This is a genomic window from Haemophilus haemolyticus (assembly GCF_003490595.1).
Classification (GTDB): Bacteria; Pseudomonadota; Gammaproteobacteria; order Enterobacterales; family Pasteurellaceae; genus Haemophilus; species Haemophilus haemolyticus_L.
In genome coordinates this window covers 1-57,671 of the sequence record NZ_QQGY01000011.1, presented here as the reverse complement: position 1 = coordinate 57,671, position 57,671 = coordinate 1, and the positions used below count along the sequence as shown (strand labels likewise).

General features: G+C 38.2%; 58 protein-coding genes, 5 tRNA genes, 1 other RNA gene and 1 riboswitch (1 of these 65 running past the window's edge). Of the genes, 23 read left to right on the top strand and 41 right to left on the bottom strand.

The window, feature by feature from the left end; genetic code table 11:
• From DV415_RS09105 to dinB, 9 genes are all read right to left on the bottom strand, one after another.
• Window positions 1–791 carry the 5' portion of a SirB1 family protein gene (locus DV415_RS09105; RefSeq protein WP_118791001.1) on the bottom strand. 13 nt of this gene lie to the left of the window's left edge, so 791 of the gene's 804 nt are visible here — the first part of the coding sequence; it begins with the start codon at window positions 789–791; its stop codon lies beyond the left edge, outside the window.
• Window positions 791–1,669 carry a peptide chain release factor N(5)-glutamine methyltransferase gene (prmC, locus tag DV415_RS09100; RefSeq protein WP_118791000.1) on the bottom strand — a complete coding sequence of 293 codons (879 nt, stop codon included), beginning with the start codon at window positions 1,667–1,669 and terminating at the stop codon, window positions 791–793. The genes DV415_RS09105 and prmC overlap by 1 nt, the downstream gene beginning before the upstream one ends.
• Window positions 1,669–2,109, bottom strand: coding sequence for an RDD family protein (locus DV415_RS09095; protein WP_192879122.1), 441 nt, complete (start codon window positions 2,107–2,109; stop codon window positions 1,669–1,671). Before DV415_RS09095 ends, prmC begins: the two co-directional genes overlap by 1 nt.
• 52 nt (window positions 2,110–2,161) lie before the next feature.
• Window positions 2,162–3,244, bottom strand: a complete 1,083-nt coding sequence (gene prfA, locus DV415_RS09090) for a peptide chain release factor 1 (protein WP_032803489.1) — start codon at window positions 3,242–3,244, stop codon at window positions 2,162–2,164.
• A gap of 155 nt (window positions 3,245–3,399) precedes the next feature.
• Window positions 3,400–3,948 carry a tetratricopeptide repeat protein gene (locus DV415_RS09085; RefSeq protein WP_118790998.1) on the bottom strand — a complete coding sequence of 183 codons (549 nt, stop codon included), beginning with the start codon at window positions 3,946–3,948 and terminating at the stop codon, window positions 3,400–3,402.
• A 12-nt stretch (window positions 3,949–3,960) separates the two neighbouring features.
• A complete protein-coding gene (locus DV415_RS09080) occupies window positions 3,961–5,172 on the bottom strand; it encodes an MBL fold metallo-hydrolase (RefSeq protein WP_118790997.1) in 1,212 nt (403 codons plus the stop codon).
• On the bottom strand, window positions 5,172–5,723 hold the full coding sequence (locus DV415_RS09075; RefSeq protein WP_118790996.1) for a tetratricopeptide repeat protein: 552 nt from the start codon (window positions 5,721–5,723) through the stop codon (window positions 5,172–5,174). The genes DV415_RS09080 and DV415_RS09075 overlap by 1 nt, the downstream gene beginning before the upstream one ends.
• A 205-nt stretch (window positions 5,724–5,928) precedes the next feature.
• On the bottom strand, window positions 5,929–6,465 hold the full coding sequence (locus DV415_RS09070) for an elongation factor P hydroxylase (RefSeq protein ID WP_118790995.1): 537 nt from the start codon (window positions 6,463–6,465) through the stop codon (window positions 5,929–5,931).
• 32 nt (window positions 6,466–6,497) lie between these two features.
• Window positions 6,498–7,565, bottom strand: a complete 1,068-nt coding sequence (gene dinB / locus DV415_RS09065) for a DNA polymerase IV (protein WP_118790994.1) — start codon at window positions 7,563–7,565, stop codon at window positions 6,498–6,500.
• A 174-nt stretch (window positions 7,566–7,739) separates the two neighbouring features.
• On the opposite strand from dinB, the gene ssrA reads away from it, so the two are divergent.
• Window positions 7,740–8,104, top strand: a transfer-messenger RNA (tmRNA) gene (gene ssrA / locus DV415_RS09060).
• A 49-nt stretch (window positions 8,105–8,153) separates the two neighbouring features.
• Here ssrA and hypE read toward each other — a convergent pair.
• The 8 genes from hypE to DV415_RS09020 all read right to left on the bottom strand — a co-directional run bounded on the left by hypE (window position 8,154) and on the right by DV415_RS09020 (window position 14,294).
• Window positions 8,154–9,167 carry a hydrogenase expression/formation protein HypE gene (gene hypE, locus DV415_RS09055; protein ID WP_118790993.1) on the bottom strand — a complete coding sequence of 338 codons (1,014 nt, stop codon included), beginning with the start codon at window positions 9,165–9,167 and terminating at the stop codon, window positions 8,154–8,156.
• Between the two features lies 1 nt (window position 9,168).
• Window positions 9,169–10,281: a hydrogenase formation protein HypD gene (hypD, locus tag DV415_RS09050; RefSeq protein ID WP_118790992.1), complete on the bottom strand. Its 1,113-nt coding sequence runs from the start codon at window positions 10,279–10,281 to the stop codon at window positions 9,169–9,171.
• A 3-nt stretch (window positions 10,282–10,284) separates the two neighbouring features.
• Window positions 10,285–11,094, bottom strand: coding sequence for a hydrogenase nickel incorporation protein HypB (gene hypB / locus DV415_RS09045; protein ID WP_005645020.1), 810 nt, complete (start codon window positions 11,092–11,094; stop codon window positions 10,285–10,287).
• A 147-nt stretch (window positions 11,095–11,241) separates the two neighbouring features.
• Window positions 11,242–11,859 carry an energy-coupling factor ABC transporter ATP-binding protein gene (locus tag DV415_RS09040; RefSeq protein ID WP_118790991.1) on the bottom strand — a complete coding sequence of 206 codons (618 nt, stop codon included), beginning with the start codon at window positions 11,857–11,859 and terminating at the stop codon, window positions 11,242–11,244.
• Window position 11,860: 1 nt separating this feature from the next.
• A complete protein-coding gene (locus DV415_RS09035; RefSeq protein ID WP_118790990.1) occupies window positions 11,861–12,493 on the bottom strand; it encodes an energy-coupling factor transporter transmembrane component T family protein in 633 nt (210 codons plus the stop codon).
• Window positions 12,493–13,113, bottom strand: a complete 621-nt coding sequence (gene cbiM, locus DV415_RS09030) for a cobalt transporter CbiM (RefSeq protein ID WP_118790989.1) — start codon at window positions 13,111–13,113, stop codon at window positions 12,493–12,495. Before cbiM ends, DV415_RS09035 begins: the two co-directional genes overlap by 1 nt.
• A complete protein-coding gene (locus DV415_RS09025) occupies window positions 13,113–13,598 on the bottom strand; it encodes a carboxypeptidase regulatory-like domain-containing protein (protein WP_118788459.1) in 486 nt (161 codons plus the stop codon). Before DV415_RS09025 ends, cbiM begins: the two co-directional genes overlap by 1 nt.
• A gap of 12 nt (window positions 13,599–13,610) precedes the next feature.
• On the bottom strand, window positions 13,611–14,294 hold the full coding sequence (locus DV415_RS09020; RefSeq protein WP_118788460.1) for a DUF4198 domain-containing protein: 684 nt from the start codon (window positions 14,292–14,294) through the stop codon (window positions 13,611–13,613).
• 95 nt (window positions 14,295–14,389) lie between these two features.
• Here DV415_RS09020 and DV415_RS09015 point away from each other — a divergent pair, with 95 nt between their 5' ends.
• Window positions 14,390–14,797 carry a Cd(II)/Pb(II)-responsive transcriptional regulator gene (locus tag DV415_RS09015; protein WP_005633867.1) on the top strand — a complete coding sequence of 136 codons (408 nt, stop codon included), beginning with the start codon at window positions 14,390–14,392 and terminating at the stop codon, window positions 14,795–14,797.
• A gap of 14 nt (window positions 14,798–14,811) precedes the next feature.
• Here the strand turns inward: DV415_RS09015 and DV415_RS09010 are convergent, their stop codons facing one another.
• Both DV415_RS09010 and DV415_RS09005 read right to left on the bottom strand, forming a co-directional pair.
• Window positions 14,812–15,354, bottom strand: coding sequence for a tetratricopeptide repeat protein (locus tag DV415_RS09010; RefSeq protein ID WP_192879121.1), 543 nt, complete (start codon window positions 15,352–15,354; stop codon window positions 14,812–14,814).
• Window positions 15,355–16,071, bottom strand: coding sequence for a YwiC-like family protein (locus DV415_RS09005; RefSeq protein WP_118790988.1), 717 nt, complete (start codon window positions 16,069–16,071; stop codon window positions 15,355–15,357). It abuts the gene before it with no gap.
• A 111-nt stretch (window positions 16,072–16,182) separates the two neighbouring features.
• Between DV415_RS09005 and DV415_RS09000 the strand changes: the two genes are divergently transcribed.
• Window positions 16,183–16,533 (top strand): RidA family protein, encoded by a 351-nt coding sequence (locus tag DV415_RS09000; RefSeq protein WP_118788462.1) that lies wholly within the window; start codon window positions 16,183–16,185, stop codon window positions 16,531–16,533.
• Window positions 16,534–16,562: 29 nt separating this feature from the next.
• Window positions 16,563–16,967, top strand: a complete 405-nt coding sequence (locus tag DV415_RS08995) for a Z-ring associated ZapG family protein (RefSeq protein ID WP_044233218.1) — start codon at window positions 16,563–16,565, stop codon at window positions 16,965–16,967.
• Between the two features lie 134 nt (window positions 16,968–17,101).
• On the opposite strand, the gene DV415_RS08990 is transcribed toward DV415_RS08995, so the two are convergent.
• A tRNA-Val gene (locus DV415_RS08990) sits at window positions 17,102–17,178 on the bottom strand.
• Between the two features lie 229 nt (window positions 17,179–17,407).
• Here DV415_RS08990 and pyk point away from each other — a divergent pair.
• The 4 genes from pyk (at window position 17,408) to pgi (ending at window position 23,230) form a co-directional block, all read left to right on the top strand.
• Window positions 17,408–18,844 (top strand): pyruvate kinase, encoded by a 1,437-nt coding sequence (pyk, locus tag DV415_RS08985; RefSeq protein WP_118790987.1) that lies wholly within the window; start codon window positions 17,408–17,410, stop codon window positions 18,842–18,844.
• 132 nt (window positions 18,845–18,976) lie between these two features.
• A complete protein-coding gene (locus DV415_RS08980) occupies window positions 18,977–20,392 on the top strand; it encodes a replicative DNA helicase (protein ID WP_275045269.1) in 1,416 nt (471 codons plus the stop codon).
• Window positions 20,393–20,401: 9 nt separating this feature from the next.
• Window positions 20,402–21,484: an alanine racemase gene (gene alr, locus DV415_RS08975; protein ID WP_118775840.1), complete on the top strand. Its 1,083-nt coding sequence runs from the start codon at window positions 20,402–20,404 to the stop codon at window positions 21,482–21,484.
• Between the two features lie 96 nt (window positions 21,485–21,580).
• The gene (gene pgi / locus DV415_RS08970; protein ID WP_118790985.1) at window positions 21,581–23,230 is read left to right on the top strand and encodes a glucose-6-phosphate isomerase; all 1,650 of its coding nucleotides are present in this window, start codon (window positions 21,581–21,583) and stop codon (window positions 23,228–23,230) included.
• Between the two features lie 222 nt (window positions 23,231–23,452).
• Here the strand turns inward: pgi and DV415_RS08965 are convergent, their stop codons facing one another.
• From DV415_RS08965 to DV415_RS08955, 3 genes are read right to left on the bottom strand one after another with little or no spacing between them, the layout of a single operon-like run.
• Entirely contained in the window at window positions 23,453–23,917 is a 465-nt protein-coding gene (locus DV415_RS08965) for an outer membrane lipoprotein (RefSeq protein WP_118794473.1), read from the bottom strand.
• Window positions 23,918–23,946: 29 nt separating this feature from the next.
• On the bottom strand, window positions 23,947–24,243 hold the full coding sequence (locus DV415_RS08960; RefSeq protein ID WP_118775838.1) for a hypothetical protein: 297 nt from the start codon (window positions 24,241–24,243) through the stop codon (window positions 23,947–23,949).
• A 4-nt stretch (window positions 24,244–24,247) separates the two neighbouring features.
• Window positions 24,248–24,817, bottom strand: coding sequence for a VOC family protein (locus tag DV415_RS08955; protein WP_118775837.1), 570 nt, complete (start codon window positions 24,815–24,817; stop codon window positions 24,248–24,250).
• Window positions 24,818–24,896: 79 nt separating this feature from the next.
• Between DV415_RS08955 and argS the strand changes: the two genes are divergently transcribed.
• Window positions 24,897–26,630: an arginine--tRNA ligase gene (argS, locus tag DV415_RS08950; RefSeq protein ID WP_118790984.1), complete on the top strand. Its 1,734-nt coding sequence runs from the start codon at window positions 24,897–24,899 to the stop codon at window positions 26,628–26,630.
• Between the two features lie 293 nt (window positions 26,631–26,923).
• Here the strand turns inward: argS and ilvN are convergent, their stop codons facing one another.
• The 3 genes from ilvN to DV415_RS08935 form a co-directional block, all read right to left on the bottom strand.
• Window positions 26,924–27,415, bottom strand: a complete 492-nt coding sequence (gene ilvN / locus DV415_RS08945) for an acetolactate synthase small subunit (RefSeq protein ID WP_005626246.1) — start codon at window positions 27,413–27,415, stop codon at window positions 26,924–26,926.
• A complete protein-coding gene (locus DV415_RS08940) occupies window positions 27,415–29,136 on the bottom strand; it encodes an acetolactate synthase 3 large subunit (RefSeq protein WP_118790983.1) in 1,722 nt (573 codons plus the stop codon). The genes ilvN and DV415_RS08940 overlap by 1 nt, the downstream gene beginning before the upstream one ends.
• 266 nt (window positions 29,137–29,402) lie before the next feature.
• Window positions 29,403–30,923 (bottom strand): Na+/H+ antiporter NhaC family protein, encoded by a 1,521-nt coding sequence (locus tag DV415_RS08935; protein WP_153063412.1) that lies wholly within the window; start codon window positions 30,921–30,923, stop codon window positions 29,403–29,405.
• Window positions 30,924–30,980: 57 nt separating this feature from the next.
• A riboswitch (Lysine riboswitch) is annotated at window positions 30,981–31,156 on the bottom strand.
• Between the two features lie 218 nt (window positions 31,157–31,374).
• Here DV415_RS08935 and DV415_RS08925 point away from each other — a divergent pair.
• From DV415_RS08925 to aroA, 3 genes are all read left to right on the top strand, one after another.
• Complete coding sequence (locus DV415_RS08925) at window positions 31,375–31,779, top strand: H-NS histone family protein (protein ID WP_005632458.1); 405 nt, start codon at window positions 31,375–31,377, stop codon at window positions 31,777–31,779.
• A 70-nt stretch (window positions 31,780–31,849) separates the two neighbouring features.
• Window positions 31,850–32,686 carry a formyltetrahydrofolate deformylase gene (gene purU / locus DV415_RS08920; RefSeq protein ID WP_118790981.1) on the top strand — a complete coding sequence of 279 codons (837 nt, stop codon included), beginning with the start codon at window positions 31,850–31,852 and terminating at the stop codon, window positions 32,684–32,686.
• Entirely contained in the window at window positions 32,686–33,984 is a 1,299-nt protein-coding gene (aroA, locus tag DV415_RS08915) for a 3-phosphoshikimate 1-carboxyvinyltransferase (protein WP_118790980.1), read from the top strand. Before purU ends, aroA begins: the two co-directional genes overlap by 1 nt.
• 84 nt (window positions 33,985–34,068) lie before the next feature.
• Here aroA and DV415_RS08910 read toward each other — a convergent pair whose 3' ends face one another.
• The 6 genes from DV415_RS08910 to DV415_RS08885 form a co-directional block, all read right to left on the bottom strand.
• Window positions 34,069–35,409 (bottom strand): replication-associated recombination protein A, encoded by a 1,341-nt coding sequence (locus DV415_RS08910; protein WP_118790979.1) that lies wholly within the window; start codon window positions 35,407–35,409, stop codon window positions 34,069–34,071.
• 60 nt (window positions 35,410–35,469) lie between these two features.
• Window positions 35,470–36,087 carry an outer membrane lipoprotein periplasmic chaperone LolA gene (gene lolA / locus DV415_RS08905; protein WP_118775830.1) on the bottom strand — a complete coding sequence of 206 codons (618 nt, stop codon included), beginning with the start codon at window positions 36,085–36,087 and terminating at the stop codon, window positions 35,470–35,472.
• Window positions 36,088–36,104: 17 nt separating this feature from the next.
• The gene (locus tag DV415_RS08900) at window positions 36,105–38,876 is read right to left on the bottom strand and encodes a DNA translocase FtsK (RefSeq protein ID WP_118790978.1); all 2,772 of its coding nucleotides are present in this window, start codon (window positions 38,874–38,876) and stop codon (window positions 36,105–36,107) included.
• A gap of 1 nt (window position 38,877) precedes the next feature.
• Entirely contained in the window at window positions 38,878–39,357 is a 480-nt protein-coding gene (gene lrp, locus DV415_RS08895; protein ID WP_005644818.1) for a leucine-responsive transcriptional regulator Lrp, read from the bottom strand.
• A gap of 122 nt (window positions 39,358–39,479) precedes the next feature.
• Window positions 39,480–40,856 carry a DNA repair protein RadA gene (radA, locus tag DV415_RS08890; protein WP_118790977.1) on the bottom strand — a complete coding sequence of 459 codons (1,377 nt, stop codon included), beginning with the start codon at window positions 40,854–40,856 and terminating at the stop codon, window positions 39,480–39,482.
• A 290-nt stretch (window positions 40,857–41,146) separates the two neighbouring features.
• Window positions 41,147–42,193 (bottom strand): CYTH domain-containing protein, encoded by a 1,047-nt coding sequence (locus DV415_RS08885; RefSeq protein ID WP_118791681.1) that lies wholly within the window; start codon window positions 42,191–42,193, stop codon window positions 41,147–41,149.
• A 163-nt stretch (window positions 42,194–42,356) separates the two neighbouring features.
• Here DV415_RS08885 and DV415_RS08880 point away from each other — a divergent pair, with 163 nt between their 5' ends.
• The 8 genes from DV415_RS08880 (at window position 42,357) to DV415_RS08845 (ending at window position 49,203) form a co-directional block, all read left to right on the top strand.
• The gene (locus tag DV415_RS08880; RefSeq protein ID WP_118791682.1) at window positions 42,357–42,569 is read left to right on the top strand and encodes an excalibur calcium-binding domain-containing protein; all 213 of its coding nucleotides are present in this window, start codon (window positions 42,357–42,359) and stop codon (window positions 42,567–42,569) included.
• A 137-nt stretch (window positions 42,570–42,706) separates the two neighbouring features.
• Window positions 42,707–43,387, top strand: a complete 681-nt coding sequence (locus DV415_RS08875; RefSeq protein ID WP_105904582.1) for a TIGR00153 family protein — start codon at window positions 42,707–42,709, stop codon at window positions 43,385–43,387.
• A 24-nt stretch (window positions 43,388–43,411) separates the two neighbouring features.
• On the top strand, window positions 43,412–44,674 hold the full coding sequence (locus DV415_RS08870; protein ID WP_118791683.1) for an inorganic phosphate transporter: 1,263 nt from the start codon (window positions 43,412–43,414) through the stop codon (window positions 44,672–44,674).
• A 67-nt stretch (window positions 44,675–44,741) separates the two neighbouring features.
• The gene (locus DV415_RS08865) at window positions 44,742–45,353 is read left to right on the top strand and encodes a TIGR04211 family SH3 domain-containing protein (protein WP_118791684.1); all 612 of its coding nucleotides are present in this window, start codon (window positions 44,742–44,744) and stop codon (window positions 45,351–45,353) included.
• Between the two features lie 6 nt (window positions 45,354–45,359).
• Window positions 45,360–46,616: a multifunctional CCA addition/repair protein gene (locus DV415_RS08860; protein WP_118794472.1), complete on the top strand. Its 1,257-nt coding sequence runs from the start codon at window positions 45,360–45,362 to the stop codon at window positions 46,614–46,616.
• 64 nt (window positions 46,617–46,680) lie between these two features.
• Complete coding sequence (gene lolB, locus DV415_RS08855) at window positions 46,681–47,301, top strand: lipoprotein insertase outer membrane protein LolB (RefSeq protein WP_192879119.1); 621 nt, start codon at window positions 46,681–46,683, stop codon at window positions 47,299–47,301.
• Between the two features lie 11 nt (window positions 47,302–47,312).
• The gene (ispE, locus tag DV415_RS08850) at window positions 47,313–48,254 is read left to right on the top strand and encodes a 4-(cytidine 5'-diphospho)-2-C-methyl-D-erythritol kinase (protein WP_118791016.1); all 942 of its coding nucleotides are present in this window, start codon (window positions 47,313–47,315) and stop codon (window positions 48,252–48,254) included.
• A gap of 1 nt (window position 48,255) precedes the next feature.
• A complete protein-coding gene (locus DV415_RS08845) occupies window positions 48,256–49,203 on the top strand; it encodes a ribose-phosphate pyrophosphokinase (RefSeq protein ID WP_118790970.1) in 948 nt (315 codons plus the stop codon).
• 82 nt (window positions 49,204–49,285) lie between these two features.
• Here the strand turns inward: DV415_RS08845 and tyrS are convergent, their stop codons facing one another.
• The 3 genes from tyrS to hmrM all read right to left on the bottom strand — a co-directional run bounded on the left by tyrS (window position 49,286) and on the right by hmrM (window position 52,790).
• On the bottom strand, window positions 49,286–50,473 hold the full coding sequence (tyrS, locus tag DV415_RS08840) for a tyrosine--tRNA ligase (RefSeq protein WP_118790969.1): 1,188 nt from the start codon (window positions 50,471–50,473) through the stop codon (window positions 49,286–49,288).
• 197 nt (window positions 50,474–50,670) lie between these two features.
• Window positions 50,671–51,387, bottom strand: a complete 717-nt coding sequence (gene sfsA / locus DV415_RS08835) for a DNA/RNA nuclease SfsA (RefSeq protein ID WP_118790968.1) — start codon at window positions 51,385–51,387, stop codon at window positions 50,671–50,673.
• A gap of 8 nt (window positions 51,388–51,395) precedes the next feature.
• A complete protein-coding gene (gene hmrM / locus DV415_RS08830) occupies window positions 51,396–52,790 on the bottom strand; it encodes a sodium-coupled multidrug efflux MATE transporter HmrM (protein ID WP_118790967.1) in 1,395 nt (464 codons plus the stop codon).
• 42 nt (window positions 52,791–52,832) lie between these two features.
• Here hmrM and ribE point away from each other — a divergent pair, with 42 nt between their 5' ends.
• Window positions 52,833–53,447 carry a riboflavin synthase gene (gene ribE / locus DV415_RS08825; protein WP_118790966.1) on the top strand — a complete coding sequence of 205 codons (615 nt, stop codon included), beginning with the start codon at window positions 52,833–52,835 and terminating at the stop codon, window positions 53,445–53,447.
• Between the two features lie 70 nt (window positions 53,448–53,517).
• On the opposite strand, the gene DV415_RS08820 is transcribed toward ribE, so the two are convergent.
• Window positions 53,518–54,114 (bottom strand): DedA family protein, encoded by a 597-nt coding sequence (locus DV415_RS08820; protein ID WP_118790965.1) that lies wholly within the window; start codon window positions 54,112–54,114, stop codon window positions 53,518–53,520.
• Window positions 54,115–54,337: 223 nt separating this feature from the next.
• On the opposite strand from DV415_RS08820, the gene rplY reads away from it, so the two are divergent.
• Entirely contained in the window at window positions 54,338–54,625 is a 288-nt protein-coding gene (gene rplY, locus DV415_RS08815) for a 50S ribosomal protein L25 (protein ID WP_005633680.1), read from the top strand.
• Window positions 54,626–54,718: 93 nt separating this feature from the next.
• Here rplY and DV415_RS08810 read toward each other — a convergent pair whose 3' ends face one another.
• The 5 genes from DV415_RS08810 to DV415_RS08790 all read right to left on the bottom strand — a co-directional run bounded on the left by DV415_RS08810 (window position 54,719) and on the right by DV415_RS08790 (window position 55,834).
• Window positions 54,719–55,291, bottom strand: a complete 573-nt coding sequence (locus tag DV415_RS08810) for a DUF2726 domain-containing protein (RefSeq protein WP_118790964.1) — start codon at window positions 55,289–55,291, stop codon at window positions 54,719–54,721.
• 152 nt (window positions 55,292–55,443) lie between these two features.
• Window positions 55,444–55,518, bottom strand: a tRNA-Gln gene (locus DV415_RS08805).
• A 46-nt stretch (window positions 55,519–55,564) separates the two neighbouring features.
• Window positions 55,565–55,639: transfer RNA gene (locus tag DV415_RS08800), tRNA-Gln, on the bottom strand.
• A gap of 28 nt (window positions 55,640–55,667) precedes the next feature.
• Window positions 55,668–55,752, bottom strand: a tRNA-Leu gene (locus DV415_RS08795).
• A 5-nt stretch (window positions 55,753–55,757) separates the two neighbouring features.
• Window positions 55,758–55,834: transfer RNA gene (locus tag DV415_RS08790), tRNA-Met, on the bottom strand.
• Window positions 55,835–56,137: 303 nt separating this feature from the next.
• Here DV415_RS08790 and lysC point away from each other — a divergent pair.
• The gene (gene lysC / locus DV415_RS08785; RefSeq protein ID WP_118790963.1) at window positions 56,138–57,490 is read left to right on the top strand and encodes a lysine-sensitive aspartokinase 3; all 1,353 of its coding nucleotides are present in this window, start codon (window positions 56,138–56,140) and stop codon (window positions 57,488–57,490) included.
• Window positions 57,491–57,671 lie beyond the last annotated feature (181 nt).

The following is a 57,671-nucleotide window of genomic DNA, read 5'->3' as shown; positions in this document are numbered from 1 at the left end:
AAAGAGTCTTTATCAATCTCGCCCTTAAGTTCTAAAAGTTGAGTTCGGATTAAAGTCGCAGTTGGGTCTTCTGGACAACGTTCCACAAAAAATTCTAAATCTTTTAATGCTGAAGGGTAAGCGCCCATCTGAGCTAAAACTAAACCGCGATCGCGGATGTGATAAGGATTTTCAGCATCAGTAATCATTAAACTCTTAATATAGTGGTATGCCATATCGTTATGCTCTTCACGAATAAGCGCATTTTTCACCAGTTGCTCAAAACGAGAATAAAGCAAAGAAAGATCGGCTCTTTCAAGTTCTTCGGGTTGAATTTTCGCCCCAAACCCAAATGCACCTTCATAAAGTTGCTGCAATTTTTCTTGTGAAATATAAGTACCATCCCAAGGATCAATAAAAGCCACTTCATCTCTTACTTCAGCACGTAAAATGAGCTGTGTTGGGAAATTGACAGGATAAATTGGTAAATCTAATACGTCAGCTAAATAAAGCACTATCGCCCCAAGAGTCACTGGCATACCTTGACGATGTTGAAACACATAAGGCAAATATAAATTGCGAGCATAAAAATAATCTTCTGGATCGCAATGAAAGCCCCAATCACCATAAAATAGCTGTAGTAACTGATGAATCTGCTCTTCTTTCGGACAATCTAGCGAAATTGCTTTACGCGCTTTACGCACAAGCCCACCAATTGTTCCCCGAAGTTGTGCTTCTGAGCTGCCATCATCTGAGATAACAAGATAAAAATGCACAAATTGATCGTATAACGCACGTCGATAATATTTCATTACTTCTTCCAAAAACCTAAAGTGACGCGCTCATTGTCGCCATAATCACGCACGGTTTCAACCATTTCCCAATGATTTTCTTGGAAAATTGACCGCACTTTTTCGCCTTGTTGCCATCCGTGTTCAAGCAATAATGCCCCATTAGAATTCAAATAACTCGGCGCTAATTCAATAATATGACGTAAATCAGCATAACCAGCATCATTGGCAACTAATGCAGAAAGCGGTTCAAAACGCACATCGCCTTGACGTAAATGTTCATCTTGCGCATCAATATAAGGCGGATTGCTGACAATAAGATCAAACTTCCCTGTTATATTTTCAAACCAACGGCTCTGTAAAAATTTCACATTTAGCTGATTTCTTTCCGCATTAGATTGGGCTAACGCCACAACATCGGGCATAAAATCAACCCCAATTATCTCTAATAAAATTTGTCGTTTTTGACAAATAGAGGAAAGCTCCGATGCTAATGCTAACGCGATAGCGCCTGTGCCTGTGCCAAGATCAAGAATACGAAAGTGCGGTGGATTTTCTTCCAGTTTTTCTAACGCAATTTGTAATGCTTTCTCTACGAGAATTTCAGTATCTGGTCTTGGAATCAATGTGCCTTTTGAGACATTTAATGGCAATGACCAAAATTCTTTTTCGCCAAGAATATAAGCGATAGGTTCGCCTTTTAAACGACGATCTAAAAGTGCGGTCAATTTTAACCGCACTTTTTCATCAATCTCGGTATCATCAAAAGCAAGGATTCGCGTACGCGATTTACCAGTAGCATGTTGAAGAAGCACAAGCGCATCAATTTTACTATTTTCAGTGGGATTTTTTTGTGCTAAATCCGCAATCGCTTGTGCCAGCCATTCTTTATAATTCATTATTTTTCGTCTTTTAACACAATCGTGCCAGCCAATAAATCAGTTAAAGAACGACGATCATCGCGCACAAGTGCAACAATACCGCTAATAATCAATAAGAAACTTGTCCATGCCAATAAAATATCAATAATCTCACGGCCGATGTATTTACCAAATTCAACAGGCTGATTAGTATGATAATTAAATACGCGCAAGCCTAACCAACGTTTTGCCATTGTTTGGCCATAAGTTTTCATGAAATATAACTGAAAACCAATATATACCATCGTCCCTAATACACCAGCAAAATCCCCCAATGCAAAACCAAGACCAACCATCACCCAAAACACAAGCCCATTAATTATACTTGCAAGCCAACGTTTAAAACGGCTCGCTTGAGCAGGTTGAGAAGGCTTGAAAGCAGAAGAAAATTCAGCATCTTTTTGATTTTCAATCATCATTTTATTTCCCTTTAAAGTTAAAAAGGACATCTGAAATCAGATGCCCCTATCATTAATTCTGTTCAGACAATGCCGCCAACTGATCCGCTTGATATTCGGTAATAATCGGCTGAATCAGTTCATCAATTTTACCATTCATCACTTCATCCAAACGGTAAATAGTGAGATTGATACGGTGATCTGTGACTCGACCTTGCGGATAATTATATGTACGAATTTTATCAGAACGATCGCCCGAACCTAATAAGTTACGGCGCATATCTGTTTGTTCTGCGGCTTGGCGTTCTTGCTCTGCTTGAACAATACGTGACGCTAATACTGACATTGCTTTCGCTTTATTTTTGTGCTGTGAACGCTCATCCTGACATTCCACCACAATACCTGTTGGAATGTGTGTAATACGCACCGCAGAATCCGTTGTATTTACGTGCTGACCACCTGCGCCTGATGAGCGATAAGTATCAATACGCAAATCTGCAGGATTAATTTCTGGCATTTCAGATTCTGGCAATTCTGGCATTACCGCGACAGTACAAGCAGAAGTGTGGATACGCCCTTGCGATTCAGTTTTTGGTACGCGTTGCACACGATGACCGCCAGATTCAAACTTCAACTGACCATACACACCTTCGCCAGTGACTTTAACAATCACCTCTTTATAACCGCCTTGCTCACTTTCGTTAGCACTTAGCATTTCTACACGCCAGCGTTTACTTTCAGCATAGCGACTGTACATACGGAATAAATCACCCGCAAAAATACCCGCTTCATCACCGCCTGTTCCCGCACGGATTTCTAAATAGCAGTTATATTCATCATTAGGATCTTTCGGCAGTAAAAGAATTTGAAGTTGTTGTTCCACTTCTTCAATTTCCGCTTTGGATTCTTCGATTTCCATTTGCGCCATTTCTTTCATTTCAGGATCGTCGAGCAATATTTCAGCTTCTTCAATATTTTGATTTAATTGCGTCCAACGATTAAAACATTTCACCACTTCTTCAAGTTGAGAATATTCTTTAGAATATGCACGGAATTTATCCTGATCACTAATTACAGAAACATCGCCCAATAAGGCTTCTAGCTCTTCATAACGTTCTTTTAAACTTTCAAGTTTTGCAATAATAGAATCTTTCATATTTTTATAAAGTTAAAGCCAAAAATAAAATCGGCCTATTCTAGCCGATTTTAAGGAAAATTGACAGCGAAGGAGATTAAGAATCTCAGACGCTTTGTGTTGGTGACTTACTTACTATTTATGAGTCTCTTCTTTTTAATTGCCAATTTTCATTATTACCATTCCCCTCTATTTAGCTTATCGTAATATATACATCCTGTTTGTTCTCCATTATTACAAGCCTTACCAAGCCATTCTTTGGCGAGTGTTCTATCTTCCTGAATACCTTGTCCACTAAAATACATCAGACCTAACTTAAGCTGACCATCAGCACTACCATTTTCTGCTGCTTTCTTAAACCACTTCACGGCTTCGGTATAATCTTTTCTTACGCCACGCCCTGCAACATAAGCCGAACCTAAACTAACCTGAGCACCTGCATGTCCTTGCTTCGCCGCTTTGCGATACCATTTCGTCGCTTCAAAACCATCTTGTTTTACGCCTTCTCCTTTTTCATACATACTTCCCAAAAGAAGTTGGGCGCTCGCATCACCTTGCTCTGCCAAGGGGTGAATAATTGCCAACATCGCTTTGAGGTCTTTTTGCTTATATAGCTGCTGAAGTTGAATTATTTGGCTTTGTTCTATTGCCCAAGCAGTAGATTGAAAAGAAAATACAGAAGCACCGAAAAGTGCGGTGGTAAAAAGTGTTTTTGTTAGTTTCATTTTGTTTTCCTATTAAATTGAATGAATGGATAATCTTTTATTTTTATTCACTAAAATTGGCGTATAAGTCGAAAAATCTTTAAGTACTTCGCTATGTGGGTGCCCATTTCGTCGCTGGCCATCTGCTGAAAACACACTAAGACAAGGCGAAAATATGTTCGCTAATCCTTGCTGCCAATTATGCTTTGAACCGTGATGGGGAACTTGTAAGCAATAAATTCTCGCCATTCGTTCTACACCTAATGATTGCGTTAAATCGGTTAATAATGGCAAATCGTTTAAAAACGCATCGCCAGTGTATAAAATGGCATTTTTTGTTTTATTCTTTGGAATAACCACTATTTCATTTTCATTGTCTGTCGAAACATCAAAAATATGATGATTTCCCATTCTCCAAAAAGAAAGGGGGTTTATATTTCGAATATATAAATATTGAGAAATGATATTTTTGTTTTTACCTCCATTTCCAAATGTGAGAGTGTAGAGTGTTTTTAAGGCTGGCGTTGGATCTGTGGAATTAAAGTGATGAGATTGAATAATTTGTTTAACCTGCTTTTGAAAAGCAGTCAAACTTGCTGGCACTTTTGCAAGCAAATGAAATGGCACGTTATATAAAACAAATTCAAACAGATCTCCGTATTTTCTAAATAAAAGGGCTTTATCAGGATTGAGCCAATGTACATTTTGTTCTAAGTTATCAAATTCATTTGATAATTTTTCAGTAGTTTCAAAAGAAAGTACATCATCAAAATTACTTGGTTCAAGCCTTCTCGAAATTTCACTCTCATTTTCTTTTGCAGGTAATAAGAGAAATTGGGTTTCTTTTAATTCTTCAGCAAAATCAGCTTTTAAATATTGAATAGGGTTCTGATAAAATCTCCATTCTTCATCATCTGGCTGAATATCTAAAAGAGAAGCAATTACTAAGCGTTGCCATAAAGGATAATAAGGCACAACCCAGCGTTTTATTTTTCGCCCATTTTTGAGTAGTTCTTTTACACCACTAATATGATCTTTATCAAAATGCGAAAGCACTAATAAATCAATATCAGCATTATTTTCTTGCTGGTTATATTTTTGTATGGCATTTTGAATAAGTTTCGGACTTGAATTCGTGCCACAATCATAAACCCAATGAAAGGCTGGGGCGTCTCCCATTTGAATACGCCCACTTGAAAATAACCCTTGCCCTACATTCCAAAATTCACATTGTAAAGTTGGCATTAGAGTTCCCCTCTATTTAGCTTACCGTAAAATTCACATGCTTTTTGTTCTCCATTATCACAAGCCTTACGAAACCATTCTTTAGCTAAAGATTTATTTACTTGAACTCCTTTTCCTAAAATATATGCAGCTCCTAGAATACCTTGAGCCGGTGCACTTCCTTGCTCCGCGGCTTTGCGATACCATTTCACGGCTTCAAAATCATCTTGTTTGACGCCTCTCCCATCAGAATACACATTGCCCAAACGACCTTGAGCCGTTGCATTTCCCTGCTCCGCCGCTTTGCGAAACCATTTCACGGCTTCAACATCATCTTGTTTTACCCCACGTCCGTCGGCATACATATCACCCAAATTAAATTGAGCACTTGCATTTCCCTGCTCCGCCAAAGGCAACCAAAGTTTAAAGGCAGTTTGATAGTCGCTTTGCTTATAAGCGGTTAAACCTTGTTCGTATTGCTGTACCAGCGTATCCGCCCAAGCGGTGGAGTGAAAAGAAAATACAGAAGCACCGAAAAGTGCGGTGGTAAGAAGTGTTTTTGTGAATCGCATAGAAACCGTCCATTTATTAATCAACAATTGAAACAAAAAAATGTTTTTTTGTTTGGCATTATGTTTTGTTGTGCTCTCTGTAAAGAGAGCACAACACCCAGTATACTGGGTGTGAAATGATTAAAATTTGAATTATTTAATTAGAAGGGAATTGGGGAGGGGCTTAAGACTGAAAAAAGTGAGCCATCTTGCTCACTTTCTGCTATTAAATACGCGCGACATCAAACTTCGCCAAATCAATTTCATCTTCTGTGCCATAAAACATAGCAAGGGCATGACGTAACATTTCAGCTCGTTTTGGTAAACCTTTTTCCGCGTAGATTTTCACTTGCTCATACACGGCTTGTTTAAAAGGCTGTGTATCGCCCGGATTGCCATTCAAATTATCCGCACTAGCAAAATAACGGAAACCTGCCGCCGTTGCCAAAATCCATTCTAATGCTTGCGGTTTAACTTCAACTTTTTCAAAATCACGCTGACGTTCTTCAGAACGTCCATCTGGCTCATACCAATAACCAAAATCTTCTAGTTTACGGCGTTCTTTGCCTGCCACTAACCAATGGGCAATTTCGTGCAATGCACTGCTGTAAAATCCTCGCGCAAAATAAATCGCGTTATAAGGCACTTCATCATTTGCGGGTAAATAAATGGGTTCTTCACCGCCTTTGACTAAGCGAGTGTTGTATTCCTCTTCAAAACATTGATTAAAAATTGCAATAATATCTTCTAATTTATGTTCCATGGTATCGACTCCTAAAAAACCGCGAGATTATATCACCAGAGGCTCATTTGTTCTTGTTTATTTTCTTCGGGTAAATTGACATGTAGCCCGATCAAACGAATCGATCGCTCTTTTGCTCGCATAAAAATTTGAGGAAGTAATTGTTGAAAACTCTCCAAAGAAAGTGACAAACCAGTTTTCTCCAAAGTAGTTACTTGAAAATCTTCAAATTTAAGCTTTATGCCGATTTTACGAAATGCAGATAATGGTATATTAGGACTAACACGTTCAAGGCGACGAAGTAGCTCTTCATAAAGATTATTTAATAAGGCTAAAGCTTGCTCAACTGTGTGAATGTTTTCAATCAACGTCTGTTCTACGCCAACTGATTTACGTTCACGATGGGCTTGTACTTCACGCTCATCAATGCCGTGGCTAAAATCCCAAATTCGTTTACCCGCTTTACCAAATTGGTTTAATAAGACAATTTGATCAAAGTTTTGAATGTCAGCACAAGTTTCTAATCCCATATCAAGTAATCGTTGCGATGTCACTTTACCCACACCAGGGATTTTATTTAAAGATAAGGTTTTAATAAATTCCTCGACTTCATTCGGCTTAATCACAAATTGCCCATTAGGTTTATTCATATCCGAGGCAATTTTGGCAAGGAATTTTAGAGGCGCAATACCCGCTGAAGCCGTTAATTTCAATTCATCAAAAATAGCTTGGCGGATTTCTTGTGCGATCCAAGTCGCAGAGCCAGAACATTTTTGGCAGTGCGTAACATCTAAATAAGCTTCATCTAAAGAAAGTGGTTCAATAATATCTGTATAGCACTGGAAGATTTGATGAATTTGTGCCGAAACTTGTTTATACAAAGCCATATTCACGGGCACAAGAATGAGATTAGGACACTTTTTTATGGCTTGAGCCGTTGGCATTGCACTATGCAAACCAAATTTTCTCGCCTCATAATTACAAGTTGTTAATACACCACGTTGACGAGAAGAACCACCTACAGCAACAGGCTTTCCCTGCAAATTAGGATTTTCACGAATCTCAATTGATGCGTAAAAACAATCCATATCAATGTGAATAATTTTTTTATCTTGTAGCATAAAAAAAAGTGCGGTTAAATATTTTCTAATATTAATCAAGTAAACAACTGTTTAAATATACATTAAATTTAATAACCTAGCAATTTAATCTTTTATAAATGCCCTTTAACGAAGCAATTCAATCAATCTCGACTTTCCCTACTTTTCTTTTTTTGCTAGACTATGCCCAATTTTGGGGCTGATTCTGGATTCGACGGGATTAGCGAAGCCCAAGGTGCACGTCGAGGTGCGGTAGGCCTCGTAAATAAACCGCAAAAAATAGTCGCAAACGACGAACAATACGCTTTAGCAGCTTAATAACCTGCATTTAGCCTTCGCGCCCCAGCTTCCGCTCGTAAGACGGGGATAACGCGGAGTCAAACCAAAACGAGATCGTGTGGAAGCCACCGTTTGAGGATCGAAGCACTAAATTGAATCAAACTAGCTTAAGTTTAGCGTGTCTGTCCGCATGCTTAAGTGAAATTAAAGACTAGACTAAACGTGTAGTGCTGAAGGTAGAGTAATTTCGGACGCGGGTTCAACTCCCGCCAGCTCCACCAAATAAAAAAATAAAGCCTTGATTATCAAGGCTTTAATTTTATCTAATCATTAACAAATTCTTGGCAAAGGTTCATTTGTTGGTAAATCTAACAATCGACTTTGTCCAAAAACACCCACTAAACGGACTTTTTTATAGGTTGTCACTTCACCAATCACAGCCGCATTTTCACCTAATGGATGACGACGAAGTGCGGTCAAAATTTCTGGTGTTTTTTCAGCAGAGGCAACAATAACCAACTTCCCTTCATTCGCGAAGTTTAATGCTTCAAGACCAAGTAATTCACAAATTCCGCGCACTTCTTGGCGAATTGGCAAGGCTTGTTCATCAATATTCATGCCTAGCTGTTGCGCCTGTGCAAATTCATGCAAAACAGCATTAACTCCCCCACGGGTCGCATCTCGAACCGCTTTCACGCCATCTACTTCGTGTAAATGTTCAATCAATGGATACAGAACGGCGCAATCACTATGAAGATCCGTTTGGATACCCAGTTTTTCACGTAAATTTAAGATTGTTGCACCATGATCCCCAATGGTGCCGCTAACAATGATTTTATCGCCAGCCTGAATGTTATGAACACCCCAATCCAAATTTTGAGGAATAACACCAATTCCACTGGTATTGATAAAAATCTTATCCACTGCACCTTTTTGTACCACTTTTGTATCGCCAGTAACAACTTGAATACCTGCCGCTTTTGCGGTTTCAGCCATTGATTGAATAATTGCTTTAAGATCCGCAAGTGGCAATCCTTCTTCCAAAATAAAACCACAAGATAAATATTTTGGTATCGCACCGCACACAGCCACATCATTTGCCGTACCGCACACCGCTAATTTCCCGATGTTACCACCAGGGAAAAAAATGGGATCAATGACAAAACTATCCGTACTAAATGACAGTGTTTCACCTTGCTTTGCTAATTCTGTTAATGGAATTCTTGCCTGATCTTCCCCTTGCGCCAAAATAGGATTAGCAAAGGCTTCAAAAAAATAATCTTGAATCAATTTTTGCATGGCTGCACCGCCATTGCCGTGCGCCATAGTGATAAATTCGCTCATTTTATTCTCTCCGATATTGATAATAGGCTGCACATGCTCCTTCGGAAGAAACCATTAATGCGCCATAAGCGTTATCAGGATTACAACCTGTGCCAAATAATGGGCAATCAGATGGTTTACAACGCCCAGTCAAGACATCACCACAACGAGAATTAGGATCATCCGCCACCTTTTGCGCTTGGCTTTGGAAATAAATTTCGGCATCAAATTCACGATAAGCCTCCGTCAATTCCACGCCTGATTGTTCAATTTCTCCCAAGCCACGCCATTCACTGCTTGCTTTAAGCTGGAATACTTCTTGCATTGAACGTTGGGCTAAAGCGTTTCCGTGATCGTCCACAATGCGTTTATATTGATTTTCGATTTCACAACGGCCATCAGCAAATTGCTGCACTAACATCACAATCGCCTGCAAAATATCTAAAGGTTCAAAACCTGTAATCACGAAAGGTTTGTGATATTTATCGACAATCCCTTGATAAGGCGATGAACCAATCACCATACTCACATGCCCTGGCGCAAGAAAACCATCAATTTTGACTTGATCTTGTGCCAGCAAGCTATGTAACGTTGGAATAATGGTGATGTTTTGGCAAACAATCCAGAAATTTTTTGTTCCTAGTTTTTTGGCTTGCTGAAGCGTCACTGCCGTGCTCGGCATCGTCGTTTCAAATCCTAAGGAAAAAAAGACGACTTTTTTATTCGGATTATTTTGTGCAATATTCAATGCATCCAAAGGTGAATACACAATGCGAACATCTGCGCCTTTCGCTTTTGCTTCTAAAAGCGAACCTTTACGACCTTTCACCCGCATTGCATCCCCAAAAGTACAGAAAATAACATCTGGTTTCAGCGCAATTTCAATACAAACATCAATACGCCCCATCGGAAGCACACAGACAGGGCAACCAGGACCATGAATAAATTCGATACTTTTTGGCAATAGCCGATCCAACCCAAATTTAAAAATCGTATGGGTATGCCCGCCACATACTTCCATTAAATACAATGGATTCTGCGCCGTAAAGTGCGGCATTTTTTCCATCAATTTTTCAAGTTGCGCCACTAAACTACGGGCAAGTTCAGGATCGCGAAATTCATCAACAAATTTCATCGATTATCCTTGTTTACGTTGTTGTTCTAGCCAATTTAACCACTCACTGAGACCTTGTTCAGTTGTAGCAGAAAGTTGAATCACTTCAATATTGGGATTCACACGTTTCGCATTAGCAATGCACTGTTCTACATCAAATTTCAAATAAGGTAATAAATCCACTTTATTTAAAATCATCAAACTTGATGCAGCAAACATATGTGGGTATTTAAGCGGTTTATCTTCGCCTTCTGTCACGGATAAAATCACCACTTTCGCTTTTTCGCCAAGATCAAATTCAGATGGACAAACTAAATTTCCCACATTTTCGATAAACATAATGCTGTCAGCTTGCGGTCTTAATTTCACCATTGCTTCGCTAATCATTTGAGCATCCAAGTGGCAACCTTTGCCTGTATTCACTTGAATAGCTGGCACGCCAGTAGCACGAATACGATCTGCATCATTTTCAGTTTGTTGATCGCCTTCAATGACATAACAAGTGCGGTCATTTTTGAGGGCATTTAGCGTCGTCGTTAAAAGGGTGGTTTTGCCTGAACCCGGACTCGATACAAGATTCAAGGCTAAAATATGTTGTTTAGCGAAGAATGCTCGGTTGTGATCCGCTAGTTGATTATTTTTTCCGAGAACATCTTGTTCGATTTTTAACAACCGTTTTTGAGTATCGTCTGCATCGACTGGTTTATTGAAATGAAATGTTGAATGTGAAAAGTTTGGCGTACCTGATTGATGACTTCCTTGATCATCATGAGTATGAGGCAATTCACCAATACGGACTTGCTCTGGATGTCCGCAGCCACAGGTTGTACACATAAATCCTCCGTTTTAATATACTTATTTGGGCTGAGTTTTCAAACTGACTTTCAACAGAAATAATGTTTAAAACACTCAAAGCCCTTAGCTTTGTCAACAAATTTGCAACAAGCATAGCACAATCAAAATTCGGCTTTTTGATGAAGATCATAAACTGATAATTTCTGTGGCTAATTCGTTAATAAATCCATGATGATGGGATGAAATCAAAATGGGTAAGGAAAGTTCACGCAAAAGTGCGGTCAATTTTTCAGTATTTTTTCGATCTAATCCATTGGTGGGTTCATCTAATAATAAGATTTTTGGTTGCATCGCTAAGACACCCGCAAGTGCGGTGAAATTTTTCTCACCACCAGATAAGGTATGTACCATACGATCTTTTAAACGTGTGATACCAAGACGTTCTAATTGCTGCTCTGCAATATGATACGCCTGCTCTCTAGGCACATTTTGATTTAATGGTCCAAAGGCAATATCATCCAATACTGTTGGGCCAAAAAGTTGGTCATCGGCATTTTGAAAACAAATACCAATAGTGCCACGAAACGGTGCGAAATCTTTTTCTTCACGACAAACTTGGCCAAATAGTTTAATTTCACCTTTGGTTACAGGAACAAATCCCAACAAAGCAAGAAGTAACGTCGTTTTTCCTGAACCAATTTCCCCTTGTACGAAAAGACGTTTTTGTCCTTCCAAGGTAAAACTCAAATCTTGAATAATCGCTCTACCATTACGTTCTATATAAAGATTATTTACAGCTAACATGTTATTTTTCTCTCTTTTTACCAAACTGAAAACCACGACATTTTAAAGCCATTTGTGCCGTTTCGGCTTTCAATAGAGCATGAATCAATAATAAAGCGACACTTTGAGCCGTCACATAAAGAGTTCGGCGATTAAGCCCAGGACGAAATCCACGAGCTCGCATGGCAATATCCATTTTTTGACGCAGTTCGCCAAGCAGTGCAATGTAACGTACAGTCAGCACAAAAAGTTGAATTAATTTTTCTGGCAAAGGCAATTTACCAATGGCTTGAACAAGTACCGCATCATTAATATTCCACAAAAAAATCCAGAGAGAAATCAGCAATAAATGAGTCCGTAAACTTAACTTTTCTGCTAATTCGATGCCTTGAAAATTGAGTTCAATTCCATTTTCTCCAATTTTCCAACTTAATGTCGCCCACATTAAAGCAATAAAAATGATTAAAGCAAACCAACGTTTAAGGTAAGACAAAAAAGATTTTTGACTGAACTGCAGTGAAATAAAAAAGAGAGAAACTGCAAGCGCATTAAGGGGGATAAGCCAAGTAAGATCACTCAATCCACTAATGATTAGCCCCCAGATAAACAGATAAATCAACCTAAAGTGCGGTTGAAATAAGCGATGAATTTTCATTAAGAGACATTCTGAGTACGATTCATGACTTCAGGATACATTTTACCAAGTAAGGTAATCACCCCTACGCTGATAATACTATCCAAAATAAATACCGGAATATGAGAGACTAGCAAGAGCCAAACAAGATTCAGATAACTTTTTCCACCATCTAACATCAACACAAAAGAAGCAAGCGCGCCTGCCCCGCCAACGCCAATTACGCCAGCACCAATACCGACTAATAAGCGATCTTTTAAAGCCATGTTCGGTTGTAAACGAGAACGGAAAAGATAATGAGCGATCACCGCTGGCGTTGCCATCACGCAGAGATTGACGCCCAACACTGCAAATCCGCCAAAAGAAAAGAAGATGACTTGCAATAAAAGTGCGATGAGGAATGCAGGAAAAACAGCCCACCCAAGGAATAAACCAGCCATGCCATTTAAAATTAAATGCACGCTACCAATTCCGACGGGCACATGAATGGTTCCTGCCACAAAAAATGCAGCCGCAAAAAGTGCAGTGAGCGGTAAACGTTCTGATTCTAAACGACGCAACCCCACCGCGATGCCCGCAACAGCAAGCACTGCGCCAGCCAATAAAATAGGCGTATGTAACACGCCTTCAGATAAATGCATTAAATACGTCCTTGTTTAATTTTACGCGCGTTACGTAAAGCAATGAGTCCAGCAATACCAACGATATAACCAATTCCGCCTAAAATATCATGCAAATAAATTTTATCTTTTAAATGCGCAATATCTTCACGAAGCAGCATTAAATCTGCACCGCTTTGATTTTCGGCAGAGGTATGAGCAGCAACAACTGATGCACGGTGTCCTTCATCCCCTTCCACCACAACTTTTAAGGTTGTATGTGGCACATCAGCAATAGAAAGCTTAAATGCACCTTGGCGGTCAGTTTTTCCAGTTAAAACGGGCTCAGAAACACCTGAGCGGAAAACTTCTAAATAAGTTTCAGCTGCTGGGGTCATATCTGAATAATAGGATTTGCCAGAGAGTGTTTGCCCATCATATTGGGCAAACACATAAAGCGCGTGGGCATAAGCATTCGGGAGATAACAAGCCGCAAAAAGTGCGGTTAAAAAAGCAAATTTTTTCATCCCAAATCCATATTATTGTGCATCAAAAGTTAGCATATATTCCACAGATCGACGATCGTAATCCGCATTATTAGTTACTTTTTCCTCAAACTCTGCCCATACTTTGTTGAAGCCTTTAGCTGGCGTAAATTGAGCGATACCTTTTTCATTAGTTAAATTGAACGGTGCATCTTCACTCACGCCCACTTTAATGCCTTGAACTGGTTTACCATTATGTAAAACAAGGATAGAAAGTGGTTTGTTCGCTTGCGCTTTTTCTTGAGGAATCAATTCGTAAGCTTGTTGATGAGATTTGAAAGATTCAGCATCCCATTTCAAAATCGCTTTACCAAATTTAACAGGATTGGTACTAAATTCTGCTGTTGGTTCTTCACGTTTTGTTTTTTCAACGTATTTACCGCTTGGTAATTTTGACCACACACCATTATCGAAATGAACGAATACTAAATCAGATTTAGGCATAAGATATGCTTCACCATTTCTGAATTGATAGTCAACTGCGGTTAATTTTCCTTGCGTATTTAAGGCTTGAATAGATTTAAGTTTAGATTCTGGATAGGTTTCAGTTTGTTCATGCCCAAATTTAACCACGTATTCACCTTTGGCTGAAGCAGGTTCAAGCCAAACATTGTGCGCGTCAGCAACAGACATACCTAAAAGTGCGGTTAATCCCACTGCGATTTTTTTTAATTCCATTTTGGATGCTCCTTGTTTGTTTTTGTTTAAGAAAATCTAAACGCATGATAAAATATGAAGTAACTTTAGAGTCAAGTCATTTTTTAAGGAAATTGATGAAAATTGGAGCACTTGCTAAAGCCCTAGGCTGTACCGTAGAAACCATTCGTTATTATGAACAACAAGGTTTAATCCCGCCCCCAAAACGCACTTCAGGCAATTTTCGCCAATATAATGAAGAACACTTGCAACGTTTATCATTTATTTGTAACTGCCGAAATTTAGATATTTCATTAAGTGAAATAAAAAGCCTACTGAATTTAGAAAATGCCTCAAAACAACAAGCAGAAGAAATTAATCGTGTGTTAGATAAACACATTAAAGAGGTGGCAACAAGGATTCACGAACTCGCCCATTTACGGATGAAATTAATTGAATTACGTGAGAAAACTGTCTCGAATGATGAAGATCCAATGAAATTGCTATTGCAACATAGTGGCGTGAAATTTGTGCGATTAAAATAACCGCACTTTAAAGATTATGGCTGACTAGATAAACGCTGTTTTGCTTCCTTATTGCCTAATTCAGCGGCTTTCTTCAGCCATTCCAATGATTTTTCGGGTTGGTTTTGCGAGCGATAAATATTACTTAACATCATCATCGCATCCGTATCTTTAGCTCGAGCTGTACGTTCAAAAAGCTTAATGGCTTGCTCTGTATTTTGTTTGACGTAATCGCCACGTAGATACATAACGCCAAGGTTATTTAGCCCTTTCACGCTGCCCTTCTCTGCCGCTTCGCTAAACCACCAATAAGCCTTTTCGTAGTCTCTCACCGTGCCACGCCCAAGATTATATAACATGCCTAGATTGCTTTGAGCGGTTATATTTCCTTCTAACGCCATCGGATACATGATATCGAAAACAGAGATCCATTGCTGTTTATTGGCAAAGTCTTGTGCCAAATTCATTCTTGCTTGATCATCCATTTTCGAACTTGCTGTAATATCAACGGTTTTCATCGCCAAAATAGGCAAACTAAAAGAAAGTAATACTGTATGAAAAAATAACTTCAGTTTCATTTATAACGTTGCTATTAAAAGTAAAATAAAAAACACAGCAGTAATCGCAAATTCTGTTAGTCCAACTTGCATAACAGAAAGCTTTTTAGTGGGCAGATAAACCGCTCGCACTAATCCAAGAACAAAAGCTAATGCTAAAATAAATTGTTGCGAAACCACAAAAATCAGCACACATAATAAGTGAAAAATTACTGACGCCCAAAAATAACGTGGATTTTTTCGCTCACGCATCATAGATTTCACATAAAGTGTTGTTCCAATAAAAAATAATGTTGGATAAATCGCTACCCAAAGCATTTTTTCATCAAAAGTGCGGTCAGAAAAATAATAAGATCCCATTCCTGCTAGGGCAAAAATTAAGATCCCAGCCAAGTCATTCCATAAGTTACGCTCATCTTTTTTCTTGGTGAAATAAATGTTTACCGCAACAAACGGCAGCATGGCAAACATAAAATACAGCACTTGCCAATTATAAATTAACGCGGGAATCGCAAAAATCACTGCGGCAGCAAAATAAATCACAGACCATTTTTTATATAACTCAAGATTTTTACCTTTAAACAAATTTAAAAAAGGATAAGTCATCAAATAAAGCGAAAACCATCCTAATAGTAAAAATACGTGCGCCCATACAGGATTCGCAAGTAACATGCCGTAAATAAAAGGCACCAATGCCATAACAATAGCGCCATGCTGATTAGAGATAAGCAGTTTCATAATGATTAAATAATTGAGAATAATTGTCGGCTATTCTAGCCTAGTAAAGAGGATTTTACAAAGTGGTAAACGCTATTTAGAATAGAAGAAAATACCCCAAAGGAGAACACTATGACAATTCAACGCATTTTACCCAGCGCACGTTTAAGTGAAGTTTCAATTCATAACAACCTCGCCTATTTTGCAGGGCAAGTTCCAGAATTAACCATAGAGCAAAATGCCTACGAACAAACCAAAGAAGTATTAGGTTTAATTGATAAATTGTTAGCAGAAATTGGCTCCAATAAAAGCAACATTTTAACCGCGCAGATTTTCTTGGCAGACATGCAAGATTATGCACAATTAAATCAAGCTTGGGATGAATGGGTCGATCATATTAGCCCACCAAGTCGAGCGACAGTGGAAGCTAAATTAGCGGATCCTCGTTGGAAAGTTGAAATTGTTATTATTGCAACTTGTTAGTTTTTAAGACAAATAAACAGGAGAATATTATGGAAAATTGGACAAATGAAATTTGGGTAGCGATTGGTATCGCTTTTATTGTTGGATTATTTATTGGTTACATTATTGTGCGTTTAACCAAAGGCTCCGTAAAACATCAAGCTAAAACAGAAGCTGAATTAAAAACAGTCAAAACCCAACTTGATACACAAAAGGCACAAATCGAAAAACACTTTGCAGAAAGTGCTGAATTATTCAAAACTCTCATTAACGATTATCAAAAACTTTATCGCCACTACGCAACATCCTCCAATAATTTACTGGGCGAAAAAGATCACAAAGGTTTATTCACTCAACAGTTAATTACTGCAACAGATAAATCTCAAAATGAACAACCAAGAGATTATTCTGAGGGCGCATCAGGTTTATTTAAAGAAAATAAAGAAGAAAATTAAAAAGTGCGGCTAAAAATAGAAATGTTTTTAGCCGTTTTTATATAGGAACAATTTATTGTTCTCTTATATCACTCATAAAACCTAGATAAAACAAAACCCCGCGATTAGTTTCGCGGGGTTATGAAAGAGTTAATTGGTGCGACTAGCTGGACTCGAACCAGTGCCCCCCACCATGTCAAGGTGGTGCTCTAACCAACTGAGCTATAGTCGCACTGCATAAAGTGTTTGGAATTATAGATATTTTTAATCTGAAAACAAGTATTTTTCTTAAAACTCGAGATAACTGACAAAAAAGTAAACAGTATTGCCTTAAATAACAGGGCTGTTTTTGATTTCCCAAATTTTTAAGCGTATAATGCGCACCAATTTTTCATCTGGCTAATATATAGCCAAGTAAAAATAGTATCTTTAAAATTTTGTAATTATTGACGGAGTAAATAATGTCTAGAAGACTAAGAAGAACGAAGATTGTATGTACTATGGGCCCATCAACTGACCGTGATAACAATCTTGAAAAAATTATCGCAGCGGGTGCTAACGTAGTTCGTATGAACTTCTCTCACGGTACACCTGAAGATCATATCGAACGAGCAGAACGTGTACGTTCTATCGCGAAAAAATTAGGTAAAACCGTGGCGATCTTAGGTGATTTACAAGGTCCTAAAATTCGTGTTTCTACCTTTAAAGACGGTAAAATTTTCTTAAGCGTTGGTGATAAATTCATTCTTGATGCAGAATTACCAAAAGGCGAAGGTACACAAGAATCTGTTGGTTTAGACTATAAAACGCTTCCACAAGATGTTGTTCCTGGCGACATTCTTTTATTAGATGATGGCCGTGTTCAATTAAAAGTATTATCAACTGATGGTGCAAAAGTTTTCACTGAAGTCACCGTTGGTGGTCCCTTATCAAATAATAAAGGTATCAATAAATTAGGCGGTGGTTTATCTGCAGAAGCATTAACAGAAAAAGATAAAGCAGACATTATTACCGCTGCACGCATTGGCGTTGATTTCTTAGCCGTTTCTTTCCCTCGTTCAAGAGCTGACCTAAATTATGCACGTGAACTTGCACAACAAGCTGGTTTAAATGCAAAAATCGTTGCTAAAGTTGAACGTGCAGAAACAGTGGCTAATGAGGAAGCAATGGACGATATCATTTTAGCATCTGACGTAATTATGGTTGCTCGTGGTGACTTAGGTGTAGAAATCGGTGATCCTGAATTAGTCGGTGTACAGAAAAAATTAATCCGTCGTTCACGTCAATTAAATCGTGCTGTAATTACAGCGACTCAAATGATGGAATCAATGATTAGCAACCCAATGCCAACTCGTGCTGAAGTAATGGACGTTGCAAACGCAGTATTAGATGGTACTGATGCAGTTATGCTTTCTGCAGAAACGGCTGCTGGTCAATATCCTTCTGAAACAGTAGCAGCAATGGCTGGCGTATGTTTAGGTGCAGAAAAAATGCCAAGCATTAACGTTTCTCGTCACCGTATGGATAAAGAATTTGAAACCATTGAAGAATCTGTTGCGATGTCTGCAATGTATGCAGCAAACCACATGAAAGGTGTGGCAGCAATCGTCACTTTAACTAGCACAGGCCGTACTCCATTATTAATGTCACGTATCAGCTCAGGTTTACCAATCTTTGCTTTATCTCGTAATCAAGAAACCTTAAACCTTTGTGCACTATACCGTGGTGTAACTCCAGTTTATCATGGTGAAGATAGCCGCACAGAAACCAGTGCAAAAGCAGCACTTCAATCATTAAAAGAAAAAGGTTACTTATCTACTGGTGATTTAGTGCTTGTTACCCACGGTGGTCAAGGTGCGACACAAACCAACGTATGTCGTACATTAATTGTTGAATAATCAACAATCTAAATACGTTAAAATGAAAGAGCGGTGGATTTTTCCACCGTTTTTTATTTCCTTTTTTCACCGCACTTTTCACTTAAATCCAATAGATATTTGCGGTATCATAGACAACATTCTAGTATCGAAATAAGTCCTATGGCATCACAACCTCAAATCAAATCTTCTGACAAAAAAACGGCACAAATAAGTATTCCACCACACTCACTTGAGGCTGAACAAGCCGTGTTGGGTGGCATCATGCTGAGCAATCAACATTGGGATGGCATTGCTGAACGTGTGATTGCTGACGATTTTTATACTTTTCAGCATCGTCTAATTTTTACAGAAATGGAACATCTAATGCGTAATCAATCACCTATTGATTTAATTACGCTAGATCAAGCCTTAAGAAGCCGTGGTGTAAGCGATGAAGTGGGTGGATTTGCCTATCTAGCAGAGCTTTCCAATAATACTCCGAACGCGATTAATATTTTGGCTTATGCGGATATTGTGCGCGAGAAAGCCATATTACGAGAACTTATTTCGGTAGGAAATCGCATTGCTGAAAATAGCTATTCTCCCAAAGGGCAAGACATTAAGTTAATTCTTGATGAAGCTGAGCGTGAAGTATTTGCGATTGCAGAAAAACGAACTACTTCTAGCGAGGGCCCACAAAATGTGATCAATGTGCTGGAAAGCACCATTGAAAAAATTGATATTTTGAGCAAACTTGAAAATCATTCTGGCGTAACAGGCATCACGACAGGTTTCACTGATCTTGATAAAAAAACGGCAGGTTTACAGCCTTCTGACTTAATTATCGTTGCAGCACGTCCGTCAATGGGTAAAACCACTTTTGCCATGAACCTTTGCGAAAATGCGGCAATGGCAAGTGAAAAACCCGTTTTAGTATTTAGTTTAGAAATGCCCGCAGAACAAATTATGATGCGTATGATCGCATCGCTTGCTCGCGTTGATCAAACTAAAATCCGAACAGGTCAAAATTTAGATGAAATCGAGTGGAATAAAATTGCTAGCGTAGTTGGGATGTTCAAGCAAAAAAATAATCTTTATATCGATGATTCTTCAGGCCTAACGCCTACCGACGTTCGTTCGCGCGCACGACGAGTTTATCGTGAAAATGGTGGATTAAGTATGATTATGGTGGATTATTTGCAATTAATGCGCTCACCCGCATTTTCAGATAACCGAACACTAGAAATCGCAGAAATTTCTCGCTCCCTCAAAGCACTAGCCAAAGAATTACAAGTGCCAGTCGTCGCCCTTTCTCAATTAAATCGTACTTTAGAACAACGTGGAGACAAACGCCCTGTAAACTCAGATTTACGTGAATCAGGCTCCATTGAACAAGATGCAGACTTGATTATGTTTATTTACCGAGATGAAGTCTATAACGATAACTCGGAAGATAAAGGGGTTGCAGAAATTATTATCGGTAAACAGCGTAATGGTCCTATTGGTCGAGTGCGGTTAAAATTTAATGGACAATTCTCACGCTTTGACAATCTTGCCGAACAACGTGAATATCATGATGATTATTAAGGAATAACAATGAATGTAAAACCGGCGACAGCGAAAATTAGCTCGCACGCCTTAAAACAAAATTTAGAAATAATTAAACAAAAAGCACCAAATAGTAAAATCATCGCTGTGGTTAAAGCAAACGCCTATGGTCACGGCGTTGTGTTTGTCGCATCAACTTTAGAACAAAATGTCGATTGCTTTGGCGTGGCTCGTTTAGAAGAGGCTTTGGCATTACGTTCCAATGGTATTACTAAACCAATTTTATTGCTTGAAGGCTTTTTTAATGAACAAGATTTGCCCGTCTTAGCGGTCAATAATATTGAAACTATCGTACATAATCGTGAACAATTGGAAGCACTAAAACGTGCGAATTTACCAAGCCCAATTAAAGTTTGGTTAAAAATAGACACAGGCATGCATCGTTTAGGTGTTGCATTAGATGAAGTGGATTTTTTCTATAATGAACTTAAAAAACTTCCATATATTCAACCGCACTTAGGCTTTGTTAGCCATTTTAGCCGCGCTGATGAATTAGACTCCAATTATACCCAACTTCAAATCAACCGCTTTTTATCCGCTACAAAAGATAAGCAAGGTGAACGTACTATTGCGGCATCAGGCGGCATTCTCTTCTGGCCTGAATCTCATCTGGAATGTATCCGCCCTGGTATTATTATGTATGGCATTTCACCAACTGATACTGTAGGCGCTGAATTTGGTTTAACACCAGTGATGAATTTAACTTCATCATTGATTGCTGTTCGCAACCATAAACAAGGTGAACCAGTTGGGTACGGTGGCATTTGGACAAGTTCACATGATACAAAAATTGGCGTTGTGGCTATTGGCTATGGCGATGGATATCCTCGAGATGTTCCTGAAGGCACGCCTGTTTATTTGAATGGTCGTATCGTGCCAATCGTTGGAAGGGTTTCAATGGATATGTTAACCGTTGATTTAGGACCTGATAGCCAAGATCAAGTAGGTGACGAAGTGATTCTATGGGGTAAGGAATTACCTATTGAAACCGTAGCTAAATTCACAGGAATTTTAAGCTACGAGCTAATTACAAAATTAACGCCGCGTGTTATAACTGAATATGTTGATTAATCACTGCATTTTTTGAACAGAGGGAGTCATTCTCCCTAATAAAAATCCCAGAAAGTGCGGTTAAAATTTCAATTATTTTTAATGAAAGGAAATACTATGAAAAATATTAACCCAACTCACACCCATGCGTGGAAAGCTCTTGAAGCACACAAAGCTGAATTATCAAACAGTACTATCCAAGATTTATTTAAACAAGAAAAAAATCGTTTTGACGATTATTCTTTAACATTCAATAACCAGATTCTTGTAGATTTTTCCAAAAACAACATCAATCAAACAACCCTTTCACTTCTTCGCCAACTTGCTCAAGAATGCGCGCTTGATAGCGCAAAAGAAGCGATGTTTACTGGCGATAAAATCAATCGCACTGAAAATCGTGCCGTGCTACATACCGCACTCCGCAATCGCGCTAATACGCCAGTGCTTGTTGATGGTAAAGATGTTATGCCTGAAGTCAATGCTGTGCTAGCTAAAATGAAAGATTTCTGTCAGCGTATTATTTCTGGTGAATGGAAAGGCTATACAGGCAAAGCGATTACTGATGTTGTGAATATTGGTATTGGTGGCTCTGACTTAGGCCCTTATATGGTAACCGAAGCACTTCGCCCATATAAAAATCACTTAAATATGCACTTTGTTTCAAATGTCGATGGTACACATATTGCGGAAACCTTAAAAAAAGTAAATCCAGAAACCACTCTTTTCTTAGTGGCATCTAAGACTTTTACCACTCAAGAAACCATGACAAATGCGCAAAGCGCGCGTGATTGGTTACTGAAAGCTGCGAAAGATGAAAGTGCGGTTGCAAAACATTTTGCAGCATTATCAACCAATGCTAAAGATGTAGAAAAATTTGGTATTGATACAAATAATATGTTTGAATTTTGGGATTGGGTTGGCGGTCGTTACTCTTTATGGTCAGCTATTGGTCTTTCAATTGCACTATCAATTGGCTTTGAAAACTTTGAAGAGCTATTGAATGGCGCACATGAAATGGATAAACATTTCCGCTCTACTCCAATTGAAAAAAATATCCCCACCACTTTAGCATTAGTTGGCCTATGGAATACTAATTTCCTTGGTGCGCAAACAGAAGCGATCTTACCTTATGATCAATATTTACATCGCTTCGCAGCCTATTTCCAACAAGGTAATATGGAATCAAATGGTAAATATGTGGATCGTGATGGCAATGTCATTAACAATTACCAAACTGGCCCTATCATTTGGGGAGAACCAGGTACAAACGGACAACATGCGTTCTATCAATTAATTCACCAAGGCACCACTTTAATTCCTTGTGATTTTATCGCGCCGGCCCAAAGCCATAATTCCTTGGCGGATCATCACAATAAATTGCTTTCTAATTTCTTCGCACAAACAGAAGCATTAGCATTCGGAAAAACAAAAGAGGAAGTCGAGGCTGAATTTGTAAAAGCAGGTAAATCTTTAGATAATGTAAAAAATATTGTTCCATTTAAAGTATTCACTGGTAATAAGCCAACTAATTCGATTCTCGTTCAAAAAATCACGCCATTTACTTTAGGGGCATTAATTGCTATGTACGAACATAAAATCTTCGTACAAGGTGTCATTTTTAATATCTTTAGCTTCGATCAATGGGGTGTAGAACTAGGCAAACAACTTGCAAACAGAATTCTTCCTGAATTAACAGATTCTGAAAAAGTAGCAACTCATGACAGTTCAACCAATGGATTAATTAATCAATTTAAAGCATGGCGTTAATTGTTTATTTAATATAAAATATTTAAGCAATTATAATTTTATATAAAGGACTAAATTCCTTATTTATTATAGGATTTAGTCCTTTAAATTTATCTTTAAGATGTTATGAATAGACGTAAAAATTTTTAATTGATTGTTTTTTTTTATTTTTAATAATAAAAAATCAGCGCCTTAACTGATTAAGACGCTGATTAATAATATATTAGACGTTAACGCTATTAGTTATAGCACAGAAACATTTAAGTTTGAGCCACCACCAACAATACGAACTCGGCGACCAGCTACAAAACTGCTGTCAGCCTTTTGAACGACAACGATTTCTTGACCATCATCTTTCTTAATTACAAGTTCAGCACCGTTTACTTGGCTCATTTTTTCTTCGATTTTGCTTCCAGCTACTGCACCGCCGATCGCGCCAACTACTGCTGCAATAGCTTGACCACGACCACCGCCAATTGCACTACCTGCAATACCACCTAAAGCACCGCCACCAAGCGTACCAATTACGCCTTGATTATCTGCTTGGATCTTAACGGGACGCACAGAAACAATTGTACCATGAGTAATTGAACGAGCTTCTTTAGCTTGAGATGCGCTATAAACATCACCGCTGAAAATATCGGTATTCGCACAACCTGTTACGCTAAAGGCGACTAACAATGCAAAAGCTACTGTTGTCTTTTTCATATATTACGCTCCTTATTTACAGAAAGTAATTAAAGTGGATTTCTTGGAGAGAAAGTTGAAATATTTTTAGTATTACCATTCTCTGATACTAAAACACAAGCACCCACAACTAAGGTTGAATCATACTTGTGAGTAAGCACAACTTGCTCACCTTCTTGTTGATTACCTGAACAATCATTTTTACGGATGGTTAATTTAAGATTTTCACCGTCCATTTGGCTAAAAACGATTTGACCTTTATAAGCATTTTCATCTTTTTGGAAAGAAGAACAAGCGCTTAAACCTACAGCTGCTAAAACCGCTAATGCAAGAGATAATTTTTTCATTTTGCTAAACCTCGAGTATTTTCTTTATAGAATAAGGATGAACCTTAATACAAGTATGATTTGATGTCTTATCAACAAAACTTACTGCAATAGATGGATTAGGCAATCTCTCACCATCCACTTTAGGCTCGCTCACTTTAATGGTTAATTGAGTTAATTCGCTCCATAAAAAATGCATATTAATACGCTGTCCCCATTCATTTATCGATTCATTCGGTAAAAATGGCATAACAACCTCAATATGCTCCCAACCTTCTACGGGATACTGCTTATTTTTAGGGAACGGAAGTTCAATAACATCAACGAACTGATTAGCGAATTTCACTGCTTTTTCTAACTGAATTAGATAAATCTTACGTCCGTTGACAACATTATCAGACAAAATTCTACCGTATTTCAATAAAAGTGTCAGCCAGTCTTTTGCATTTTGTTCATTATTCACACGCACAGCAAGGTGATCGATTTCATAATTTGAAAAATCAATTGACATCATTTGAGCTAATTGTTGAATTTTTTTTTCAAATTCCGCCAAATCAGAAAAAAGTGCGGGTGATTTTTCCTGTAAATTTGTCATTTTGTCCCTTTGAGAAACTCATAAAGAACGGTATCATAGCCGATTATTTTCATTATTCAATTTGAACATAGGAAAAAACGTGAATATTCAATCTATTTTATCCGACAAAATCAAACAAGCTATGATTCTTGCTGGAGCAGATCAATCTTGCGATGCGCTTGTTCGTCAATCAGGAAAACCACAATTTGGCGATTATCAAGCCAATGGCATTATGGCTGCGGCAAAAAAATTAGGTTTAAATCCACGAGAATTTGCTCAAAAAGTTTTAGATAATGCTCAACTATCTGATATTGCAGAAAAATTAGAAATCGCAGGACCGGGCTTTATTAATATTTTCTTAAATCCAACTTGGCTAACAAGTGAAGTTTCAACAGCCCTTTCCCAAAAAAATTTAGGTATTCAAGCTACTAATAAACAAACTGTCGTAATTGATTATTCATCGCCAAACGTAGCAAAAGAAATGCATGTAGGTCACTTGCGCTCTACTATCATTGGTGATGCGGTTGTGAGAACCCTGGAATTTTTAGGTCACAATGTCATTCGTGCAAACCATGTTGGTGACTGGGGAACGCAATTCGGAATGCTTATTGCTTATCTTGAAAAAATGCAAAATGAACATGCCAGTGAAATGGAATTACAAGATCTTGAAGCCTTTTATCGAGAAGCCAAAAAACACTACGATGAAGATGAAGTTTTCGCAGAAAAAGCGCGTAATTATGTCGTGAAATTACAAGGTGGTGATGAATATTGTCGAGCTATGTGGAAACGTTTAGTTGACATCACGATGCAACAAAATCAGCACAACTATGATCGCTTGAATGTGACTTTAACCGAAAAAGATGTGATGGGTGAAAGTCTTTATAATCCAATGTTACCAAGCATCGTAGAAGATCTTAAAAAACAAGGCTTAGCTGTAGAAGATGATGGTGCACTGGTTGTTTATTTGGATGAATTCAAAAATAAAGAAGGCGACCCAATGGGCGTGATTGTTCAGAAAAAAGACGGCGGGTTCCTTTACACTACAACCGATATTGCTGCAGCAAAATATCGTTATGAAACATTAAAAGCTGATCGCGCACTTGTTTTTTCAGATACTCGCCAAAGCCAACATATGCAACAAGCTTGGTTAATTACTCGTAAAGCAGGTTATGTACCAGACAGTTTTTCTTTAGAGCATAAAAACTTTGGGATGATGCTTGGTAAAGATGGCAAACCATTTAAAACCCGTACTGGTGGCACGGTGAAATTAGCCGATCTATTAGATGAAGCCATTGAACGCGCCACTGTATTAATTAATGAAAAAAATACAAATTTATCTAATGATGAAAAAGAAGCTGTGATTGAGGCTGTCGGTATTGGTGCGGTGAAATATTCGGATCTCTCCAAAAACCGTACTACTGATTACGTTTTTGATTGGGATAATATGTTAAGCTTTGAAGGTAACACTGCACCTTATATGCAATATGCCTATACTCGAATTCGTTCGATCTTTAATAAAACAGATATAAATTCGACCGCACTTTTGGCTGCACCTTTAACGCTTGAAGAGGATAAAGAAAGAGCGCTTGCAATTAAACTACTACAATTTGAAGAAGCGGTGCAAACTGTCGGAAAAGAAGGCACACCACACGTGCTTTGTGCTTATTTATACGAACTAGCAGGCATATTCTCGTCATTCTATGAGCATTGCCCAATTTTAAATGCTGAAGATGAGTCCGTAAAATTAAGCCGTTTGAAATTGGCATTATTAACGGAAAAAACCTTAAAACAAGGTTTAGAGTTACTCGGTATTAAAACCGTAGAAAAAATGTAATTTAGATAATTAAAATCCCTTTCTTACGAAAGGGATTTTTTATGCTTATTTACAGAATAAAAAAAGTGCCCCAATGGGGCACTACTCGGAAAGCAAAATAGATGTCGGCTATTTAAGATAGCACTTGTTTTTAGTGGTTTCAGAATAAAGAAATCCGATCAGTTATGCAAATACATATTTTTAGATTTGTGAACTTGGTCACGATTTTTTTATAAAAAAACTAAAAACAAATATATTTCGAATAAAGTGCGGTAAGATTCTATTACAATATTTCCGCACTTTACGCCCCTACTTTAGAGAATATTCTTTTCTCCACGAGACACACTAATCAATCCAGAACGAACAATTTCCAACAATGTGGTTTCTTCTTTCAACGCAGAAATAAATGCGTCAATTTTGTCTTTTGTTCCACTTAATTGGATCGTATAAGATTTAGGTGTGACATCTACAATTTGACCACGGAAAATATCGGCTAAACGTTTAATCTCATCGCGAGATGAACCCACTGCTCTTACTTTCGCTAAAACAATTTCACGGACTATATGCTCTTGCTCACTCAAGTTAATCACTTTAAACACATCCACTAATTTATGGAGTTGTTTCTCAATTTGTTCCAATACTTGAGCATCGCCCACTGCTTCAATAGTCATTCGAGAAAGTGTTGGATCATCCGTTGGCGCCACCGTCAAACTTTCAATATTAAAGGCACGTTGGGAGAATAAACCAACAACACGCGATAAAGCACCGGACTCATTTTCGAGTAAAACAGATAAAATTCTACGCATTAGTTTGTCTCCTCTTGAGGTTTACTTAAAATCATTTCATTCATTGCGCCGCCACGAATTTGCATTGGATACACATGCTCAGATTCATCTACATTAATATCCACAAATACTAATTTATTTTTAATGCTGAGGGCTTCTTGCAATTTACTTTCAAGTTCGTCGGGCGTAGCAATTTTTATTCCTACGTGACCGTAAGATTCTGCCAATTTCACAAAATCAGGCAAGGAATTCATATAGGTTTGCGAATGGCGACCTGAATAAATCAAATCTTGCCATTGTTTTACCATTCCTAAGAAATGATTATTCAAACAAATAATAACAATAGGAATACCATATTGGGTTGCGGTAGAAAGCTCTTGAATATTCATTTGAATACTTCCATCGCCAGTAACACAAACAACTGTTCCTTCCGGATGAGCCAATTTCACGCCCAATGCAGCGGGTAAACCAAATCCCATGGTGCCCGCGCCACCAGAGTTAATCCAATGACGAGGCTCATCGAACGGATAATGTAACGCAGCAAACATTTGATGTTGCCCTACATCAGAAGCCACATACGCCTGTCCTTTAGTAAGACGATATACCGCTTCCATAACTTGTTGTGGTTTAATCACGCTAGAAGTGCGGTCAAATTCCAAACATTTTTTTGCTTTCCATTGGTTGATTTCTTGCCACCAACTTTCAAGATCTGTTTGAGATTTCAATCCCTCTTCATTCAATAAACTCAAAAATTCTTCCAAGACATTTTTCGCATTTCCGACAATTGGAATCGCTGCTGGAACATTTTTAGAAATCGAGGTTGGATCAATATCAATATGAATCACTTTGGCATTTGGGCAATATTTTTCTAAATTATTTGTTGTGCGATCATCAAAACGAACGCCAATCCCTAAAATAAGATCACTTTCGTGCATTGCCGTATTGGCTTCGAAAGTACCGTGCATCCCTAACATACCAAGGAATTGTTTATCTGTACTTGGATAAGCCCCTAACCCCATTAATGATGAAGTAATTGGCAAATTTAAACGTTGTGCAAACTGAATTAACTGTTGACTACATTCAGCAGCAATTGCACCACCACCGACGAAAAGTATTGGTTTCTTCGCTACTAAAAGTGCTTTTAATGCTTTTTTAATTTGGCCTTTGTGCCCATTTACTGTTGGATTATAAGAACGTAATTCTACAGATTCAGGGTATTCATAAGGATATTTAAAATTCGGATTTACGGTATCTTTTGGAATATCCACCACAACAGGACCTGGACGACCAGTTGAGGCAATATAAAAAGCTTTTTTCAAAATAGATGGAATATCTTCCGCTTTTTTGACAATAAAGCTATGCTTCACAACTGGACGAGAAATCCCCACCATATCACATTCTTGGAATGCATCTCGGCCAATTAAATTACTCATGACCTGACCAGAAATAATGACCATTGGTACGGAATCTGTATAAGCCGTTAAAATGCCAGTGATTGCATTTGTTGCTCCGGGCCCCGAAGTCACTAGCACACATCCAACTTTACCTGTAGAACGTGCATAGCCATCCGCCATGTGCACAGCCGCTTGTTCATGACGAACTAAAATATGTTCAATACCACCTAGTGTATGGATCGCATCATAAATATCTAATACAGCCCCACCTGGATAACCAAATAAATACTCTACGCCTTCATCACGTAAAGATTGAACGACCATCTCTGCGCCAGATAACTTCTTCATTTTTTACTCCTTAAATTCACCGCACTTTCAAAAGTGCCCATGATTTGTATCAATGATTTACATCATACTAAGCAAAAAGTTTTTGTCTAGTCTACATAACGGCTAAAAACACCTACAAAACAGAATAAAAAATCAAGAAATAATACAAAATCAGATTTTTATAAAAAAAATAACACTTTTAAATAAAAAAATGCGACCTTATGTCGCATTTTATAAACTTACCAAAATTTTATATTTTATTTATATTCTTGAGCAAGATCACATTTTTAACGTTTTTTCACTGCAAATACGATTAAAAATAATGAAATCGCTGTCGCAGCAAAACCAGCTAAACCTGAATAAGTAAACCCTACCACAATGTAACCAATAGAAGTCGCTGTTGCAACTGTGGCAGCATAAGGAAGCTGAGTAGTCACATGATCCATATGGTTACATTTTGCACCAGTTGAAGATAAAATCGTTGTATCCGACACTGGCGAACAGTGGTCACCACATACAGCTCCCGCCATTACTGCTGATAAACAAGGGAGTAATAATTCTGGCGCCGCATTTGCAGCCATAGCCGCTGCAATTGGTAGCATAATGCCAAATGTCCCCCAGCTCGTACCTGTTGAGAACGCCATTGCAGAACCAAGAATAAATAAAATTACTGGTAAGAATTGCATTGGGATATTACCAGAAACAAGAGAAGATAAATATTTACCAGTTTGCATATCCCCAACGACTTTATTAATTGTCCACGCAAAGAATAAAATCGCAATGGCACCAGACATTGATTTAATACCTGAAATCCAAGAGCGTGCATATTCTGGAACACTGACTTGACGATCAAGAATAATTAATAAAGTAGAAACAAGAATAGAGCAAGTACCACCAACAACTAAAGAAGTTCCAACAACAGTATTTTCAAATGCACCTAGAATGCTAAATTCTTTTCCATCCGCTGCTAATGCATCTGCACCCGTGTAAATCATCATTGAAACTGTTGAAATAATTAAAACTAAAATAGGCAATACAAGATTACGTACGTGACCTTTTGCACCAGTTTCTTCTTCTAATTCATTTTCAGAATCTTCCAAAGCTAATTTTTCATGGCGTGCCATTGAAGCAATATCGAAAGAAAAATATGCAACAAAGAACACCATGATAATTGAGAAAATTGCATAGAAGTTCATTGAGCTCATTGCCACGAATGCACCAATTGGTGTGTATTCAGTGATCGAATAAGTCGCTAATAAACCGCCTACTAAGGTAATAATGTATGCGCCCCAACTTGAAACTGGCATCATTACACACATCGGCGCAGCCGTTGAATCCAAAATATAAGCAAGTTTCGCACGAGAAACTTTAAAACGGTCTGTCACTGGACGAGCAATTGCGCCTACAGCAAGACTGTGGAAATAATCGTCAATAAAAGTAACAAAAACTAATGATGCAGCTAATAATTTAGCACCACGACGACCTTTAATACGGTTTTGTGCCCATTCAGCAAATGCACGATTACTGCCTGATACAGTTAAAAGTGCGGTTAAAACACCAAGCAATAATAAGAACAAGACAATGTTCATATTAGAGTTAATTGCGCCATCAGCATAAACAAGTGAAATCACGTTGCTTGATAGATAACTGAAAGATGAGCCAACATTCCAGCCACCTAACATTAACGCACCAACAATAATCCCTGCACTGAGAGACACCAATACACGACGAGTTGCAATGGCCAAGACAATCGCCAATAAAGCCGGAATGATTGACCAAACTGAAGATGAAAAATCGATAAGTTCCATTAAGAGATACCTACAATTAATGGAGAGAACGGAAAGCAAAGGACAGAATAAGACCAGAACAACCGTAGCGCTCCATAGTTAATCAAAAAACTATGACAGTGTCGCCCCTTTCAAGTACGCCACCAACCAAACAAAACGACTTTTGTTTGATTTCGGCAATCATTCCTTTCTTTTTTCTTCATCGTTATCCACTCTGAAAAAATACTTATAATGATTGCACCTCTACTTTTGTAGTGATTCAAGAGATTACCGTAAAAAAGTCCAAATGCCAACAGATTTTATAAAATTTTTTATTAGATTGAATTAAAAATATAAAAAATAAACAAAAAGAAATTTAAAGATATATACCTGCTCCGACCATTTATTTAAAATAGATATTTACAATAAATATTATTTTCTCTATTATTAAATAAGTTTTTCCACATACAAGATTATTTTATCGAGGTTTATTATGAGCGAATTAGCAAAAGGTTTGACAAATCTTCGTAGTTTACGTGCGGCAGTGCGCGAATTAACTTTAGAACAAGCGGAAAGTGCTCTTGAAAAATTACAAACTGCTGTTGAAGAGAAACGTGCTAATGAAGCAGAATTAATTAAAGCAGAAACAGAGCGAAAAGAACGTTTAGCTAAATATAAAGAATTAATGGAAAAAGAAGGTATTACACCTGAAGAATTACAAGAGATCTTTGGTACAGCAGCAACATCTGCTAGAGCAAAACGTCCACCTCGCCCAGCAAAATATGCATTTATTGATGAAAATGGCGAGCGTAAAACATGGACTGGCCAAGGTCGCACACCACGCCCAATTCAAAATGCATTGAATTCTGGTAAATCATTATCTGATTTCGAAATTTAATTTTTCTATTTGAAACTAGAACCCATTTTTATGGGTTCTATTTTTTTATCTAAACGTAGCACACAACATTATGATCGAAAAAAAAATATTACTCACCGATTGTCCCGATGATAAAGGCCTAATAGCTAAAATAACCAATATCTGTTACAAACACCAACTAAATATTCTGCATAATAATGAATTTGTAGATTTTGAAACCAAGCATTTCTTTATGCGTACAGAATTGGAAGGTATTTTTAACGAAGCTACTTTATTAGAAGATCTAAAATATAGCTTACCCGAAAGAACGCATTGTCGATTAATTAGTACACAACGTAAACGAATTGTTATTTTAGTCACCAAAGAAGCTCACTGTCTCGGCGATATTTTAATGAAAAATTATTATGGTGCGCTTGATGTAGAAATTGCGGCAGTGATCGGCAACCATGATAATTTACGCAAACTCGTTGAGCGTTTTAATATTCCGTTTCATTTGGTTAGTCATGAAGGCTTAACTCGTATTGAGCACGATAAATTATTAGCTGAAAAAATTGATGAATACACGCCAGATTATATTGTCCTCGCTAAATATATGCGTGTGTTAAATCCTGAATTTGTCGCTCGTTATCCAAATCGAGTGATTAATATCCATCATTCATTCTTACCTGCTTTTATTGGCGCCAAGCCTTATCAACAAGCCTATGAACGAGGTGTAAAAATTATCGGCGCAACAGCTCATTTCATTAATAACGAATTGGATCAAGGCCCAATCATTATGCAAAATGTCATTAATGTGGATCATACTTATAGCGCTGAAGCAATGATGCGTGCTGGCCGTGATGTAGAAAAAACCGTGCTAAGTCGCGCCCTTGATCTTGCTTTACACGATAGAATTTTCGTTTATAAAAACAAAACGGTGGTGTTGTAGTGGAAAAAATCACCCTTGCACCAATAAGTGCGGTTGAAGGAACAATTAATTTACCAGGTTCTAAAAGTTTATCGAACCGCGCATTACTTTTAGCCGCCTTAGCTAAAGGCACAACAAAAGTAACCAATTTATTAGATAGCGATGATATTCGACATATGCTTAACGCCCTCAAAGCGTTAGGCGTACGCTATCAGCTTTCTGACGACAAAACTATTTGTGAAATAGAGGGATTAGGCGGAGCATTCAATATACAGGATAATCTTTCGCTCTTTCTTGGCAATGCGGGGACGGCAATGCGTCCATTAACCGCTGCGCTTTGCTTAAAAGGCACCTCCGAAGTTGAAATCATCTTAACGGGTGAACCTCGTATGAAAGAGCGTCCAATACTCCATTTAGTCGATGCTTTACGTCAAGCGGGTGCAGATATTCGCTACTTAGAAAATGAAGGTTATCCTCCACTCGCAATTCGCAACAAAGGAATAAAAGGTGGAAATGTAAAAATTAATGGCTCTATTTCATCCCAATTTTTGACCGCACTTTTAATGTCTGCACCACTTGCAGAAAATGACACAGAAATCGAAATTATCGGTGAACTAGTCTCTAAACCCTATATTGATATCACCCTTGCGATGATGCGAACTTTTGGTGTTCAGGTTGAAAACCATCACTACCAAAAATTTAAAGTTAAGGGAAATCAATCCTACATTTCACCTGGAAAATATTTGGTAGAAGGTGATGCCTCATCGGCATCTTACTTTCTCGCAGCTGGCGCCATTAAAGGAAAAGTGAAAGTAACGGGAATTGGCAAAAACTCTATTCAGGGCGATCGTTTATTTGCTGATGTATTAGAAAGAATGGGGGCAAAAATCACTTGGGGAGAGGATTTTATTCAAGCCGAACGTGATGAATTGCATGGCATTGATATGGATATGAACCACATTCCAGATGCCGCAATGACGATTGCAACCACTGCTCTTTTTGCTAAAGGGGAAAGCGTCATTCGAAATATTTATAACTGGCGCGTGAAAGAAACAGATCGTTTAACAGCAATGGCAACCGAATTACGTAAAGTCGGCGCAGAAGTCGAAGAAGGTGAAGATTTTATTCGTATTCAACCACTTTCGCTCAATCAGTTTAAACATGCTGATATTGAAACTTATAACGATCACCGCATGGCAATGTGTTTTTCTCTAATCGCACTGTCCAATACACCAGTGACAATTTTAGATCCCAAATGTACTGCCAAAACCTTTCCAACATTCTTTAGTGAATTTGAGAAAATCTGCTTAAGAGGTTAAATTAAAAAAGTGCGGTAAATTTCAAAAAAGTTTTCAAAATTAACCGCACTTTCATTCCATTCTTAAAAAAATCCCAAATTGAGATTATTTATACCGTTTTTTCACCGCACTTTTATCTTGCTCGCGTAATCGTTCTAGTTTTTCCTTAATCTGAATTTCCATACCTCTATTCGTCGGAAAATAATATTGAGTATCTTTTAATTCAGGCGGGAAATAATTTTCACCTGCCGCATAAGCGTTAGGTTCATCATGAGCATAACAATATTCAGCACCATAGCCAAGCTCTTTCATTAAATTAGTCGGCGCATTGCGTAAATGTGGTGGAACATCATAATCTGGCAAATCTTTCGCTTGCTGTTTTGCAGTGTTAAATGCGGTATAAACTGCATTACTTTTTGGCGCTACCGCAAGATAGATAATGGCTTGAGCAATCGCTCGCTCCCCTTCATAAGCGCCCACGCGAGTAAAGCAATCCCAAGCAGCCAATGCGACTTGCATAGCGCGAGGATCTGCATTTCCCACATCTTCTGAAGCAATGGCAAGTAATCGGCGCGCAACATATAAAGGATCGCCACCCGCTGTTAAAATTCGCGCATACCAATACAATGCAGCATCTGGTGCAGAACCTCGAACAGATTTATGTAGCGCAGAAATTAAATCGTAGAAACGATCACCTTGTTTATCAAATCTCGCTTGGCGTTCGCCTAAGACTTCTTTTAATAAAGTGCGGTCAATTTTCTTTCCATTTTCCGTTTCATCCGCCATATCCACCATTAATTCGAGGCAATTCAAGGCTAATCGCGCGTCTCCATTGACATATTCGGCAAGCACTTGCAGTAAATTATCTTCTAAAATTAACCGCTCTTTACCCAATCCTCGTTCAGGATCTTCTACAGCTTGCTGCAAAACTTGTTCAATTTCAGCCGTTGTGAGTGATTTCAGCACATAAACTCGAGCACGAGAAAGCAACGCATTATTTAGCTCAAAAGATGGATTTTCTGTTGTCGCCCCAATAAAAATAACGGTTCCGTCTTCAATGTGTGGTAAAAATGCATCTTGCTGGCTTTTATTAAAACGATGGACTTCATCCACAAACAAGATGGTTTTACGATCCGCAAGACGATTTTGTTTTGCACGATCAATGGCTTCACGAATTTCTTTGATACCACTCGTCACCGCAGAAATTCGCTCAACTTCTGCATTAATACGTTGCGCTATAATTTCTGCGAGTGTTGTTTTTCCCGTACCTGGTGGCCCCCAAAAAATCATAGAATGAATATGCCCAGCTTGAATAGCTTTACGCAGTGGCTTACCCTCACCAATAAGATGAGTTTGCCCAAAATACTGCTCTAGACTCGTTGGACGCATCTTGGCTGCCAGTGGACGAAAATCATTCTCGGCAAAATCAAAATTGAGGTTCGACATGTTTATTTCTCACAAAATTGAAGGGCGTATTTCTACGCCCTTATTTCAAATAATCATTCATTATTTTTTGCGTTGATCATCCACTTCAACGCCTTTTTCTGGCTTGAATTGGAACAAGCTATCAGACAAGGTTTGATTCGTAATATTACGTAAAACATAAAGATTGGTTTGCCCATCTTTCTCTGTCGTACTGAAATTTCTTAATACGCCATTTGCATCGACGCGAATATCAAATTGCTTGATATTACTTTTTGAAGATTTGGGTTTCAATACGAAAGTATCCACTTGTTGCATGACCGAATATTGATCCCAATGGCTTTTATCGTTACTTGTGAGCAATACGAATGGTGTGTTATTCACGGCATCTTTCACCCATTGTGCTGTCACTTGTTGCACAAATGGATCGTAGAACCATAAAGTTTTACCATCAGAAATAATCTGGGTTTCTTGAGGGGTTTTAGTCTCCATACGGAATAAATTTGGACGTTTAATTTGAAGTTTGCCACTTCCCTGTTGAACATTTTTGCCACTTCCAGAAGTCACTGTTTGCACAAATTCAGCGCTTAACACATCGACTTTGGCTAAACGCATTTGCAGTTCACTTGCCGCATCAGCCAATGCCAAATTACTCAAACCAAGTAAGGTAAGTGCGGCAAATTTTAACGTTGTTTTTTTCATTTTACTTTCCTTTTAAATTAGTATTCCGGACGACGCGATAAAATCTCACGCTTACCATTTTGCATTGGGCTAACAATCCCTTGTTCTTCCATTTGATCCATAATACGAGCGGCTCGGTTAAAACCCACGCTGAATTTACGTTGAATAGAAGATACTGAGGTTGTACCGGTATTAATAACAAAATCCATTACTTCATCAAAGAGAGGATCTAGTTCTCCACCGCTTGATATTCCTTTTTCTGAACTTTCCTCATCATCTGCGCTTTCTAAAATACCATCAATATAATCAGGTTTACCACGTGCTCGCCAATCATCCGCAATACGAATAACTTCATCATCGCTCATAAAGGCACCATGAACACGCACCAAATCCGATGAGCCTTGCCCCGAATAAAGCATATCACCACGACCTAAAAGCGCCTCTGCCCCACCTTGATCAAGAATAGTACGTGAGTCAATTTTACTTGCAACGGTAAAGGCAATACGACTTGGGATATTCGCTTTAATTAAACCGGTAATTACATCTACAGAAGGGCGTTGTGTCGCTAAAATTAAATGGATACCGATAGCTCGCGCTTTTTGTGCTAAGCGAGCAATGAGTTCTTCAATTTGCTTACCCGCTACCATCATTAAATCAGCAAACTCATCGACAATAACCACAATATAACTCAATTTTTTCAATGCCGGTGACATAGCATCCATTGTATCACCAGGTCGCCAAATTGGATTTGGAATAGGCATTCCCATTGCTTCGTATTCATCGATTTTTTCGTTAAAGCCTTCAATATTGCGTACACGTAGCGCAGAAAGCAGCTGATAACGGCGTTCCATTTCATCTACACACCAACGCAACGCATTAGCGGCTTTTTTCATATCTGTTACAACAGGCGTTAGCAAGTGCGGAATATCATTATAAACTGAAAGTTCAACGACTTTAGGATCGATCATGATGAATTTCACATCTTCTGGTTGAACACGATAAAGTAAACTTAAGATCATCGTATTCACGCCAACAGACTTACCTGATCCCGTTGATCCTGCGACCAACAAATGTGGCATTTTCGCTAAATCAACAATCACTGCCTTTCCGCTAATATCTTTACCTAAAGCCATTGGCAAAGTGGCATGAGTATCACGGAATTCGCTGCTATCTAACACATCACGTAATGGCACCATTTGACGATGAAGATTAGGTGTTTCAATACCAATATAAGGCTTACCAGGAATAGCCTCTGCCACACGAATCGAACGAAACATTAATGCACGCGCCAAATCAGTATCAATACTCGTTACTTTTGACGCTTTCACCCCAGGTTGTAATTCTAATTCATAGCGAGTGACAACTGGGCCAACAAGCACATCTTTTACTGTCGCTTTCACATTAAAATTACGTAATTGTTGCTCAATACGTTGAGATGTTTCCAAAACTTCTTCTTGCGTAATATTTTGTTCCACTGCTGGATGTTTTGATAATAACTCTAAACTTGGCAATGGTGTACTAGGCTTTTCACGTTTAGTTGTTTGCTGTTGGAATGCTGGATGAATCAAGCTGCCACTATAACCTTTATAGTTAGGCGATTCTTCTTGATTTTTATCTAATTGAACATTCCTCATATCATCCTGTAAAGATACGTTAAATTTTAGTTCATCATCACCCAAACGGACTTTTTCATCAGCTTGAACATCAAAATTATTATCCGCCATTTCCGTATTCAAAGATTCATGGCTGGGTCTTAATGAAACTGTTGGCATTTCATCATTTGTAAGCAAGGAAACCTTAGTAAAATCATCCGCACTTTGATTCGTTAAGGGATTATCCTGAATAGCAGGCTTTATCGGTTTATTCCACACTGGCACAAAATCATTTTTACTTACTGTTTGTCCATGTGAATCACTCGATAAATTCACGCTAGGCAAGGTTTCCGATTCAAACTCAAGAGAAAACTGAGGTTTTACACTCTCTTCAGGAGAAACTTCATATTCTGATTTAATCGAGACCTCTGGATTTAAACCATGAATATTAATTAAATGCGAAGGATGCTCAACAGAGTTGCCTTCAACCTCTAAAGATGATTTTTGAGTTTCAATCTCACTATTTGGTTCTACATTAAGATTATTTTCGTCTAAACTTTCTGTTGCTGAACTATCTGATTTTACAATCACGATTTGCTCTAATTCGTCCGTTATTTTTTCTTGCTCAACACGTTCTTTCTGCTCATTTTTCATTGTCAACCAATGATAAAAGGCCACAATCAGTCGAATTAATGAAGCGCCAGAGCAAAAAATAAAACCGATTAAAGCAAATGTAAAACCAATTAAAATCGCTCCGAATTTACCTAATGCTGGATAAAGCCAATTTACAACGAGTGAACCGCCTACTACTCCACCACTTAAATAAAAGGCATTGCTTGATAAAAGCAACATACTCATCACACAAAGCCCAATAATCAACATAGTAAAGCCAAAACTACGTAAAATAATTCGAGTACAGGAAAGATTTTTAACTGCTTTCGTTTTCAATAAATAGACAGGTACAAAAAAAACTGTAAAAGGAATAACATGGGCGACATGGCCTAAGAAAACAAAAGAAAGATCGATAATCCACGCACCAAATGCGCCGACTTTATTAATTGTTTCACCATGCGCACCTGCCGTTGCCCAAGAATTATCAAGCGGAGTATAACTTGACCAAGCAATAACTAAATAAAGCCCGAAAAGTGCGGTCAATCCAAGCAAAAGTTCAGCTAAATACTGTCTGGGTGTAAATCGTTCTGTTATTTGTTTAATCATATTATTTCAATACAAGGAAATTGGTTTGTTTTACTTCTTCCATCACAACATAAGTGCGAGTGTCATTTACACCAGGTAAACGCAATAATGTCGTCCCCAGAAATTTTCGGTATTCAGCCATGTCTGCAACACGAGTTTTTAATAAATAGTCAAAATCTCCCGATACTAAATGGCATTCTTGAATTTCTTCCAACTCTTGAATCGCAGCATTAAATTCCTCAAATACGTCAGGTTTTCCACGAACTAACGTAATTTCCACGATCACAAGCAAAGGCGCTTCCAATAATTCAGGATTCAACAACGCACGATATCCCATAATTACGCCTTGTTTTTCTAAACGTTTCACTCGTTCTAAACAAGGCGTAGGTGAAAGCCCTACTTTTTTCGACAAATCAATATTAGAAATTTTACCGTTGCGTTGTAATTCATTAAGAATTTTTATATCAATCGCATCCAGCGCTTTATTCAGTTTTTTTTCCATTTTCTTATTTTTCTTTGAATAAAAAGTATGTTTATTTTAACAAATTTTGCTAACGTTTTCAGTACAACGGAATTAGATAATTCATTTCTATTGAGACTATTAATTATCTCTAATGGAATTATTTAGAAATTATCCAATACAGTTAGCGCATCGGAAAGTTTCTTCACCGTAAAAACCTGCATATTTTCGACCGCACTTTTCGGCTTGTTACCAAAAGGAACAATCGCACGTTTAAATCCATGCTTTGCCGCTTCACTAATACGTTCTTGTCCACTTGGCACAGGGCGAATTTCTCCCGCTAATCCAACTTCACCAAAAATCACTAAATCTTGTGGTAAAGGGCGATTACGAAAACTAGAAATTAATGCAAGCAACAAAGCCAAATCCGCACTTGTTTCACTGACTTTTACACCACCCACGACATTGACAAAAACATCTTGATCAGCCATTTGTAAGCCACCATGTCGATGTAACACCGCCAATAATAGCGCTAAGCGATTTTGCTCTAATCCCACCGCAACACGGCGAGGATTCGCTAGCATTGAATGATCCACTAAGGCTTGAATTTCAACTAAAAGAGGACGAGTTCCTTCCCAAAGTACCATAACTGAACTGCCCGATGTAATTTCATCACCACGACTTAAAAAGATCGCCGATGGATTTTTTACTTCTCGCAAGCCTTGCTCGGTCATACCAAATACGCCTAATTCATTCACCGCACCAAAACGGTTTTTATGGCTACGCAAAGTACGATAGCGAGAATCGGCTTCGCCTTCTAATAGTAATGAACAGTCAATGGCATGCTCTAACACTTTAGGCCCAGCAAGGGTACCGTCTTTCGTTACATGCCCCACCATAATAATGGCAACTTGTCGGGTTTTCGCATAACGAGTGAGGAAAGAAGCACATTCACGCACTTGAGCCACACTGCCTAGCGATGATTGAATATCCGCCAAATGCATTACTTGGATCGAATCCACCACTATAATTTGCGGTTTTAACTGATCCGCCAAATTACAAATCTGTTCCACAGAGGTTTCTGACAGCATTTTTAATTGATCGTTTGGCAATCCCAATCGACTTGCACGCATCGCAACCTGTTGTAATGATTCCTCTCCCGTTACATAAAGTGCTGTCATGTTTTTCGCTAAACCGCACATCACTTGTAATAACAAGGTACTTTTCCCTGCACCAGGATGCCCACCAATTAAAATCGCACTGCCCGGTACAATCCCACCACCCAGTACGCGATCTAACTCATTAAAGCCACTGGAAAAACGAGGAGTTTCTTGCAAACTAATTTCAGAGAGCGTTTGAATTTTTGCCTGAGTTTCACCTGCGTAGCCGCTAAAACGATCATTTTTGGATTTAGCCGTGGAAATTAACCGCACTTCCGTGATTGTATTCCATGCTTTACAAGCCGAACATTGCCCTTGCCAACGAGAAAACTCCGCACCACAATCGTTACATACATAAGCTGTTTTCGGGGCTTTAGCCATTTTATTCTCCGTATTTGCCGTGGGTAAGTATACCCACGGTTAATTATAGTTATAGTGGTTCCCCTTTGGGGGAACATCAAGCCGCTTCAACGGGGTGGCACTTCCCGTGGGTAAGTGTACCCACGGTTAATTATAGTTATAGTGGTTCCCCTTTGGGGAACATCAAGCTACCCCAACGGGGTAGCACTTAGATTAGCCTAGGGTATACCTACCCTAGGTCACTTTACATCCCCTTTGGGGAACATCAAACTACCCCAACGGGGTAACACTGAGATTAGCCTAGGGTATACCTACCCTAGGTCATAAGATAATTCCATTAATTTGATCATTCGCTCAAAATAAACTCGACTTTTCAAAAGTGCGGTCAATTTTGCAATAGTTTTTTCATTGTCTTTCGTTTCACTATGAAAACGAATTAAATCACGGATTTCAGCAAAGATTGTTTGATTGCTTTCTAACAAAGCTGGTAATAGCGTTTCTTTTTGTTTCTCTATTGCCACCGCTTCTAGGATTTTTCCATTTTCATCATAATAATGATAAAGATTAAAAAATGCCCCTACTCGCTCCACTGTTTTCATAAAATCTTGGCTAAAAAGTGCGGGAGAAAAGGATAAGGTTTCTTCCAAAAGTTTCTGTTCCATTTTAAGCACCGTATTAAATTTTGCACAAAAATCTACCGCACTTTCTTCTCGTTCTTCTTTTAAGAAATCACGCCATTTATTGAGCCAATCCGTCAAAAATTGTTTTGAACCTAACAAATAACCCCGCTTCGCTTTACTTGCGCTACTAAAATAAATATCTCTTTCGAAAGGCAAGATTTCTACAAAATCAAAAAGATCCTGCACATTGCCAGATTTTAATTCAAACTCAATTTCACAAATAGGCTGCTCAGATTCGCCTGCAATAATTTTGCCTTGATCGAACGCCACTTCAATTTTGGATTGTTGAAATTCAACTAACCAAAAAGTGCGGTTAAAATCTGTGGAGAAAATAGGTTGTAGTGTAGAACCAGGTAATTGTTCAAAAGGATAAAGTTCTCTTAATTGGCCATTGGTTGGCGTTTCTTTTTCAGTTAATGGTAAATTATATTCTGGGCGACTATGCAATCCACCAACAACTTCGCCGTTAGTTTTAAGCGTTAATGTAAGTTCCTGATCTTCTTGACGAATACGTAATCCCATCTTTTGTTTAGCAAAGAAATGATCAGGATAATCATAATAAGTATTGCTCAGAAACTGTTTTTTGTGTGCTAAACAACTAAAGTTTTTTAAATGTTCTTCTAATTCATAAAATGCTTGGTCAAATACAGCTAATTTAATTTCAATTTCATTACTCATAAAATTATACTCCCTTTAACTTAAAACTGTTCAAATATACAGATAAAAATAGATAAATCAAGCGTTTTATAGATTTATATTCCTTTAAATTAAACATCGTAAAATAAACATAAAGGGCTATAATTTGACTTAATTTTAAATAACTAATTAATGAAGGATCTCTATGAGAAAATTATTTCTATTTTATATGCTTCTAAGCATCACATTACCTATACATGCTGGCGTTCGTTGTTCAGATTTTAATACACAAGAAGAAGCACAACGCTATTATGAAAACCACCATGCTTATCATTTAGATCGAGATCGCGATGGTGAAGCCTGTGAATGTTTGCCTGGCGGTAGTAAATATGGTTCATCGCGTTGTAAGAAATATTAATGATACATTGAAAAGATGAAAAATTCGTCTTTTCCTTTTCAGGAAAGGGATGCCCTCCTAAAATACATTTAATTATTAATAAAAATCGGGTAATATGCGCACGAATTTTTAACCCCTTAATTTGGAGTAAATCACTTATGGCAATGAATAATATTCTCGGATTATTTGCCCATTCGCCTCTCAAACCGTTACAAAAACACTCTGAAAAAGTGACCGAATGTAGCGATCTTTTGATTCCTTTTTTTCAAACTACTTTCTCAAAGAATTGGGAACAAGCGGAAGAAAAACGCTTAGAAATTTCTCAATGTGAACGCGAGGCAGATAGTTTAAAACGTGAAATTCGATTGAAATTGCCACGTGGTTTATTCTTACCTATCGATCGTACTGATCTTTTAGAATTAGTCACGCAACAAGATAAACTTGCCAATTATGCCAAAGATATTGCAGGCCGTATGATTGGGCGTCAATTTGGTATTCCTGAAGAAATGCAGGAAGAATTCTTACATTACGTAAAACGTAGTTTAGATGCCATTCATCAAGCACATCGCGTAATCGAAGAAATGGATCAACTTTTGGAAACCGGTTTTAAAGGCCGTGAACTCAAATTAGTCAATGATATGATTCAAGAACTTGATGCCATTGAAGATGATACCGACCAAATGCAGATCAAATTGCGTAAAATGCTTTACACCATCGAAAGCCGTTATAATCCAATTGATGTAATGTTCTTATATAAAATTATTGAATGGGTTGGCGTTTTGGCTGACCAAGCACAACGTGTTGGCTCGCGTATAGAATTAATGCTCGCGCGTTCATAATCAACAAAACATAGGAAATAAACTATGGAAATTATTAGTCAATATGGTTCTTGGTTGGTGTGGATCACAGCAGCCTTTGGCTTTTTTATGGCGTTCGGAATTGGAGCGAATGATGTATCAAACTCAATGGGAACATCCGTAGGATCTGGTACCGTAACAGCCAAACAAGCAATTATTATTGCGTTAATTTTTGAATCAGCTGGTGCCTATCTAGCCGGTGGTGAAGTAACAGAAACGATTAAAAGTGGTGTAATCGATCCAATGCAATTTGTCGATACGCCAGATATTTTAGCTCTAGGTATGCTTTCAACCTTATTTGCATCGGGTGCTTGGTTATTTATTGCAACCAAAATGGGATGGCCAGTTTCAGGTACTCACACTATCATCGGTGCAATTATTGGATTTGCCTGTATTACGATTGGTCCTGGCGCAGTAGATTGGTCAAATATTGGCAGCATTGTTGGTAGCTGGTTCATCACGCCTGTCATCGCGGGTATTTTGGCTTATGCAATCTTTGCGAGTACGCAAAAACTTATTTTTGATACCGAACATCCGCTGAAAAATGCACAAAAATATGGTCCTTATTACATGGGGATAACCGTATTTGTGCTGTGTATCGTAACAATGACAAAAGGTTTAAAACATGTTGGTTTAAATCTTTCCAATAAAGAAACTTTGGTCATTTCACTTGTCATTAGCCTTGTAGGCATGCTGTTTTTCCACTTCTATTTTAAAAGCAGAACATTCACTCAATCTGCAAGCAAAGGGACTTTTGGTGCGGTAGAAAAAGTCTTCAGCATTTTAATGTTATTAACAGCTTGTGCGATGGCTTTCGCTCATGGTTCGAACGATGTAGCCAATGCAATTGGCCCACTTTCAGCGGTTGTATCAATCGTAGAACAAGGCGGTAAAATTGTTTCAGGCGGAACCTTAACTTGGTGGATTTTACCACTAGGTGCATTAGGTATTGCTGTAGGCTTAATTACTATGGGACAAAAAGTAATGGCGACTGTTGGATCTGGGATCACCGATTTAACGCCAAGCCGTGGCTTTGCCGCTCAATTTGCCACTGCGATGACGGTTGTAGTTGCATCTGGTACAGGCTTGCCGATCTCAACAACACAAACACTTGTTGGAGCAATTTTAGGTATCGGTTTTGCTCGCGGTATCGCGGCACTCAATTTAACGGTTATCCGAAACATCATTAGTTCTTGGATAATCACTTTACCAGCCGGCGCATTCTTCGCAATTATTATCTTCTATTTACTGCGTGCGGTGTTTAATTAATTTATTGCAACAAAAAGTGCGGTTTATTCAGCCGCACTTTTATTGTTTTTATTTTTAAGGAGAAAGCATGAAAAAAATCTACAATACTCTTTTATCTTGCGCATTACTTGGTACAGGTATTGCAACTGCCCATGCAGAAACGCAATATGTTACTGAAAATCTCAGTACGTTCTTACGCCGCGGTGCCGGTGAACAATTTAAAATTGCAGGTTCAATTCAAGCTGGAGAAGCGGTGAATGTATTAGATCGTCAAGGCAAATACACACTCATTCGCGACAATAAAAATCGTGAAGCTTGGATTTTAAATTCAGACTTAAGCAACACGCCAAGTAGTAAAGAAGAAAATCCAAAATTAAAAGCTCAAGTCCAAGAATTAACTTTAAAACTTAGTCGTTTAGATGGCGATTGGCAACAACGTACTGTCGAAATGCAACGTCGAACCAAACAAGCTGAGCAACAAAGTGCGGATCTTTTAGAACAAAATTCACAATTGAAACGTGAACTTGAAATGACCAAAAATAAAAATCGTGATTTAGAAGCGATGCTTGATGCAGGTAAACGAGAAATTGCGATTCAATGGTTTATTTATGGCGGTTCAGTATTGGGTGTAGGCTTACTCTTCGGCTTGCTTATTCCTTATGTATTACCAAAACGTCGCCGTCATGATGGTTGGGCATAATCACGAATGAAAGTTTATTTGGTTGGTGGGGCTGTTCGCGATCAATTATTGGGCCTACCAGTAAAAGATCGTGATTGGATTGTAGTAGGCGCAACCCCCGCTACACTACTCTCTCTCGGTTATCAACAAGTAGGCAAAGATTTTCCGGTTTTTCTCAATCCTAAAACAAAAGAAGAATATGCGCTTGCCCGAACAGAACGTAAATCTAGCGCAGGATATACAGGCTTTATTTGTGATTTCTCCCCAACAATTACATTAGAACAAGACTTAATTCGACGAGATCTCACTATTAACGCCATGGCTCAAAGCGAAGACGGTGAAATTATCGATCCTTATGGCGGAAAACAAGATTTAGAAAATCGAATTTTACGCCATATTTCTCCCGCTTTTTCAGAAGATCCTTTACGAGTATTACGCGTGGCACGCTTTGCAGCTCGTTATCATTCTCTCGGTTTTAAAATCGCATCGGAAACGCTATCCCTAATGGCAGAACTTGCACAATCGGGAGAATTACAACATCTCACGGCGGAACGCGTTTGGCTAGAAACAGAAAAAGCCTTAAACGAAAAAAATCCTGAAATTTATTTTGAAACCTTACATAAAACAGGCGCATTAAGCGTTTTATTTCCTGAAATCGATGCCCTTTATGGCGTGCCAAATCCAGTAAAACATCATCCAGAAGTGGATAGTTTTATTCATAGCATGTTGGTATTAGAACAAGCGGTTAATTTGACTGAAAATAACCCTATCCTAAATAAAAGTGCGGTCCGTTTTGCCGCAATTTGTCATGATCTTGGCAAGGCTCTTACGCCTCAAAATATTCTTCCTCATCATTATGGGCATGAACAAGCTGGCATAAAACCGACTAGATCATTGTGCAAACGCTTAAAGGTCCCAAGTTATTTTCAAGAACTTGCAGAACTGACTTGTGAATTTCACACGCATATTCACAAAGCCTTTGAGCTTCGAGCTGAAACCGTCATAACGCTGTTTAATCGTTTTGATGTGTGGAGAAAACCACAACGCTTTCAAGAATTTCTACAAGTATGTCTAGCTGATACTCGAGGTAGAACAGGTTTTGAAAATAAGGACTATCCACAAATAGATTACATCAATCAATTATTACACGCAGCAAATGAAGTAGATGTCCAGCAAGTTATTGCAGATGGATTTGAGAAACAAGAAATCAGAAATGAATTGACAAAACGAAGAATCTTAGCGGTTAAACAAACAAAAGCGAATTACCAAAAAATTAATAAATAAAAGTAACTTTACTCAATTAAACTAAATCCTTAAAATACGCGAGCTTATTAACTTGATCAATAATATGAAAACGTTTAAATTTATCACCGCACTTTTTGTAACCAGCATACTTACAGCCTGTACGATGGATGCTGAACGTCCAGTTAACGTGCAATATATCGATAAAACGGATGCCACATGGCAACAGCATCTACAAAAGATTCAAAAAATTCAATCCTATCAAGCTAAAGGACAAATTGGTTATATCAGTCCTACAGAACGTTTTTCTAGCCGCTTTGAATGGCAATACCAAAATCCAAAATCTTATACGCTTAAACTCTATTCTTTAATCAGTAAATCTACCCTTTGGATTCAAATGCATCAAAGTGGAATGACAATTTCCGATAACAACGGCAATCAACAATCTGCAGCCAATGCTAAACTATTATTACAAGAGATCATTGGAATGGATGTGCCGTTAGAGCATTTAGCTTATTGGTTAAAAGGTCAACCGGCAATAAATGCAGATTATCAAGTCGGTACCAACCATTTACTTGGCGCATTTACTTATCATGTAGATGGTTCTCAATGGACAGCAGATTATCTCACTTATCACTCAAATAATTCGATGCCTGAAAATATTCTGCTAAAAAATGACAGCACGAAACAAACTCTAAAAATTCGCGTAGATGAGTGGATTTACTAATGAATACATTAATGAAATCACATCAATTTTCTACCGCACTTTGTCAAAATACAACACAATCAAATGGGAAGCCATTGCGCTTCCCTAGCCCAGCCAAACTGAATTTATTTCTTTATATCAACGGAAAATTGCCGAACGGCTATCATGAATTACAAACACTTTTCCAATTTTTAGATTTCGGCGATTGGTTAGAAATGAGTATCCGTGAAGAAGATAATCGAATTGTTTTAACGCCAGAAATTCCAAATCTAAAAACAAAAGATAATCTAATTTATCGAGCTGCAAAACTTTTACAAGAAAAAGCCAATATCCAATTGGGTGCAAATATTCATTTAGATAAAATTCTTCCAATGGGAGGCGGTGTTGGTGGTGGTTCATCCAATGCAGCAACCGCATTGGTCGCTTTAAATTATTTATGGCAAGCGAATTTATCCATTGATGAACTAGCAAAATTAGGATTAACACTAGGCGCTGATGTGCCAATATTTGTACATGGGCACGCTGCTTTTGCTGAAGGTGTCGGGGAAAAAATCACCTATTGTGAACCATCAGAAAAATGGTTTGTTGTACTAAAACCCGATAATTCAATATCGACGGCTGTCATATTTCAAGATCCAAATTTACCACGTAATACACCGAAAAAATCCCTAGAACAACTTTTGAGTGAACCTTATGTAAACGATTGCGAAAAAGTTGTGATAAATCATTATTCAAACGTTGAAAAAGCGCTAAACTGGTTGCTACAATATGCGCAGGCAAGATTAACAGGAACGGGAGCATGTGTTTTTGCTGAATTTGATCATGAAACGGAAGCACAAGCGGTATTTAGACAAAAACCAGAAGAATTTTTTGGCTTTATCGCTAAAGGGCTCAATGTTTCTCCCTTGCACGCAATGTTGAAGCAGCTATCACCAATTCATACTCATCGACAATCTAAACCTGAGGTTTTATAAAATGCCTGACATTAAACTCTTCGCGGGTAATGCAACACCAGAACTTGCAAAACATATTTCTGAACGTTTATATATTTCACTAGGCGATGCCACTGTTGGCCGTTTCAGTGATGGTGAAATCCAAGTTCAAATTAATGAAAATGTGCGTGGTGCGGATGTATTTATCATCCAATCAACTTGTGCGCCAACTAATGATAACTTGATGGAATTGATTGTGATGGTAGATGCATTACGTCGTGCATCTGCAGGTCGTATCACGGCTGTTGTTCCCTACTTTGGTTATGCTCGACAAGATCGTCGCGTACGATCAGCACGTGTACCTATTACCGCTAAAGTTGTGGCAGATTTACTTTCAACTGTTGGTATTGACCGCGTATTAACCTGCGACCTACACGCAGAACAAATCCAAGGCTTCTTTGATGTACCAGTAGACAATGTGTTTGGTTCTCCTGTTTTAATTCATGATATTTTGAAAAAATCTGATCTTGAAAATCCAATTGTTGTTTCTCCAGATATTGGTGGTGTTGTTCGCGCTCGTGCGGTAGCTAAATTATTAAACGATACTGATATGGCTATTATTGACAAGCGTCGTCCACGTGCAAACGTAGCACAAGTAATGCATATTATCGGTGATGTAGCAGGTCGTGATTGTATTCTTGTCGATGATATGATCGATACAGGCGGTACGCTTTGCAAAGCAGCTGAAGCATTAAAAGAACGTGGTGCAAAACGCGTATTTGCTTATGCGACTCATGCTGTATTCTCTGGTGCTGCAGCGAAAAATTTAGCTAGTGGCGCTATTGATGAAATTGTTGTGACTGACACCATTCCACTATCAGAAGAAATGAGAGCGATCGGTAAAGTTCGCGTGCTTACGCTTTCTTCCATGCTAGCAGAAGCCATTCGTCGCATTAGCAACGAAGAATCTATTTCTGCGATGTTTAACTAAGTTAAAACTTCAATAAAAAATACCGCACTTTTATTGCCAAAGTGCGGTATTTTTTTATTTACTTTATTTAGCTGTATCTACTTTATTTAACCGTTACACGCGCAAATTTTCGTTTCCCCACTTGGTAAACATTTGTACCTTTTGGTGCATTGTCTTTCACGTTATCTACTTTTTCGCCGTTGATTTTCACGCCACCTTGTTGAGCAGAGCGAATTGCTTCTGAAGTAGACGGAACAAGTCCCGCTTCTTTTAATAAAGTGGCTAAACCAATTTCGCCAGAAAACGTAAATTCAGGCATTTCATCAGGCATCGCGCCTTTTTGGAAACGATTAATGAATTCTTGTTCTGCGGTGTTTGCTGCCTCTTCGTTGTGGAAACGTGCAATTAATTCTTTTGCTAGTAAGATTTTGACATCACGTGGATTTTTGCCGTTTTCTACTTCCGATTTTAATTGTGCAATTTCGCTTAATGGACGGAATGAAAGAAGGTTATACCAATCCCACATCAGTTCATCGGAAATGGACATCACTTTACCAAACATATCGCTTGGTGCTTCTGTTACGCCGATATAGTTACCAAGTGATTTGGACATTTTTTTCTCGCCGTCTAAGCCAACGAGCAATGGGAGTGTAATCGCAACCTGTGGTTTTTTGCCTGCTGATTTTTGTAATTCACGACCAACAAGTAAGTTGAATTTTTGATCTGTACCGCCTAGCTCTATATCTGCATCTAATGCAACAGAATCATAGCCTTGCAGTAATGGATAAATAAATTCATGAATGGCAATGGGTTGATTGTTGCCAAAACGTTTTTTGAAGTCGTCACGTTCAAGCATACGCGCAACCGTGTAGTTGCTTGCAAGACGAATCATACCTTCCGTACCAAGTTTGCTTAACCATTCAGAGTTGAAGACGATTTTAGTTTTTTGTGGATCGAGAATTTTGTAAATTTGTTCTTTATAGGTTTCAGCATTACGCAATACATCTTCACGGCTAAGTGGAGGACGCGTGGCATTTTTACCTGATGGATCGCCCACCATTCCAGTGAAATCACCAATTAAGAAATAGACTTCATGACCGAGTTGTTGAAATTGACGTAATTTGTTTAATACAACAGTATGTCCTAAATGAATATCTGGTGCGGTTGGATCTGCGCCTAATTTTACTTTTAATGGACGATTTTCTTTCAGTTTTTCGATTAAATCCGCTTCTGAAAGGATTTCATCAGTACCACGCTTTAGTTCCGCGAGAACGGTATTAATGTCAGTCATTATTATTTCCTAATTATGTTTTTTGAAAGGTTTTATTATAGGGATTCTTGGCGATTTGTGAATAAAAAAAACGCCTATTTGTGGGGAAATAGGCGGGAATGTTGGAGTGATTATCTAATATTGTTGTTGGAATGATTAGATGATAATTGTTATCAATAACCTTGTCAACAATTAAATGAAAATAATTCTCAAAAATATTATTTTACATAAGGCACCGATTCTGTTAAGGAAAGTGCGGTAGGAATTCCATTAGAAATTTCAAATTGTCCCGCATAAGCATAGGCCTCAACGCCTTGTTCCATTGCTTCTTTTAATAAGTGATCGTATTCGGGATCGATATATTCTGCGATTTTGAAACGATCAAAACCATTATGTAACCCAGCAAATAGTACCACTGCGCGATGACCTTGTTTTTTCATTGCCAGTAATTCACGGACATGTTTTTGCCCACGCGTAGTAATCGCATCAGGAAACATGCCTAAATTTCCTTTCACTAAGGTGATGGATTTCACTTCCACATAACAATCAGGTAAGCCTTCACCTTTTAGTAAGAAATCAATTCGGCTGTTTTCTTCGCCGTATTTCACTTCTGGATAAATTTCATCATACACTGCCAATTCTTTGATTTGCTTATTTTGCAATGCTTCAAAGACAAGCTGATTAGAACGATGCGTATTGATACAGCAAAGTTGCCCATTTTCAAGTTGAGTGAGTTCCCAAGAATGGGGATATTTGCGGGTTTGGCTATCGGAATGTGAATACCAAATTATGTCGCCTTTTTCACCGCATCCAGTCATCGCACCTGTATTGGCACAATGAATTGTCATAACATCACCAGTTGGTAATTCAATATCCGCAAGAAAGCGCTTGTAACGACGAATTAATTTTGCCGATTGTAAAGCTGGAAGTTGCATAAAGTTCCTTATTTGAGTTTTTCTAAACGTTGTAAAATGGCGTTATCGCTCATGGCTTGCATTTTTTTCATTCTAAAAGAAAGCAAGATTGCGGCGAAAGTGAGTGAGACCACAAAGGCAATCCAGAAACCTTTCGCATCAATGTGTGGCACAAGCCAATCTGTACGACCGAGCGTATAACCAAGTGGCACACCAATTACCCAATAAGAAAAAAGGGTAATGTATAAAATCATTTTGGTATCTTTATAGCCCCGTAAAATGCCGCCAACTACCATTTGAATGGTATCTGAAAATTGATAAAGTGCGGCAAATAATAATAAATTTGCCGCCATTGCGATGACAATTTCATCGGTTACGAAAATAGAGGCAATTTCATAACGGAAAAAAATCGTAATTAATGCAGTAATAATCGTCACCGTTAGCCCTAATAATAATGCGGCATAGCCAATTTTCTTCGCATTTTGTGGTGAGCCAGAGCCTAATGCTTGTCCGACTAAAATCGTTGTTGCCATACCAATTGACAGGGGGAACATAAAAATGAAAGAGCTGGTATTCAATGTAATTTGATGACTCGCCACAACGGTTGAGCCTAGCGGAGAAAGCATTAACGAAGTGAGGGCAAATAATGCCACTTCACAACAAAGTGCAATAGCAATGGGCAAGCCTAAACGCAGTAGTTTTTTAAGCGTTTTGGGATTCGGCATTTCAATTAATTGGCTAAATACTTTTAGCGAACGTTCTTGAGTATTCGTGTAGGAATAGAACATCATCATTAAGCACATTGCCCAGTTCACAATCGCTGTCGCAATACCACAGCCCACCGCACCAAAAGCAGGCATACCAAATTTTCCATAAATAAAAATGTAATTAAGCGGAATATTCAGCAGTAAACCTAAAAAGGTAATGACCATTGCTGGTTTGGTTTTGGCAATCCCATCATTTAAACAACGAAAATTAATCAGCATTAAATAAGCAGGTAATCCCCACAACATGGCGTGTAAATAATCGCGTGCTAAATCTGACATTTTGCTTTCCATTTGCATATATTGCAGCGGAATTTCACAGAAATAAATTAGCAAACCTAAAGGAATACTTACGCCTAACACAAGCCAAATGCCTTGGCGAACTTGATGGGCAATGCGATGGCGTTGGCCTGAACCGTTTAAATAAGAAATTGTCGGTGGCAGCGCCAATAATAAGCCTTGACCGAAAAGCACCAATGGCATCCAAATAGATGCGCCAACAGAAATTGCCGCCATATCAGTGGAACTCACGCGACCAGCCATAATGGTATCCGCTAATCCCATTGAGTTTTGTGCGATTTGCGCTAACAAAATGGGTAAAGAAATTTTAATTAATTTTTTAATATCAGCGTGATATTGGGATAAAAGACGAAAATTCATAAATTTGATATACTAAGAAAAATTTTTAGAAAAGGAGAAAATATGTTTACTGGAATTGTACAAGGCACTGCGCCTATTCATTCAATTACAGAAAAGGCTAATTTTAGAACACAAGTGGTAAAATTACCACCTGAAATGCGTAAAGACCTAGAAATTGGCGCATCGGTGGCAAATAATGGTGTATGTTTAACCGTGACTGAAATTAACGGCGAGCTTGTTAGCTTTGATCTCATGCAAGAAACCTTAAGAATTACGAATCTTGGCTTGTTGAAAGTAGGTGATAATGTAAATATAGAACGAGCCATGCAAATGGGAACAGAAATCGGCGGGCATTTGTTATCTGGTCATGTGTATTGCACCGCAACCATTTCAGATATTATTGCCAGTGAAAATAACCGACAAATTTGGTTCGAATTGCCAAGTGCGGATGTGATGAAATATATTTTAACAAAAGGATTTGTTGCGGTAGATGGAATCAGTCTGACTATTGGCGAAGTAAAAGGCACGCAATTCTGTGTGAATTTAATTCCTGAAACTTTGCAACGAACCTTAATGGGGCAACGCAAAGTGGGTGATATTGTGAATATTGAAATTGATCCTCAAACACAAGCCATTGTGGATACAGTGGAAAATTATCTGAAAGCAAGAAATTTATAGCATATTAAAATAAGAAGAGCGGCTAAAAAACACTGGATTTTTTAACCGCTCTTTTGTTTGATAACTTCGCTTATTTTTTCGATTTTTTCCATTTCCAGAAAAGGAATAGGGCAAGTAAAGCGATAAGCACATAAATCACCATTTGACCTTTTTGAATTTGAGCATGTAACCAGTCTAAATTTTTTGCGCCAAGTTCCCCTAAATAAACCCAAATTGGCACAGAAATAATGGCAGCACAGAAATCAATTAAAACAAAGCGTGTGTAACTAACACGGCGAGTAATGCCAGAGACCATATAAATTGGGGCACGCAAGCCGGGTAAAAAACGTGCGACAAATAACACCCGATTACCATATTGGCTGAATTTTTCACGCACCATTCTTAAACGTTGTAATGTCACGATTTTACGCATTGGGCGGAAACGTAAAATTTTTGTGCCATAAATACGACCAAGCCAATACATACTAGAATCGCCCGCAAGTACACCAATCATACTGGCTAGCAACATCAAATGTGAATTAACGCTTTCTGGATAAAGCCCAGCAATGACACCGCCAGAAACTAACGTGATATCTTCCGGAATCGGCACACCAAATCCACAAATAATTAAAACAAAAAGAACAGCCCAATAGCCGTAATCAGTAAAAAATCCAATCAGAAATTCCATAATCTTCCTACTTTATTTTTTTATAAATATCGTAAAAAACTGCTAAGCATTCTAATCTTTTCAGGGTAAAAAACCTAGAAAAAGTTTGCTTTGAAAAGAGGGATATTCTATAATTCGCCCTCTCAAAGCGTGTCCAGTGCTTGTCTTTGAGAACAATATTTGGAAATTGCTGGGTCGCCTGCAATTTTCTTTCTTTTAACATTAATTTAAAGAGAACATTAAAATGGCATTTAAATTTAACGCTGAAGTTCGTACAGCGCAAGGTAAGGGTGCGAGCCGCCGCCTGCGTCACAATGGTCAAATTCCTGCAATCGTTTATGGTGGCAGCGAAGAGCCAGTTTCAATCATCTTAAACCATGATGAATTAAACAACGCGCAAGCACATGAATCTTTCTATTCTGAAGTTATTACTTTAGTGATCGGTGGCAAAGAAGTTGCAGTTAAAGTACAAGCAATGCAACGTCACCCATTCAAGCCCAAATTGGTTCACATTGACTTCAAACGCGCGTAATTTACAAGTTTGAACAAAGTAAAAAAGCTAAGATATCAGTCTTAGCTTTTTTGTTCTGAGTATTTTAATTATTTCTTAATAAATACCTAAACTTTAATTTTTTATCAAATAACGTTTTAAATTTTCAACAACAAATTCTAATTCTGCTTTTCCATAGTTTGGCTGAAATTCTAAAAAAATCACCCCAGCCTTTCGACAAGCCTCCCGTTTCACTGCATCACGCTTCGCCGCACTATCCTGATAATGTCCCTGCCCTTGATATTCAATTACTATTACTGCATAGCCTTTCTTATCTACAATCAAAAAATCTACTCGTTTACTATTTATCGCAAAATGGGCTTCTTTATCTATTGATTCTAAAAACTCTCCCATTGAAACCTGAGTAAATAAACGGAACTCTTGATAACCTTTAGACAACAACTTTTCTAAACGAAGAAAAAGTTGATATTCAGTCTTATTCATCAAGGCTTTTCTTTTATACTTACTCAATATGACGACATCAAGATGATCATTTTTATTCACAATATTAATTTTGTTTTCTCTCGAAAGATAAAGACGACTCTTCTTTGCATTACGACGAGTTGATCCCGATTTAGATGAAAATAAGCCAATTAGAAATAAAATAACAAAAATGAAAATAATGATGTATTGTAAAGAAAATTCCATATTGCTCTCCTAAATGAACAGGAAAACAAGGTAGCATTAATAGAATATTACTTTATATTACAAATAAACGTATTTGAGATCTGGATCGCAAAAACAACCTTAAATAAGGTGAAAAACTAGCTTTTATTAGGACTATGAGAATTTAAAAAATATGGCTGGGGTACTAGGATTCGAACCTAGGGATGCCGAGATCAAAACCCGGTGCCTTACCGCTTGGCGATACCCCAATAGAGAAATCTTTGATTAGATATAAAGAAAATTTATTTGATAGTATGGCTGGGGTACTAGGATTCGAACCTAGGGATGCCGAGATCAAAACCCGGTGCCTTACCGCTTGGCGATACCCCAACTACTATTTGACTTACAAAGCGATAAATGGTGCGGGACGAGGGACTTGAACCCACACACCTCTCGGCGCCAGAACCTAAATCTGGTGCGTCTACCAATTTCGCCAGTCCCGCAAATTTGGTGGCTACAGCGAGATTCGAACTTGCGACCCCAACATTATGAGTGTTGTGCTCTAACCAACTGAGCTATGTAGCCATTACCTTAATTTGCCTAACCATATCGGCTTTGCGGGGCGTATTATGCTGATTTTGGCGATACTCGTCAAATACTTTTTTTAAAATATTTGGATTTTCCCTTTCATTTGATTATTAATAAAACACATCAATTATTTTTTATACATTTCTACAATATCATATTAGCTTTTTTAGCACTTTAATCGCTATTTCTCTTTTACTCGCTCATCTATTTATTTTTAATTAAAATTTATTTGACAAAAAATGCCTAAATCGTTATTTCTAATGTTCATTATTCTAAAAACACAACATCAAGGAGTACCTTATGTCCCATCTCTCTGTCGCCAAATTTGGCGGAACATCTGTAGCCAATCATGCAGCGATGACGGCTTGTGCAAAAATTGTGATAGCCGATCCCAATACACGCGTAGTCGTGCTTTCTGCATCAGCTGGGGTGACGAATTTATTAGTCGCGTTAGCAAATGGTGTAGAAGCGACAGAACGTGAAAAATTAATCGGTGAAATCCATCAAATTCAAGAGAATATTTTGAATGAATTAAAAGACGACAGCCGTGTTCGTCCAATTATTGAAAAATATCTTGAAAATATTACCGCACTTTCTGAAGCGGCCAGTCTTGCAACCTCTCCCGCATTAACCGATGAACTCATCAGCCACGGTGAAATGATGTCCACTCAAATCTTTATTGAGATTTTACGTGAACAAAACGCATCGGGCACTTGGGTTGATGTACGTACAATTATTGCAACCAATAACCATTTTGGTAAAGCCGCACCGAATGATGAACAAACTCAATCAAACAGCGATAGCATTTTAAAACCATTAATAGACCGCGGCGAATTAGTCATCACCCAAGGTTTTATCGGACGTGAACCAAGCGGTAAAACAACCACATTAGGCCGTGGTGGTAGCGACTACTCTGCAGCTTTGTTAGCCGAAGTATTAAATGCAAAAGACGTTTTAATTTGGACTGATGTTGCCGGTATTTACACAACCGATCCACGCATTGTTCCTGCTGCACAACGCATCGACACAATGAGCTTTGCTGAAGCAGCTGAAATGGCAACCTTTGGCGCAAAAGTGCTACACCCAGCCACATTGCTCCCTGCTGTACGCAGCAATATCCCGGTTTATGTGGGTTCAAGTAAAGCACCAGAAGCAGGTGGAACTTGGGTTACTCGCGATCCTCAGCCTCGTCCAACTTTCCGTGCTATCGCACTACGCCGAGATCAAACTTTACTCACTCTTTCAAGCTTAAGTATGCTGCATGCTCAAGGTTTCTTAGCGAATGTATTTAACATTTTGGCTAAACACAAAATTTCAGTAGATACTATCACCACATCAGAAGTGAGCGTTGCATTGACATTAGACAAAACTGGCTCAGCATCTTCAGGAGCGGAATTACTTTCAACCGAATTATTAGATGAGCTTCGTCAATATTGTGCAGTAAAAGTCGATACTGGATTGTCATTAGTTGTATTAATCGGCAACGACTTACATATTGCCTCCGGTGTAGCAAAACGTATTTTTGATACGCTTCAATCTTACAACGTGCGTATGATTAGTTATGGCGCAAGTACTAATAATATTTGTATGCTAGTACAAAGTGAACATGCTGACGAAGTCGTTCGTTCCTTACACAAATCTTTATTTGAATAAATTAAAAAGCCTAAAGTGCGGTGAAAAATGATCTGCACCCCAAAAGTTGGACTCAACAAACCAACAATTGAGGTGCAGATTTTTTTATGGGTAAACACTACACAATCGAATTTAAATTACAGGCTCTCCAACCTATTCTGAATCGAAAAATGAGTATTAGAGAAGCTGCGCGTTTTTACAA

Bases quoted from the DNA above. Each gene is read 5' to 3' on its own strand.
- DV415_RS08925 (WP_005632458.1), top strand. From the start codon at position 31,375: ATGAGCGAATTAGCAAAAGGTTTGACAAATCTTCGTAGTTTACGTGCG.
- DV415_RS09085 (WP_118790998.1), bottom strand. From the start codon at position 3,948: ATGAAACTAACAAAAACACTTTTTACCACCGCACTTTTCGGTGCTTCT.
- hypE (WP_118790993.1), bottom strand. From the start codon at position 9,167: ATGAGCGAATTTATCACTATGGCGCACGGCAATGGCGGTGCAGCCATG.
- DV415_RS09070 (WP_118790995.1), bottom strand. From the start codon at position 6,465: ATGGAACATAAATTAGAAGATATTATTGCAATTTTTAATCAATGTTTT.
- prfA (WP_032803489.1), bottom strand. From the start codon at position 3,244: ATGAAAGATTCTATTATTGCAAAACTTGAAAGTTTAAAAGAACGTTAT.
- DV415_RS09025 (WP_118788459.1), bottom strand. From the start codon at position 13,598: ATGAAAAAATTTGCTTTTTTAACCGCACTTTTTGCGGCTTGTTATCTC.
- dinB (WP_118790994.1), bottom strand. From the start codon at position 7,565: ATGCTACAAGATAAAAAAATTATTCACATTGATATGGATTGTTTTTAC.
- DV415_RS09000 (WP_118788462.1), top strand. From the start codon at position 16,183: ATGACAATTCAACGCATTTTACCCAGCGCACGTTTAAGTGAAGTTTCA.
- DV415_RS08910 (WP_118790979.1), bottom strand. From the start codon at position 35,409: ATGTCGAACCTCAATTTTGATTTTGCCGAGAATGATTTTCGTCCACTG.
- ribE (WP_118790966.1), top strand. From the start codon at position 52,833: ATGTTTACTGGAATTGTACAAGGCACTGCGCCTATTCATTCAATTACA.
- DV415_RS08955 (WP_118775837.1), bottom strand. From the start codon at position 24,817: ATGACAAATTTACAGGAAAAATCACCCGCACTTTTTTCTGATTTGGCG.
- lolA (WP_118775830.1), bottom strand. From the start codon at position 36,087: ATGAAAAAAACAACGTTAAAATTTGCCGCACTTACCTTACTTGGTTTG.
- cbiM (WP_118790989.1), bottom strand. From the start codon at position 13,113: ATGCATTTATCTGAAGGCGTGTTACATACGCCTATTTTATTGGCTGGC.
- alr (WP_118775840.1), top strand. From the start codon at position 20,402: ATGAATGTAAAACCGGCGACAGCGAAAATTAGCTCGCACGCCTTAAAA.
- DV415_RS08880 (WP_118791682.1), top strand. From the start codon at position 42,357: ATGAGAAAATTATTTCTATTTTATATGCTTCTAAGCATCACATTACCT.
- radA (WP_118790977.1), bottom strand. From the start codon at position 40,856: ATGGCTAAAGCCCCGAAAACAGCTTATGTATGTAACGATTGTGGTGCG.
- DV415_RS08875 (WP_105904582.1), top strand. From the start codon at position 42,707: ATGGCAATGAATAATATTCTCGGATTATTTGCCCATTCGCCTCTCAAA.
- pgi (WP_118790985.1), top strand. From the start codon at position 21,581: ATGAAAAATATTAACCCAACTCACACCCATGCGTGGAAAGCTCTTGAA.
- DV415_RS08965 (WP_118794473.1), bottom strand. From the start codon at position 23,917: ATGAAAAAGACAACAGTAGCTTTTGCATTGTTAGTCGCCTTTAGCGTA.
- purU (WP_118790981.1), top strand. From the start codon at position 31,850: ATGATCGAAAAAAAAATATTACTCACCGATTGTCCCGATGATAAAGGC.
- lolB (WP_192879119.1), top strand. From the start codon at position 46,681: ATGAAAACGTTTAAATTTATCACCGCACTTTTTGTAACCAGCATACTT.
- DV415_RS09015 (WP_005633867.1), top strand. From the start codon at position 14,390: ATGAAAATTGGAGCACTTGCTAAAGCCCTAGGCTGTACCGTAGAAACC.
- prmC (WP_118791000.1), bottom strand. From the start codon at position 1,669: ATGAATTATAAAGAATGGCTGGCACAAGCGATTGCGGATTTAGCACAA.
- DV415_RS09075 (WP_118790996.1), bottom strand. From the start codon at position 5,723: ATGCGATTCACAAAAACACTTCTTACCACCGCACTTTTCGGTGCTTCT.
- DV415_RS09020 (WP_118788460.1), bottom strand. From the start codon at position 14,294: ATGGAATTAAAAAAAATCGCAGTGGGATTAACCGCACTTTTAGGTATG.
- pyk (WP_118790987.1), top strand. From the start codon at position 17,408: ATGTCTAGAAGACTAAGAAGAACGAAGATTGTATGTACTATGGGCCCA.
- rplY (WP_005633680.1), top strand. From the start codon at position 54,338: ATGGCATTTAAATTTAACGCTGAAGTTCGTACAGCGCAAGGTAAGGGT.
- hypD (WP_118790992.1), bottom strand. From the start codon at position 10,281: ATGAAATTTGTTGATGAATTTCGCGATCCTGAACTTGCCCGTAGTTTA.
- DV415_RS08845 (WP_118790970.1), top strand. From the start codon at position 48,256: ATGCCTGACATTAAACTCTTCGCGGGTAATGCAACACCAGAACTTGCA.
- DV415_RS09035 (WP_118790990.1), bottom strand. From the start codon at position 12,493: ATGAAAATTCATCGCTTATTTCAACCGCACTTTAGGTTGATTTATCTG.
- DV415_RS08940 (WP_118790983.1), bottom strand. From the start codon at position 29,136: ATGAAGAAGTTATCTGGCGCAGAGATGGTCGTTCAATCTTTACGTGAT.
- DV415_RS08820 (WP_118790965.1), bottom strand. From the start codon at position 54,114: ATGGAATTTCTGATTGGATTTTTTACTGATTACGGCTATTGGGCTGTT.
- DV415_RS08960 (WP_118775838.1), bottom strand. From the start codon at position 24,243: ATGAAAAAATTATCTCTTGCATTAGCGGTTTTAGCAGCTGTAGGTTTA.
- tyrS (WP_118790969.1), bottom strand. From the start codon at position 50,473: ATGACTGACATTAATACCGTTCTCGCGGAACTAAAGCGTGGTACTGAT.
- DV415_RS08810 (WP_118790964.1), bottom strand. From the start codon at position 55,291: ATGGAATTTTCTTTACAATACATCATTATTTTCATTTTTGTTATTTTA.
- DV415_RS09080 (WP_118790997.1), bottom strand. From the start codon at position 5,172: ATGCCAACTTTACAATGTGAATTTTGGAATGTAGGGCAAGGGTTATTT.
- DV415_RS09095 (WP_192879122.1), bottom strand. From the start codon at position 2,109: ATGATGATTGAAAATCAAAAAGATGCTGAATTTTCTTCTGCTTTCAAG.
- DV415_RS08870 (WP_118791683.1), top strand. From the start codon at position 43,412: ATGGAAATTATTAGTCAATATGGTTCTTGGTTGGTGTGGATCACAGCA.
- DV415_RS09040 (WP_118790991.1), bottom strand. From the start codon at position 11,859: ATGTTAGCTGTAAATAATCTTTATATAGAACGTAATGGTAGAGCGATT.
- lysC (WP_118790963.1), top strand. From the start codon at position 56,138: ATGTCCCATCTCTCTGTCGCCAAATTTGGCGGAACATCTGTAGCCAAT.
- ilvN (WP_005626246.1), bottom strand. From the start codon at position 27,415: ATGCGTAGAATTTTATCTGTTTTACTCGAAAATGAGTCCGGTGCTTTA.
- DV415_RS09005 (WP_118790988.1), bottom strand. From the start codon at position 16,071: ATGAAACTGCTTATCTCTAATCAGCATGGCGCTATTGTTATGGCATTG.
- DV415_RS08865 (WP_118791684.1), top strand. From the start codon at position 44,742: ATGAAAAAAATCTACAATACTCTTTTATCTTGCGCATTACTTGGTACA.
- DV415_RS08900 (WP_118790978.1), bottom strand. From the start codon at position 38,876: ATGATTAAACAAATAACAGAACGATTTACACCCAGACAGTATTTAGCT.
- hypB (WP_005645020.1), bottom strand. From the start codon at position 11,094: ATGTGTACAACCTGTGGCTGCGGACATCCAGAGCAAGTCCGTATTGGT.
- DV415_RS09010 (WP_192879121.1), bottom strand. From the start codon at position 15,354: ATGAAACTGAAGTTATTTTTTCATACAGTATTACTTTCTTTTAGTTTG.
- DV415_RS08935 (WP_153063412.1), bottom strand. From the start codon at position 30,923: ATGGAACTTATCGATTTTTCATCTTCAGTTTGGTCAATCATTCCGGCT.
- DV415_RS08860 (WP_118794472.1), top strand. From the start codon at position 45,360: ATGAAAGTTTATTTGGTTGGTGGGGCTGTTCGCGATCAATTATTGGGC.
- sfsA (WP_118790968.1), bottom strand. From the start codon at position 51,387: ATGCAACTTCCAGCTTTACAATCGGCAAAATTAATTCGTCGTTACAAG.
- ispE (WP_118791016.1), top strand. From the start codon at position 47,313: ATGAAATCACATCAATTTTCTACCGCACTTTGTCAAAATACAACACAA.
- DV415_RS08885 (WP_118791681.1), bottom strand. From the start codon at position 42,193: ATGAGTAATGAAATTGAAATTAAATTAGCTGTATTTGACCAAGCATTT.
- DV415_RS08995 (WP_044233218.1), top strand. From the start codon at position 16,563: ATGGAAAATTGGACAAATGAAATTTGGGTAGCGATTGGTATCGCTTTT.
- lrp (WP_005644818.1), bottom strand. From the start codon at position 39,357: ATGGAAAAAAAACTGAATAAAGCGCTGGATGCGATTGATATAAAAATT.
- hmrM (WP_118790967.1), bottom strand. From the start codon at position 52,790: ATGAATTTTCGTCTTTTATCCCAATATCACGCTGATATTAAAAAATTA.